Source organism: Flavobacterium notoginsengisoli, assembly GCF_014207905.1.
GTDB lineage: Bacteria > Bacteroidota > Bacteroidia > Flavobacteriales > Flavobacteriaceae > Flavobacterium > Flavobacterium notoginsengisoli_A.
This window is the reverse complement of record NZ_JACHLB010000001.1, coordinates 1,505,106-1,562,776: the sequence shown is the minus strand read 5'-3', so window position 1 is coordinate 1,562,776 and position 57,671 is coordinate 1,505,106. Positions and strand designations below refer to the sequence as shown.

The window sequence follows — 57,671 nt, the reverse complement described above, 5'->3', positions numbered from 1 at the left end:
ATCTATCTATTCAAAATACTTGGTTTAATTCATCTTATCCTAGCAGTCACTTTTATTCCGTTTCTTATTTGTTACTGTTATTTTTTAACAAGGTATTTAAAAGATCCACAGGAAAAAAAATGGATTATTACCTTACTAACAATCATATCTTCATCGATATTTGCTTTTCTTATTATCTATCTAACAAGCTTATTTATACAATTTGACCTTTCTGCCACTATGAGCATTTTGGCTTTAGCTGCAACATTCATAATTCACTGGACGTCTTACATGGGCATATACAAATACAAACTTGCCAAGAATAAAGAAGCCGTCTACAATTTTCTAAACCACGATTTAACTATTTCATATGGCAATTCTCAAATTTTAGAAGATACAAGAGTTGAAGAATATAGAGAATCCATCACAGCAGATAATCCTTATTTCCAAAAACTAGAACTTCTTTTTAAAGAACAGCATATTTATACTGACAGCACTTTAAACAGAGAAAAAGTTGCTGAAAAACTAGGCATAAGCGCAGGATATTTATCCCAAATTGTAAATACAATAACAGGAGACAACTTTGCCAATTATATAAATTGCTACCGAGTTGAAGCCGTCAAGGAAATGATCTCAAACCCTGAATATGAAAATTATAATTTGCTTGCAATGGGTTTAGAATCTGGCTTTACTTCAAAAACAACTTTTTATAAAGCATTTAAAAAAGTTACTGGCCAAACACCAAACGAATACAAAAACGCAAGTAAATAAGTACCGATTTGTACAGTTTTAAGCTTTTGAAACCTCTTTTAATTTTTCTTGAATGAATTTTGGCCTAAATAATTCAAATCACTTTTTATGAAAAAAATTTTATTACTAGCTGTCTTTACAGTTTTAGGATTTATGAATGTCAATGCTCAAGAAATTAAATTTGGAGCTAAAGCAGGTTTAAACTTTTCAACTGTTAATGGAAGTAACACCGATAACATTGATTATGTAACATCCTATCATGTTGGTCTTGTATCGGAAATTCCAATTTCTGAAAAGTTTTCTTTTCAACCTGAATTGATGTATTCTCGTCAAGGTTATAGCTTCAATAATGATGTAGTTGCTATGAATTATTTAAATATTCCTTTAATGGGAAAATATTATGTAACAAAAGGATTAAGCCTTGAAGCTGGACCTCAAATAGGTTTTTTACTTTCTGCTAAAAACGAAGAAATGAAGGTAACAAATTCATTCACTACTTTTGATTTTGGTGCTAATTTTGGCATAGGCTATAAACTAGAAAACGGACTTAATTTTAGCGCAAGATATAACTTAGGAATAACTAGAGTTGATACTGATAATAGAAATGGAGTATTTCAAGTATCGGTTGGTTACTTCTTTTTCTAAAATGGAATAATTCAACGTGATATAAAAACTGCGCAAAAGTATAGACCTTTGCGCAGTTTTGTTACTTTTCTGAAATCTCTTTCAATTTATCCAACGCTTTAGGATAAGTATTTTGAAAGTAATCCAAATATTCATCTATAGTATCCATATCTACAATTACGGTTGTTAAGCCATTATTTTCTTGAAAGGTATAATTTTCGTGTCCACCCGCCCATTTTTCTACCTCTTCGCCTGTCGTAACTTCAGTATCTCCGACCAAAAATCCGTAATGACGAATAGAAACAAAATTAGCAGGTTTATGTTCTTCAATTTCCGAAATCATCCCCCCTTTTTTACCATTTTCATCCGTACCTACAAAAAGAATTTTACTTCCTTTATCCCAACTGCCTTCGTATGTCGAAGTCGGATTAAAAGTGGCTACCCAATATTCATAAGTAGCTTTGTCTTTTAAACCCAGCATCGTTTCATATACCTTTTGAGCCGATGCGTTAATCTCTTTCTTAAATTGTAATTTTTGCATTGCTTTTTATTTTAGTTTTCAATTATTCTTATAGCAATATATTTTCGCATTCAATAAAATTACATATAATATCCTGACATTCTTTGTTTTTGATTGCATTTTTAAGAAACATAGAAAACCTCAAAACTGCACAAATTTGTGACAGTAATGAGGCCCGCTAAAAACTATATATTAGCCGATTCAAATTGTTTTAGATCTCTGGTGTTTTTTTGTACAGCAAGAGCAGAAAACAGTCCGAGTACAAACGACATTCCGAAAAATCCTTTTTCACTGAGCAATAAATCGGCGTTCCAAAGTCCTATTATTAGCAATACTATTGAAGCAATTGTACTAAACCAACTTATACTGTAATACAAATCGGTTACTGGTATTCCTTCTAATCTGTCACGCACACTTTTTTGAACAGATATGACAGAAAAAAGTCCAAAAAGAAGAATGGTAAAATAATACCCTTTTTCGTTGTAAGCCATATCAGAATTATAAAGTCCGATGCAATAAGAGGTCATACCTATAAGCAATGTCATCCAAGATGCGCCAACAAAAGCGGCACTTGGCTTTAAAGGACTATTCCCATTATTTAATCTTACATTTTTTGATTCTGAATTGTTGTTTGATTCATTTGATTTTAGCGGTTCCATAATTTTATGTTTTATAATTATGAGGCAAATGTCAGAAGGAATGAGAAGTTGTAAAAGTCAATTTACATTAAAAACTGACGACATAAAAATACATTTTATTATATTTACTTAAATAATTTTATTTTTATGAATGCGCTACAAGAGATATCAAACATAATGAATGAAACTGAAAAAAAGCTATTTATTCAGTATTTATCGCAAAAAAACAAGCGCAAAGATGTTGGTAATATCGAATTATTCAATTCATTAAAAACTGACGATATAAATTATAAAAATAAACTTTTAAAAGACAAAAAAAGTATAGATGCTTATCATGCGCTCAGAAAAAGACTTTATGACAACATGATTGATTTCATGGCGAATCGGACTTTTGAAAATGATACTTCGCAAGAAAATACTATACTTCGTCTTATTGTTGTAAGCCGTTTGTTTTTTGAACATCAGCTCATAAAGACAGCTTTTAAATGTTTGGCTAAAGCCGAAGAAATTGCATTAGAGATTGAGCATTTTAGTCTTCTTAACGAAATCTATCTGACTCAAATACAATTCGCTCATTTCAATCTCTCTGAACCAATTGAAAAAATTATAGTAAAATTTAAAACAAATAAAAAAAGACTAGAATATGAAGAACAACTCAATTTAGGGTATGCAGTTTTACGCCGTGAACTTGCTGCTATTTACCACAAAGGAAGAATAGTAGATTTTCAAGCGCTCATAAAAAACACGATTGAGACACACGGAATATCATTAAAACAGGGATTAACTTTTAAATCTCTGTATCAAATATTATTCATTGCTAACGAATATGCTTCGATAAACAATAATTTCTCGCTCATTGAACCTTTCGTTCTTAAAAGCTATCGATTCATTAGCAAAAAAAACGATCTCACAGATAGGCATCTATATTACCATATATACATCTTATATTTTATAGCAAATTTCTATTTCCGTAATGGCCAGTTTACTGAATCTCTAAATTATCTGACTTTGATGTTTGCAGAACTCCAAAAACAATCTGGAAAATATTACCAGCGTTTCTGCCTTAGATATTTTTTATTGTTAGCCTTTAATGAAAATTATATTGGCAACTTTCAAAAAGCAATCGAAATTGCCGAAAACTCACTTTCGTCACACAAAAAAGCTGATCCAAACGATAGTAACGACATTCGCCTCATGCTTATTGTTTTTTATATACAGCAAAATACAGGACGAAATGCCGCAAAAGAAATGGCAAAATTAAACCATACAGACAGCTGGTACGAAAAGAAAATGGGAATGGATTGGACCATAAAAAAATGCCTTGTCGAGATACTTTTGCATACACAACAGGAAAATCCAGAACTGGCTTTATCCCGAATAAAGAGTTTTAAAAGACGTTATAAAAAATATCTTTTAACAGTAAATGAAGAACGCGTTGTGCATTATCTTTTATTTGTGGAACAATATGTACTGAAACCCGAAATTGTAAAAACCCAAAAGTTTCAAAATGCAATTGAAGATTTCATAATTGCAGCGCAAAACGGACCGAAAGATATTATAATAATGAGTTTTTTATCCTGGCTGCTCGCAAAAGTGAGGCGAAAAACGGTTTACGAAACGACTTTGGAACTTTTAAAAACGTATTTCTCTATTTCCTACCTTAAATAATTGACGAAATAAAAACATTTCTCAAATAAAACACGCAAGAATATTCTTTAAAAACAAACGAAAATCAATTTTTATTTATTTTTTTTCATTCAAAAAAAACCTGCCTAATCAACTTTCTTTATACAGAACAATCAATTATTACTCAAATAAATACAATTCACACAACTCAGTTTATTTACTGTAAACTGTCTTTAAAATTGATATTATTTAAAACATTAGAAGAAAGTTTTTCTAAAAAGTCTCTTGTATAATTCAAAATTAATTCTAATTTTGCACCCGCAATACAAAAGCAGGTCCGTTCGTCTATCGGTTAGGACGCCAGGTTTTCATCCTGGTAAGGGGGGTTCGATTCCCCCACGGACTACTTTCAAAGACAAAGCTTCAGAGAAATCTGGAGCTTTTTTTGTTTATATTTACTCCGCCTAAAATGTTTGATAAAAATCATAGTATAAAACAATACTGAAACCAAATCTAGTAATGAAACAAAAACTTACAGCTCTTTTATTTGTATTTACTGCTATAAATATGTTTAGCCAAGCGCCTGCCAGTAAAACTAATTATTCGAATAAAACTTTGACTGCAACAGACATGGTGACTAATAAAGCCTTAAAACCGCTTAAAAAAGTTCCATTAGACGAAGCATCAATTTTGATTTATGATTATGACGGTTCTCTTTTTTCATGGGATTTAGAATCAGAAACTATTGTTTGGACTGTAAAAGCCGCAGATGCAAGTTCTGAAATGTGTGCCAACAAAATAACTCTGCAAGATGGAGTGGTTTATGTTCCATTTATTAATGGTGAAATTTTTGCGATAGACAACCAAACTGGCGCCATTTTTTGGAAATCTAGATTAGGTTCTATCACAGATCAAATTGTTTTAAAAGATCAAACACCAATTGTTAGCAACGGAAAATTATTCATCATTGCTCAAAATCAAAATCAGAGCAGTAATTTGTATGCGCTTGATTTAAAAGACGGCAGTTTAGCATGGAATTTCAAATTTGATACTGCAATTAATGACACAACACCGCTTTTATTCGACAATAAAATTTTCACTCAAAGCGGAACAAATGCTTATGTTTTTGAAGCCAATACAGGAAAACTTATTAGCCAAAAAACTTTTGAGGAAGCCATGACTGGAAATGCCGTAACAGACGGACAAAATGTATTTATGGCAAGTGAAAAAAACAATCTTTTCGCTTTAAATCCGAATAGTCTGGATATTGTATGGCAGTTTAAATTTGATGAAAATCAAAACAATGTTAAGGAACGCATAATCTGTAAAGACAACAAAATATATATTGGAGCTCAAGGTTCTCAAGTTTCTTCTCTTTATGCAATTGATTCAAAAACTGGAACTCAGCTTTGGAAAACAGATTTTAAAGATGATAACATCGAATACATTGTCAAAGAAAATGAGAATATCTGGGGCTACACTCGTAAAAAAAGACTTTTTGAATTGGATTTAGCAAACGGAGAAATCGCATTTGAAGCTAAACTAACAACATTGCCAATTTCAAATTTTGAATTCCCAAAAGAAGATAATTTATTATATTATTACTGTGATGCTGGATTAATTCAATTTGATTTGAATGAGAAAGACGAAAACATGTATTATATGAGAACTTCTCTTGCTGATAATCCGTACAGTGCTTATTTAAAGATAATTCGATAATTTTTTAGAAATAGAAAGCAAAAAAAAGCGAAAGAATCACTTTCGCCTTTTTTTATTTAGCAATAAACTCAATTGCTTTTTGCAAAACCTCATCTTTTCCTTCTTGAATTCCTTTTATAGTTGGATTGGCTTCAATATCTATTTTTAATCCTTTTCGTTGCGTTTCAGATTTATTAGGATAAAAAACTCCGAGACCACTCATCTTAGATTTAAAACCAACAAATTCAATCTCAGAAACATCTCCATCTGCACCCGAAGTCTGACTGCCAATTGTAGTTACATTATCTCCTGCTTGAAACATCATGGTAGAATATTCAGATGAACTTTGTGTATTTGAATTTACTAAAATAATAACTTTTCCAGAATAATACTTACCACTCATTGGCGTTATTGTCTTGGGCTTCTTTTCAAAAAAATGACCTGGATAAGAGAGATCTGGCTGAATTACTCTTGCAAATATTTTTTCATTTTTAATAAATCTTCTTGCAATTAAAAAAGGCATAAAATTCATAAATGGCCCTCTATAATCAATTATAATTGCTTTTGTGTTTTTAAAATCTGTCATCATTTTATCGACATCTTTCATTTCAAGCAAATTCATATCAGCATAACCGATATTTCCTTCCAAAATTTTATACTTTTCTCCTGTATCTTCTTTTATTTTAAAATCCTTAAAATAATATCTCGCCCAGTTTTTTTCCGAAATCACTCCGTTTCTATTCAAAGTTACTTTTACAGAATCTGTAGAGCCATTAAAAATGAAAGCATAAGCATTTTTCATTTTCACATTCAAATTCGAACCGTTGATGTACTTTGCATTTTCATTAAAAATATCAATAACCTTTTTGCCATTAACTTTTTCAACGACATCTCCAATTCTTATATCTGATGTTTTCGAAAGACTTTCATCATAAAAACCATCTATAACAACCTTATTATCAATTATTTTAAATGTCGCTGGAATATGTTTTCTGCCAAAAAAATCGCTTATTTCTTTTGAATAAAAAGTAGCATGAGAATCATCTAACTTCATAATCGTTTCTGATATTGCCAACTGATATTCTATTGTATTTTTTGCTTCCAAAAATCTCGGAATCATTTCGATCAAAACGGCGTCCCATTTTTGATCCATTTGATATTTGTACGGAAAAAAATATTCGACTACATTCCAATATCTAAATAATCCTAAAAGTCTAACATTCTGTTCTGGATACTCAAAATTTGGATATTGAATTTCGTTTTGGATTTCGACATTATCATTCGTCGCAAATTTTACATATTTATTGGATCCTTGAGATCGGTTGTTTTCGATGTATTTTAATTTTGAAGTTAATTCCTCAGTGTACAAATTCGTGTTTTGTATCCATGAAAGATCAAAATTTTCATCAAAAGATTCTTTTTTATCAGCTGCATTACAGGATTTACAAGCTTTAACTTCTCCCAAATCTGCAATCCAATTCAAGTATACTTTTGATAATTCTTCTTTATTTTCAGATTTTAAAACTTTCGGAATCATTAGAAATAACTGCTCATCCCAATTAAAATTTCCTTTAGCAACATTAGGATGATAATATTTTAAAAAGCCCCATATTTTACACAAAGAAGCCATTCTTTGCACTTCATTTTCATTCAATTTTACAACAGATATATTTTGACTAAAAGCCAATGGCATAAAAAAACAAATAAACAATACGGCAACGATTTTTTTTCTCATCATTTGAATAAAGCTTTTTAAAATTTAAAACAGTTTTTTAATTCGAAAATAAACAATTTAAAAATGCAATTTAGTCGATTGTTTGATGTAACTCATTACAAAAGAACTCTGTACTTTACTGATATTCGGAATATCAGATAATTTTCTAATAAAATCATTAAACGCTTCTGGGTCTTTTACTACGACTTTCAAAACGTAATCAAAAATTCCGCCCGTTACATAACCTTCTACAACTTCATCGAGTGCGGCAACTTGTCTCGAAAATTCTTCAACAAGATCTAAACGCTGACTGGTTAAAGAAAGATTAATAATGACCGTAAAATTCAATCCTACTTTTTTCGGATCAATTATCGCGACATAATCTTTTATATAACCTTCGTTTTCTAGTTTTTTGATTCGTTCATAAACAGAAGTTCGCGACATATTTAATCGTTCTGTCAAGTCTGTAATATCGAATTTCGAATTTTGCTGAAGTATTCGAAGTAATTCTATTTCTTGTTTGCTTAAATCTTGCATCGGATTTTTTCCAGTTAAGGTATAAATTTTATTCCATTTTGGGACATAAAACCAAATTTAAATCAATTTAAAGAATTAAATACATATTTAAATTCAAAATTACGCTCTATATTCTTTGTTTTATACTTTTGAATGAACAAAACATATTTTCAATTCAAAAATGAACAAATATATTATCATCGTAATTTTAGGCGCATTGAGTTTCGGAATGTTGTCTTCATTCGCCAAAATCGCTTATGGAGAAGGTTATTCTCCAGCCGAAATTACTTTAACGCAAGCTCTTTCAGGAACCATAATTTTATGGTCGATTGCTATTTTCAAAAGACTCAAAAATGGCACAAAACTGCAATTAAATTGGAGATTGCTTTTAGCAGGAACTACAATGGGTTCTTCCGCATATACTTATTATTTATCTGTAGCTTATATTCCGGCATCATTAGCCATTGTTTTATTAATGCAGATTACTTGGCTGAGCATTTTGGTCGATTGGATATTCTTTAAGAAAAAACCAAGTGCAATAGAAATTAGCTCTGCTCTTTTTATCATTTTAGGAACTGTTCTCGCAGGAAATCTTTTAGATTTAAACAGTGCGAATATTTCATTTAAAGGAATTGCCTTAAGTTTATTATCTGCTATACTTTATACGCTTTACATAGTTTTTACAAGCAAAATCGGAAAAGAAACTCCGATGTTTGAAAAAAGTGCTTTAATGACCAGCGGATCGGCAATGATTATCTTTTTAATAAATTGCGAAGCCATTACAAACAGTACACATCTGGATTTCGGATTATTGCAATGGGGAACTTTTCTAGCTGTTTTTGGAACCGTAATCCCTCCTATCTGTTTCACCGTCGGAATGCCAAAAATTGGCGCAGGATTGAGTTCTGTTTTGTTAACTTTAGAATTACCTGCCGCTGTTTTCTGTGCACATATTATTTTGGGCGAAAAAGTAACTTTTTTACAGCTTATTGGAATTGCCATAATGCTTGGCGCTATTGTGTATCTCAATATTTCAAAAAACAAAAAAGAAAACGCAATTAAATCAAAAACTGCGGTATGCTAATTAACATCAACGGAAACAATCTTTTTTACGAACATCAAAACGATTTTGAAAATCGCCCGACAATGGTTTTCTTACATGATTCTTTAGGATGTGTTGAACTTTGGAGAGATTTTCCTAAAAAGATTGCCGAATCTTGTCAATGTAATATTCTAATTTATGATCGATTAGGTTATGGCAAATCTGATGCAATGCCAACTTACATTCGACCAATACATTATTTAGAATTAGAAGCCGTAATTTTAAATGATTTAGTAGAAAAACTATCTATTGAAAGTCCTATTTTATTTGGTCACAGCGATGGCGGTTCAATTGCTTTAATTGCCGCAGCAAAATATCCAAACAAAATAAATGGAGTTATTTGCGAAGCCGCTCATATTTTTGTAGAAGACATCACACTCAACGGAATCCGCAAAGCTGTTGAAGCCTACCAAACAACAAATCTAGCTGCAAAACTTCAGAAATATCACGGCGATAAAACCCAAACTATTTTTAAAGCTTGGACAGAAACCTGGCTTCGAGAAGATTTCAGAAAATGGAATATAGAATCTTTACTTCCTCAAATTCAATGCCCTCTTCTATTTATTCAAGGTAAAAATGATGAATACGGAACTTTAAATCAAGTTGAAAGAACAATCAAATTAGTTCACGGAAAATCTCAAAAACATATTCTTCCAGATATTGGCCACACTCCGCATAAAGTAGCACCAAAATCTGTAATAGATATGGTTAAAAAATTCACAACCAACTATTAAGCTGCTTTTTTGGCCATTCTTTTTTTACACTCTAAAATCCTAAGTTGATTTTCGGCACAAAGAAGATGCTCTTTTGTACCATTTTTTTGAATTTCGATTAAATAATGAAAATCTCTCTCTTTGGTTGTAGATTTTATTATTAATCCTTTTTTAAAATCCATTTTTCTTTCTACTACCGTAGCAGTGTAAGATCTCCCGCTCAATGCAATGTAGGTTACATTTTGTCCTTTTAAAAATTTCATCGTTTTAGCTTTTCAGTTAAAAAATGTTCGTAAATGCTAATAAGACAAAATCGATCTTAAGGGGGATTAATCAATTTCTTCTTTAGTGCTGCAATATAGAAATATTGAAAAATTCGGTACCCCGTATTTATACCTGTTTTTGCATTTTGAAAAGTTAAAGTTTTGGAAGTCCATTTTTTTTGCTTATAGAAATTTGATACAATTTAGAACAGTCATTTTCAATTCCTTTTCACCTCAAATGAGTAGTTTTGAAAGAATGATTTTCTTTTTAAAAATAACTAAAATTCGGGAAAAATGGTACATGAAAGAGTGATGGAAAAACTAGCAATTTTAGCAGATGCAGCCAAATATGACGTTTCTTGTTCTTCGTCTGCAGGTCAGAACAAACGAAAAAATTCAAACAAGGGATTGGGCGATACAGGAAATGGAATTTGTCACGCTTACACCGAAGACGGTCGCTGTGTTTCGTTATTAAAAATCCTTCTTACCAATCATTGCATTTTTGACTGCGCTTATTGCGTAAGCCGAAAAAGCAACGACATTAAACGTGCTGCCTTTACAGTTCAAGAAGTAGTAGATCTTACTATTGGTTTTTATAGAAGAAATTATATTGAAGGATTATTTCTGAGTTCAGGCATTTTTGACAATCCTGATTTCACTATGGAACGTTTGGTTAGAATCGCAAAGAAATTACGATTAGAAGAAAACTTTAATGGATATATTCATTTAAAAGCTATTCCCGGCGCAAGTGACGAACTTATAAAAGAAGCTGGAATGTATGCCGATCGTTTAAGCGTAAACGTCGAAATGCCAACAGAAAAAAGCCTGAAATTATTAGCTCCAGAAAAAAATCATGCCGATGTAATTAAACCAATGGAATATCTGAAAAATGAAATTATTGGTTATAAAGAAGAAAAAAAATCCAATTTTAAAGCACCGCTTTTTGCTCCAGCCGGACAAAGCACGCAAATGGTAATTGGCGCAACGCAAGAAAATGATCTTGAAATTCTCGGAATGGCAAATTATTTTTACGAACAAATGAATATGCGTCGCGTGTATTATTCTGGTTATGTGCCAATAAGTTACGACAGCAGGCTTCCCGAAATTGGAACTCCCGTTCCGATGATTCGAGAAAATCGTTTGTATCAAGCTGATTGGCTTATTCGCTTTTATGGTTTTAATGTTAATGAAATTGTAGGCTTTGATCAGCCAAATTTAGATCTTGATATTGATCCGAAATTAGGATGGGCTTTGCGAAATCTAAATCAGTTTCCTGTTGATATTAATTCGGCAGATTTAGAATTGATTTTGCGTATTCCTGGAATTGGAGTTACGAGCGCCCAAAAAATTGTCAGAGCACGAAAATTCAAAAGATTACAACCAGAAGATTTGAAAAAATTGGGAATAGCTTATAGTCGTTCAAAATTTTTCCTTGCCTTTTCTTCACCTTTTTATTTGCAGAAAGATTTGTCTTCGATGCAAATAAAAGAACAGATTCTAAACATCCAAAATAGCAAATACAAAAACAATTTTTCGAACCAGCTTTCTTTATTTCAATAATGACACTTTTAATTTACGACGGCACATTTGGAGGCTGGCTTACAGCTGTTTTTGAGATTTATGAATATAAACTCAAAGACGTTGTTTTTGCCAAAAATGAATCTTCAAACTCATTACTTTTTTCGAATACACACCATATTGAAACAGACCCTAAAAAGGCAAATCGAGTTTTAAATGGCTTGAAAAAACATCTTTCTACACATGGAATTACAAATCTCTACCACGCTTTTTTTTCTGAATTAGATCAAATCGAAGAAAATCTATTTCGCTTTGCAGAATATGTTTTGTCAAGCCCCGTAAATATTGAGGGAGATTTAAGCAATAATGCAGTTTTAAACGTTAGAAAAGCGGCTCATCTAACAGGAAAAGAAAGTCATAGAATGAAAGCTTTTGTTCGTTTTAAACTAACAAAAGACAATTTATACTACGCCATTGTTGAGCCAGATTGCAATGTATTGCCATTGATTCAAAAGCATTTTAAAGATCGTTATGCAGACCAGAAATGGCTTATTTATGATTCCAAAAGGAAATACGGAATTTATTATGATTTAGAACAAGTTGCTACGGTCCAATTAACATTCGATTCAAATCCTTCGTCTTCAAAATTTCTTGCCGAAATTTCAGATGAGAACGAAGAATTTTTTCAGAATTTATGGAGAAACTATTTCAGCAGTGTCAATATTGAATCTAGAAAAAATACCAAACTTCATATTCAACACATGCCAAAACGATATTGGAAAAACTTGACAGAAAAGATTCCAAATCTTAAAAAATAGGATTTATTTCTTGTAACTTTTTTTCAAAGCATCTAATAATTCTACCATATCTACAACACCATAAGTCGAAGAATAATCAGAAACGGCGTAAGGTAAAATCAAGCTATTATTGTGAATAATGGCTCCGCAAGAATAGACAACATTGGGTACATAACCTTCGCGTTCGTCTTCTAAAGGAGACAATAAAGGTTCAGCAAGCCTTCCGATTTCTTTTGAAGGATCATCCAAATCAAATAATGACGCGCCAATGCAATAACGTCTCATTGTTCCGACACCGTGCGTAATAACAAGCCAGCCTTCTTCGGTCCAAAGTGGCGAACCGCAATTTCCAATTTGGGTTAATTCCCAAGTAAATCTTGGCTGTTGTAACAAAATTGGAGTATTCCATTGCGTAGCTCTATCCGAATACATAATGTAATTGTTAACACCGTCAATTCTTGCCAACATCGCATATTTACCTTTTATTTTTCGAGGAAATAAAGCTAAATTTTTGTTTTGAGCACCTTCCCCATGAAGTGGCATTACTCTAAAACTATAGAAATCTTCCGTAGAAATTAATTTAGGTAAAATTGTATGTCCGTTATACGCCGTATAGGTTGCCATAACACGCACAGAATCATCATCATCTACAAAACGCACAAAACGCGCATCTTCGATACCTCGGCTTTCTGAGTCTGAAATTGGAAAAATAACACGCTCTGTAATGTCTGAATCGTGTTTGAACTGCAAATCATAAAAAGAATTCGCCAGCCATAATATTTCCTGCAAAGCTGTTTTTCGCTCTTCCCTATTTGTTGGGTCGCTCAAAGCGTTATTGAGCATATTCTTTAAAATGGCAAACTCAAATTCATCAGGAAGATCTTGCATTATCTGGACAATATATTTGTCCGTCGTATGCATTTCTGATAATTTGGTTAAAAAACGTTCTTTATTAAATAATGTTTTATGTTCGATTTCGGCTTTATCAATATGATTTCCGATTTTCATTATTTGAAGATTGTTATCTCTATCTAAAATTCCTCTTCTAAAAACAATAGAAGAAATATGCCCTTCGCCAGTTGCACGAAAAGAAATAACAACGCGTTTTTCGCCAGCTTCCAAACCTGTCTGATCAAAATCTTCTACAATTGAAGGGTTAAAAATAGCGGCAGATTCTATTGCATATTCCATTGTGCAATAAGATCCGATAAGCATTTTTCGATCTAAAGAAAGTGAATCAAAATCAATCTGCATTTCCTCAATAATCGGTCTGATTCGCTCACAATGCCTGAAAAAAACAGCCGAAATATTTCTATGGCGTCTTGCAAATTCGCGTAGTGTCTGCTCTAAGGTTTGCAAAACCTCTTTTTCTTCAAGAGTCATTATTCGAAGAACCATTTGTTGGGTTCTTTCAATGCCATTCATAAAATATCTGGCAACAACTCTTCTGGAATCTGGTGTAAATTTTATACTTTTTCGAACTACTGATACTCGCATAGTGGCATTTTTTAAGAAAATTATATTAAGTGAATCATTTATTCTACAACAAGTTAGTAATTTTTGTTAAAGAAAAAAACTTAATTTTTTATTAAAACTCCCATTTCACTTCAAAAAACAAACACTTTCTGGCATATCCAATTGATTAAACTTTTTTATAATTTCGTTCCTCAACCACATTCAAAAAGCAATGAAGAATAAAGTTAAATTTTTGAGGGAAGAAAAAAACATGACTCAAAATGAACTTGCCGAAAAATCTGGACTTTCGTTAAGAACGATTCAGCGAATTGAAGCAGGTAATATCTTAAAAGGATTTACTTTAAAAACCATTGCGCAAACTTTAGAAACAACACCAGAAAATCTTTTTGACAAAGCCGATTTTTTCGATGTAGAAAGAGCCAAAATCATCAACATTTCTATTATGATGGGCTCTGTAATTCCGTTTGGAAGCATTATAGTACCGTTAATTTTAACCAATAAAAGTAAAGATTCTAAAACCAAAGAAATCGGAAAACAACTAGTAAGCGTTCAAATCATTTTGAGTCTTTCGCTTGCCATTTTACTTATTGTAAGCCCATTTCTTCAAAAGGCTTTTTCTTTGCAATTTCCTCTTTTTCTTGTGCCGTTAATTGGTTCTCTTTGCTTAAAATTAATTGTTGTTTTAATAAACGGAATCAGTTTAAATCAAAAACAAGAATTATCTATAAAACTGAAAAACAACTTCTTATAGCTAAAGTCACAAAACTGTCGTAAAACTGTCGCCTAGTTTTTTCGCTCAAATCGGAATCAAAACCCGAATCTTGCAGAAAAATTTAGACATGAAAATATTGAAGAAAATTGCAATCGCCAGTTTAGTTATAATCGTTTTATTTTTGTTGGGAGGATATTTTTATTTCCAAAAGAAATTCACTCCGCCAGAAAATTATTTAACCGTTTCTGGAACAGCAGAAAATATTCCGATGAAATGGATTTCTTCCGATGAAAATCTACATTCTGCATTACTTTTTCCAATAAAACTAGAGGGAATTAATCAAACGTTTTACATGCAATTTGATTCTGGTTCGCCAATTACTGTTTTCTATAAAAATGCATTAGAATCGATTTCAAAAAAGCATCAAAATCAACTGCATTTCAATTCTGAAAAAAATCAAATTGCGACACATTTTACAATTGGAAAAATGGATATAATTTCTAGCAATTTCGAAGTTTTAAATTATGGAAATAAAGTAGATTTTGAAGATCCAAATGCCGAGAATATAATCGGAACGATTGGAACCGATTTATTAGAAAAACGGATTACTGTTTTAGATTTTAAGAATAATAAATGTTCTTTTACGGAACAAATTCAGGAAAAAAACTTCGTGGATTTTGAATTCAAAAAACGTAAAATTTTAATTTCGGCAAAAGTAGAAAATGAAAATTTAAAGTTGCTTTATGATTCTGGAACAAGCGGTTACGAATTGATTACAACAAAAGAAGTTTGGAAAAAATATAAAAATACAAACAGTAAAATAAAAACTGAAAAAGGAAATTCTTGGGGAAATACATTGTCGGTTTTTTCCGCTTCCGCGAAAAAGAAAATCCTGTTCGGAAATTTAGAATTAAATCTTTCGGAAGTTACGCATATTGAAGGCACATCGGACTTGCAAAAATTCTTAATGAAACGTTCAGGAATGCAGGGCATGATTGGAAACAAACTTTTCCTCAACCATAAACTGACTCTCGATTGCAAAAACCAAAAATTTAAACTGGAATAAAAGTATAATTTGACCTTAAAAGCGAACTTATATATTAACCGAAATAATTCTTTTTACGTTCTCAATAAAAGTCTGCGTATCTTTTATTTCTTGTTTTATCGTAACATGATGATCATCTAAATTATATTGCTCAATCATGTCTTTTTTCAAATATTTTATCATTGATTCAAGACTGCGCGTATCATTTTGACCTTGATTTTTTAATTCACGATCTTTGCTTTCTAGATATTTTAAAGTTTCTTTTAACTTCTGAACGTTTAATTTTCCTGTCATAAATACTGCTTCAAATTATAAAAAAAAATGGCTAGGAATGCTGTAAGATTCTGTTCTTCCAAAAACTACTATCTTTTGAATTTGCCTCATTCCCAACCACTGTATTTCCCCAATTACGTTGAATTCGAATATTTGGTTTTAAGGAAAATTCATTTTTTTAGGGAATTCAATTATTAAAAAAAATAAACAATTGAATTACAAATATTTACACTCAAAAAATATTTTCAGTTTTTTATAATTAAAAGGAATGAATGCGATTACAAAACTTTCTGAAGAAAAAAAACACAACTTTCAGGCATTCAAAAGATTACCAAAAAACACTCAAAATTGTGAATATCTATTTCGATATTTAACTATTTATTTTCCTGTAAAATTTATCTTTGGCATCCTTAAAAATTTAAAAGAGATGAGCGTAGTTTGGTACGAATGCAAAGTAAAATATAGAAAAACAGATGAAACTGGCGGACAAAAAGTATTAACAGAACCGTATTTGGTTGACGCTTTGTCTTACACAGAAGCTGAAAAAAGGATTAATGAAGAAATGGCCGCTTACATTAGTGAAGAATTTAAAATCACGGCTATTAAAGTGGCAAATTATGCCGAAATCCATCCTTTTGAAAATGCGGACAGATGGTTTAAATCTAAAATCACTTTAATTGCTTATGATGAAGAAAGTGGTAAGGAAAGAAAAACAAGCATGTATATGCTGGTTCAAGCAAATGATGTGCGCGAAGCTTATGACAACACAATTCATATAATGAAAAATACGATGGGAGAATATTCTATTCCGTCTATTTCAGAAACACCAATTATGGATGTTTTTCCTTATTTCAGCGGTGAAGAAGGAGAAACCGAAATGTTAGAAAGATTTAATGCTTTAAAAGCTTCTAAACCAGACAAACCAGAAACAGAAATTGTAGATCACATGGAATTTGAAACTGCAATAGAAGAATAAAAATTCAACTAAAGCTTCAGAGAAATCTGGAGCTTTTTTTATTTGCTATAACAGCGTTTTCATCGTTTTTCAATCAAAATAAATCTTATATTCGTAATACCATTAAACTGACTTGAAACCACTTACCGCAAACCAACGACTTCATGACCAAAAAAAAACTGATTTTAATTGGGTTTATTCTCTTAAAATTTATTCTGCAATATGTTTTAATTAGTCCCGAATACGATTTACAGCGCGACGAATATCTTCATCTCGATCAAGCGCATCATACGGCTTGGGGGTTTTTATCGGTTCCGCCTGTAACTTCGTGGTTTTCGTGTATTATTTTACTTCTCGGAAATTCTGTTTTCTGGGTTAAGTTCTTCCCTGCCCTATTTGGCGCTTTGACGCTTTTGCTTGTCTGGAAAACAATCGAATTGTTAAAAGGAAATCTTTATGCTTTAATTCTAGGCGCTTTATGTGTTTTGTTTTCTTGTCTGCTTAGACTTAATATGCTGTATCAGCCGAACTCTCTAGATGTTTTATGCTGGACTGCAGTTTATTATGTTTTAATTCAATACATAGTTTCGGAAGACACGAAATGGATTTATTTTGGAGCCATTATTTTTGCTTTTGGATTTTTAAACAAATACAATATCGTATTTCTATTATTCGGATTATTTCCTGCCATTATACTTTCTAGTCAAAGAAAAATGTTAATTAAAAAGCAGTTTTATTTTGCTTTAATTTTTGGCATAATGCTAATTCTCCCTAATCTGGTTTGGCAATACCGAAATCAGTTTCCAATCGTGCATCATATGAAAGAATTGGCAGAAACACAATTGGTAAATGTTGATTTAGGAAGTTTTATAAAAGAACAGATTCTATTTTTCATTGGTGGTTTATTGGTTATTTTGGCCGGACTTTATGCTGTGATTTTTTATAAACCGCTCAAAAAATTCCAAGTCTTTTTTGCTTCGTTTGTTTTTACTCTTTTCATATTTATTTACTTCAAAGCCAAAGCGTATTATGTAATTGGCCTTTATCCTATTTACATTGCTTTTGGTGCTGTTTTTCTGTCTGAGGTTTTAGATGAAGGTTGGAAAAGGTATTTAAAACCTATTTTTATTATCATTCCGATTTTACTATTTATCCCGATGTACAATATTGCTTTTCCTAATAAAAGTCCAGAATATATAGTTTCGCATTCAGAGAAATATCAAAAACTTGGAATGCTTCGTTGGGAAGACGGAAAAGATCATCAATTACCGCAGGATTTTGCCGATATGTTGGGCTGGAAAGAGTTGGCAAGAAAAACAGATTCTTTGTATACTTTAATTCCAAACAAAAAAGAAACTATTGTCCTTTGTGATAATTACGGACAAGCCGGCGCGATTAATTATTATTCTGAAAAAGGAATTAAAGCAGTTTCTTTTAATGCCGATTATGTAAATTGGTTTAATCTTAAAATTCAATACAAAAATCTTATTCGAGTTAAAGAATTTGATGAAAACAACGAAGAACTTAAAGAAACAAGTCCGTATTTTGAAAAAGGATTTATTGGCGGTAAAATTACAAACCAATATGCAAGAGAATACGGAACGACTATTTTTATTTTTACGAATGCCAAAATCGACATCAACAAACGATTAGAAGAAGAAATTAAAGAAGAGAAAAATTATAAAAAGTAATGACTGATTTTACAGATATTTCATATTTAAAAACAGGAAATCTGAAACAGCAAGCTTCATTTGAAGTTTTAACTAAGTATAATATTTTAGAAAATCTATCTGACTTTGATCCTATTTTAGTTGGCACAATTCCGATAAATATTGACGTAGAAAACAGTGACTTGGATATTATTTGTTATTGGAAAAACAAGCTTGAATTCGTTGAAAAGATTAAAGATTTATTCTCAAAAGAAAACAATTTCACCATTCGAGAAAATCTCATAAATAATCAAGAATCTGTTATTGCAAACTTTTATCTTGACGATTTTGAAATTGAAATTTTCGGACAAAACACTCCAACTCAAGAGCAAAATGGCTACAGACATATGCTTGTTGAAGCTCAAATTCTTCAGTCAAAAGACGAAAACTTCCGATTAGAGATTATTAAATTAAAAGAAAGCGGCCTAAAAACCGAACCCGCTTTTGGTCTGTTATTAGGCTTAAAAGGAAATGTTTACGAGGAATTGCTAGACTTTAAAGTTCAATAAAATCTGCGTTTTAAATCAATTTTAAAAAATAAATTACAAAAATAGCTTGCAAAACCGCATTTAGTGTGTATCTTTGCACCCGAAACATCGCGGGATAGAGCAGTAGGCAGCTCGTCGGGCTCATAACCCGAAGGTCACAGGTTCGAGTCCTGTTCCCGCTACAAGTAAAAAGCTTCAGAGAAATCTGGAGCTTTTTTTGTTTTAACTATCTTTATCAATATCATCTTTGCGTTCACGAGCGAGACGCTCACGCTAGCAGGGATTAACATTAAATTCTATTTTTTTTTAAAACAATGTGTAGTCTTTCTTAGTATATTAAAAAAAAATGCTAGAATAAAGGAATTTATAATTGTTTAAATTCTAGTAACTCAACCATTAAAAAAATTAACAAGAATTACCAATCAATTGCTTTTAATATATGAAATGTATACTTTTGATTTTAGAAAGAAAAAACTGTAATAAATATGAACAACAACAAACCAAAGAAATTAAAATTTACAAAGAAAGCATTTCTTTTTGTTCTGACATTGATATTAACTAATTGTCAGGACAGTGAAAATATAACAGAGCAAAAACAGAACAATATTAAGACTGTAAGCATCAGTGATGCAAAAGCATTCTTAACAAAGCCAACCAATAGTTCTTCAGCTAAATTATCAAACGGTGAAATAAGTAGTCTTGAATTCGATAAAGCAACACAGGAAAAAATAAACGGTAGTGACCAGCTATTAACCGTAATTCCTTTTACAACAAATAATGAAGTTCGAAACGATCGTGTTTTAGTTGTGAAAATTGATGATGAAATAAGAAGCGTTATTTACAGTATGCAAGCTGATGAGAAGCTTATTTTTGGACTATTTACTGGAAACATTTTTATTTACTCACTCGAGGGCGATTTCATTAACGGGTTTAGAGCAGAAGATGGAATTATTGAAACCCAATATGTAAAAAGTAGCACAGCAACATCTTTAACTTCAAAAACAAATATAGATTTAAAAGAAGTAATTATTCCTGCTAAACCTAAACTTACAAACGGTACTGACTGGGATATGATTTGGGGTAATTCAGGCACAAGTATGGGCTGGAGCCCTGTAGGCGGTGGAGGATCAGGAATGTCTTGGGATTCTACAGGCGGTGGAGGCAATGGTAATGGTATTACTGCACCACCCATGGCACAAATTATTGATGAACTAAAAGGAAAAGCAAAATGTATCTTTGAACAATTAAAAAATTCGAGTTCGGGATTTGAAAATGCAATAAAAAAATTTGACGGAGAGTTTACAGTAAGTCATCTTAAATTAACTATTAACAATAACCTAGCTTCAAATGTATATGGAGAAACTCAATTACCTATAAATTTTGTAACAGAAATTCAAATAAGCAATAGCAATTTAAATAATTTATCAGATTTAGGTGCAGCAACAGTATTTGCTCACGAAATAATTCATGCTGAGATATACCGAAAAATGTTATCAGCTGCACAGATAGGTACTTTAACACCTGATGGCAGTAATATGACTCCACAACAGCAAATAAATTATATTAATTCTATGAAAGATAATTTTCCAGGCTTGTATGATTACTACTTTAAAAGATATAAACCAACATGGAACCATGAAATGATGGCAAATCATTACCGAAATACTCTAGCTGATATTATTCAACAATTTGACGGCAATAGACTTCCAAGATCAACATACGAAGCCATCACTTGGTTAGGTTTAGGAAAATTAGACAGCAATAACACTACTTTAGCATGGGATAATTTACCTGCTTCAGAGAAAATTAAAATCACTAATTTGATTAATGAGAATTTTTACAATGGCCCTTCAAAATGTAATTAATTATGACAAAAAATATCTACTTATTAATATTGCTAACTATTAATTTTATTAGCGCACAAACAAAATCTAATGATTACTTTTCTTTTTACAAAGGAGGAGAAAAATATTTAAAACCTATAAAATATCTCATGTTTGATTCAAGTAAAGATGATAACATAAAGACAACCGATAATGCTCAAATTTACTTTAAAATTAAAAAAGAACACTTTAAGTATAATCCACAAAAAAATAAAGCCTCTACTTATTCTATTGATTTTTTAGAAAAAATAAAATTAGAAAAACCTGATGACTTAGAAAATGATGCATATAAATTTTTTAAAGCTAAAAAAGAAGAAATCGAAAGGAAAAATAAAATTAAACTTGTTTATCCTCCAGCAGGATATCAATCATTTTATAAAATTTTCATTATTGAAAAAATAAGTACAAATAAGATAGTCAAGTATGAAGTTAATTGGGAAAACTCTAGTTTTTAATTAAAATAAACCGATGTGTAAAATCAGGTCTATCTCGATCTGGCATGGGGAGGACTTACTGGAACTGTGATTTTCAACGAAAATTATCCTAATGACCCCAATCATAAAAATTATAATGACCGAGAAAGAATTCGCAATAGAATTAATACTGAAAAATTAGGATCTATATACGGTATTAATACGCCAATAGGTACACCTTGCAAAAGGTAAATATTATGACATACTTAAAAAAAATATTTTTAGTAATTCCTTTTTTCCTTTTATCTTGTTCAAGTAACTTATATGTGGAAAATTATGATCCCATAAATAAATTTTTAGACACTCAAAATCTGAATAAGAATAAAGTGTATATTTTACAGAGTGATAAAGAATTAAACAAACAAGCTCTAAGAATTTTTAATGGCGGTGAAGGAAGTGAGCATACTATTAATCTAACAGATCCGACAGACTATACTTACGGGTTATTTGTCGAGAAATACTGGAAAAAAATGTACACTGATTATGCTGGTGATACTTTAAAAAAGTATTGGAAAAAAGAAGATTTTCCTAATTATAATTTCATTTTAGAAAAAGGAACCGGCTTAACATTAAAAGAGTCTTTTCTAAAAAAGTACAAGAACAGTAAAATTAATGAAATGATTATTCTGTCTGAACCAATGTATTACCACAATAAAAAATACATTATGTTTTACTATCTAAAAATATATTTTGAGAGTAGCGGCACTTCTCAAGTTGTCATTATGAAAAAAAACAAAAATAAATGGGAAGTTGCTAAAATAGTCGGGGATTACATTTACAACTAATTACATAACCCAATCTCACAGATTTATTTTCGTAACGATAGCGCGGATTTGAAAACCTTTTGTAAGCGATGTAATTAATAAAAGAATGATAATGAAAAATATTTTTATATTATTAATAACTTTTTATTGCTGTTTAATATATGCCCAAAAGGATACAAATAAAACTTTGACTGCACGTGATTCTTTTGATGTAATAAACCAATATTTAAATTCGCAAATCAAAGATAAAACAAGTGAAATTATAGTGATTAGTGAAAAATTGAACCCTAATATAACTTTAAAATTTTTTGAAGGACAATTTCCTAGACCAGAAAATGAAAAGGCAGACTATAATGAATTATACGGTGGAGCTACAAGACCTTTATTTAATGATAGGGCTTATAAGATTATGAAAAATAAATTTTATGATAGTAAAAAATATATTTTACCTGACATTACTGATAGGCAATGGACAAAAACTGATCTAGAGTTTGATAAGATAAAATTCATATCTTATGTTCGTTTTGTTTCCAATTCAAATAATGCAGATGATGTAGAAATAAATAATTTACCTAATTTTTTACCTGTTTTTGGTATATCGGAGCCAATTATATATGACAAAAAATATTTAGTCTTTCAATTTCATGCCGCACGAACTCCATTTTTTGGATTTTCTAATTCAAAAGTGGTAGTAATGAAAAAAACAAAAAATAAATGGATTGTTGTTCAAGAGATTCCAAGCTACGAATTACATTAAGTCCCGAAAAATTGTTTAGATTTTTCAATACTTTCCGCTATAAAAAAAGCTTCAGAGAAATCTGAAGCTTTTTTGTTTACTGAAAAACAAGCAAATACAATCGTACATATTAGTTCATAAAAAAATAATTCCTATTTTTAATCAGTATTTGATTTCAAAAAATAACTATCTAAACGACCAAAAATGAAAAAAAACTTGCTTTTATTGCTAATTGCTATTTTATACTCCTTCACTACTCCCGAAAAAGCAACAACTGTTTCTGGCAAAATTATAAATGCCGAAAACAAAACAATTAGAATTAAAGGAGAATTATTTGACAAAGAAATCAAGCTAAAACCAGATGGCAGTTTTTCGGAAAATTTAGGATTAGAATCTGATCATATTTATACAATTGAAACTACTAGGAATAGTTTCCAAATATACCTAGGCAAAAATTCCAAATTGGTAATAAATGCTGACGATTTAAACTTGTCGTCAACTTTGAAATTTACTGGCAATGGAAACATAGAAAATCAATATTTAGCAAAAAAACAACTTATAACTTCTGCAACTCCAGACAGGGAACTTTACAAGCTTAGTGAAAACGAATTCCTGAAAAAACTTCAGGAAATAAAAACTTCTGTCAACAACTTATACAGTAAAACAAAATTTACTAATGTCAGTTTCAAAGAAAAAGAAGCCAAAAGCATTTATTACTTAGAACAAAAACACTTATATTTCTATACGAAATACCATTCTAAAGTTTCTGAAACGTACCCAAAGATTGATGAAACAATCAATCTGGATAATGATTCCGATTTTTTATTTTCAAACGAATATCAAGAACTTGCTCTATATAAATTCTATGAAAATGTAAAAGCAGATGAAGATAGTTTTTATGTTACGGCTAAAAATGCAATTCCGAAAATTAAAGCATTAAAAACTCAAAGCATAAAAAATCGGTTGATAGAACGTTCGGCAAGCGATGTAAGCATTGCAAATACAAATTATGAAAAAATATATGAGGAATTTTTATCGATTACAAACGATCCGCTCATCAAACAAAAATTGACTACAAATTATAATTTGACAAATGCATTAAAGCCAGGAAAACCCTCGCCAACATTTAATTATGAAAATCAAAAAGGAGGAAAAACTTCTCTCGAAGACTTAAAGGGAAAATATATTTATATTGATTTTTGGGCAACTTGGTGCGCTCCTTGTGTTAAAGAAATTCCATTTCTTCAGAAAGTCGAAGAACAATACAAAGGAAAAAATATTGAATTTATAAGCATTTCAATCGATTCAATGGAGGATCAACCTAAATGGAGCAAATTTGTCACAGAAAAACAATTGGGCGGGATTCAATTATTGGCCGAAAATGAATGGAATTCAAAAATCATAAAAGATTATGGCATTAATGGCGTTCCAACATTTATTCTTCTTGATCCCAATGGAAATATTGTTAACGCACGAGCACCAAAACCTTCAGATCCTAAACTTATTGAATTATTCAACAGCCTAAAAATATAATTCTAGAAATGAGTTTATAACATCACCAATAAAGCTTCAGAGAAATCTGAAGCTTTTTTTGTCTTACCTTTTCTCTGATTCTCTCTAAGGTCACAGATAACAAATATGCGTTATCGTTGTCCAAATATTGGAGTAATCAGGTTGATTTTTGTTTAGTTTGTAAAAACACTAATTTTCTTATATTTTTACTTCGAAACATATAAAAATTTAAAACCCCAATTAATAAAAAACATCGCAAAACATGAAAAAAACTTTACTTCTTATTTTTTTAATTTCTTCAATAGCGTATTGTCAAAAAAGCAAACGGCAAATTGAATCTATAGAAGATATCACAACTTATAATGAATCAGAAACTACATCTTATAAATTTGAAAATGGTAAATTAATTTCGAAAAACGTCGAGAAGAAAAAGCCAATTTATTTTTCGTATAATCAAAAAGGATTACTAGAAAAAGAATCGAATACTTACGATGATGGCGAGATTCAAGACGCATATTTCAAGTATAATGACGATGGTTACTTAATTGAAATTATTAGAACAGGAAAAAAAAATGGTGCATCGGAGTTTAAACCTTGGGGAAAAACGGTAATTACTTACAGTATTAAAGATGCTGATCATTATACAGTAGAAAGTTCTTCTGGTAATATTGATTTTTCTGGTAATATTGATAATAGCAGATACGTGCAAAAAAACACTTATGAAATGAATGGCAATATCTTAAAAAAAACCACTAAGGGAGCAAGCTATCAATACACTATGCAAAATGGAAATATTGTAAATATGGAGCAATTAAGTCCTTCTAAATCGAATCATTCTGTCGATTATAAATTTGACAATAGCGAAAGCATAAACAAAATTATCGCTTACAATATGTATGGCGACAAATATTTTATTACTTCATTAATATGCCAGCCTCCGTTATTCGATTTTTACTCCGATTTTGTAAATCAAAACAATTGTATTGAGAGAAAAAACAATAAAACATCCCAATATTCTAGACATAGTGAAAACACAAGTTTAGTAGTTTATGATGAAAAAAAATTACCGATAGAAATAAAGACCGAAAATAATCACGGCCATAAAAAAGTAATCAAAATAAAATATAATTAACGTATAGATTAATTTCTTCCTTGCTGATGTGAGCGTCTCGCTCGTGCTTGCTATTTGGATGCTGCATTACGGGCTAAAAGCTTCAGAGAAATCTGGAGCTTTTTTCTTTCACTTTTTTTGATTCTCTTTTCCATGTAAAGATTACTATCTGCGTTCTTAGCTTTTAATACGCATAAAGTCTTCATTTTTGGTAAAATACTCTAATCCTAAAACTAAAAGTATCGCGCTTGCATTGTATACTTTCTGCATAATGATTGCCGAACTCAAATAACCAAACCCAAATAAGATAAAGAAACCGTAAAAAGTCAATAAGCAAAAAATACAGCAAAATTTAAGAAAATGAAGTTTTGACTTTAGAACAAATACAGTAATTGTAAATAATCCAAACAATGTTAAAACGATCGATATTGTTCCGACGTCGTGTAAAGGTGTCGCAATTAGAAAAATAAATAATATGTTGGCAAAACCTATATATTTTAAAATATTAGCCCAACTTGAAGCTATTTTTTTTGACATATGAATAAAGAAAATACCATAACCAACTGACTGAAATGCCATTCCGATAACTGCCCAAATTCTTCCTGAGTTTTCTGAACCATTTATGGCTTTTGCTGCAAACAAATTGCTTACGAAATTTTTTGACCAGCCAAACCCAATAGAATTTTTATCCAATAATGAACCGCCTGGATAAAGTGAGGCTGCTATTACGATCAAAACCAAGGAAATGACCATACATATTAAAACCGAATATTTCTTAATTGTTTGCATCAAGTAAATTTACAATAACCATTAACTTCTCAATCTATTCAATTCACATCACAAATTTCATAAAAAAACTTCCATAATAGAAGCTGAATTTCTTGATTTTGTGTCCTTCAATGTTAAGTTTTAAATAAATCGCAAACTTTTTCTATTATTTTAAAAAATCAACATTTAAAAAATGATTTGGGATGAGTATCTTTGCGCTCGCAAATGCCCCCTATTTTGAATGGGAGAAAAACCAATTATTGAACATTCTTTATTTTAAATTTTATTACAACACAATGCTTAAAAAAAACAATCCCCAAATTTTATTTTTTATTCTAGTCAGTTTATTTTTTTCTATCAATTCATTCTCTCAAAAAAGCATTTATGCTGGAATTGAAATCGGACGTAGAGCTATAAAAGTTTCTGTTCTTGATGTAAATAATATCAGAAAAGCTGATTATAAAATTCTTTCTTTCTGGACAGACAGAATTCCTTTTGCAGATCATATTGGCGCTACTGGCCAACTTACTCCAGAAGACATCAACAAAACAAGCATTATTGTTGTCGACCAATTGAAGAAAATTAGAACAGATTATAAAATTCTTGATGAGAATATCTTTATCGTAGCAGCTCCGGTTTTTGCATCTGCAAGCAATGTTGATGTTTTAAAAAACAAAATCAAAATGTTAACTGATAAAAACCTAGATGTTCTTAACGTTAACGAAGAGGCTAAAACATTGGTAAAAGGCGCGATGCCTCCTGTTGATTATGCCAACGCTTTCCTTTTAGATATCGGTGCTCAAACTACAAAAGGTGGTTACATTGATGAAGGAGACGACAATAAATTAGAGTTCATTCCTTTAGAATTAGATTTCGGAACAATGACACTTACAGATGCTGTAAAGAAAACGGTAGCAAATCCAAATCAAGCAAATGATATGTCAACTTATCAGGAAAAATCTTTTGACTTTAATCCAATTCTGCGCAAAAAAGTAAAAGAAATGATTGATGCAAATCCGCTTTTGGCTAAAAAAGATAAAATCTATTTATCTGGGGGTGCAGTTTGGGCTTTTTCAACGCTTTATTACAATGAAAATGTAAAAGAACATTATGTTACTTTAACAATGGAAGACATTATCAATTATGATGCGATTCTAAAAAACAACTTCGTTAAGTTTACAAACCTTGCTAAAACTAACAAAGAAGCTGAAAGAGTTTTAAAAACATACGATCAAGCATATCTTATCTCAGCAAATAACATTTTATCTACTTGTTTAGAAGGTATTCCAAACTTAAACTCTAAGAAGGTTTATTTCGTAAAAGACGGACAAGTTACTTGGCTAATTTCTTATATAGCAGACCGTTCTAAAAAAGTAAATACAAATTTCTAAGTATTTGCCTTTTCAAAAATTAAAAAGCTTCAGAATGTTCTGAAGCTTTTTTTTGTTTATATAAAAAAGACCATTTTAAAAAATGGTCTTTTCTAATCTTATTTTGAGAAAAATTATGCTCTGAATAAAGCATATTTATTGTAGTTAAACAAAACTCTATCGTAAGGAACGTAAAGAGAAACAATCTTTTCTGTTGCTTCGTCAAATTTGATTCCGTTGTGTTTTCTAAACAAATAAATCTCTTTTAGGCAATTAGAAAGACTTTGATGGATTTCTGTTGTAAAAGTTGGTACTTTTTTGTCGTTTACTAAAAGATCAATCTGATAATTTGAACTACTTTTTGATAAATTATTACCAATAATTCTAATTGTAAAAGTTGCAGACTTTCCGTATTGTTCACCTTGATATTGTAGTGTCATAATTTTTATTTTTAATTGGTTAGTAATACAGCCGATTGCTCAGCTTTTATCCTTTAAATTCTTATATTAAAGTTATGAAATATTTAAACAAACATAAAAAATCATTTCTAAATTAAATGTTATTTTTTTTAAATACTTATGTTCTATAAAAACAAAAAACCGTAAACGAATTACGGTTTTGCAATTAACTAAATATATTTAATCAACTTGTTTAACGAGTGTAAAATTCATTCATAAGCACGATTAATTTTGGGTAACAATTGTAATCTATTTTTTTGGTTATGTTTGTGCTAAAAGACTTTTATTATCAATTTTTCATTTATAATAAAACTATCGAAATTTTCACCAATCGATTTTGTCTCTTAATTCGTCGGCTAAATTATGGATTTCACGGATATAATACTCATAATGTCGACAATCTGTTAATAAATATTTATTTAACAAGACTTATACTGCTTTTTAAAAACATACTCATAATAATCTATTTTTAACTACATTTGACTAACTAATTCTAAAAACCTCACATTATGGAAATTAACTTTTACGCATTCCTGATTTCGGCTGTTGTAACACTTGTTGTTGGTTTTATCTGGTACAACCCAAAAGTATTTGGAACTATCTGGATGAGAGAAAACAACTTCACTCAAGAACAACTAAGAAGCGGAAATATGCTCAAGATTTTTGGGTTTACTTATATTTTTGCTTTAATGATTTCAATGACGTTAATGTCTTTGACAATTCATCAGTCTGGAGCTGTCGGAATGGTTGGCGGACCGCCATTAATAGCTAGCGCTAAACCTTCTTTTGCGGCTTTTATGGCAGACTATGGTACGGCTTATAGAACATTCAAACATGGTGCTTTACATGGATTTATGTCTGGACTGTTTTTTGCTTTTCCGCTAATTGGAATTAATGGCTTATTCGAAAGAAAATCTTGGAAATATATTTTCATTCATGCAGGATACTGGATGGTTTCACTAACCTTAATGGGCGGAATTATCTGTGCATTTGCATAAAACAACTTTATAGAAACTCGTTTGGTTTAAGAATCAAACGAGTTTTTCTTAATAATAACTTAAAGACATCTCGTTTTTACAATTATTATCTAATTTTGACGAAATTAGTCTACTCTCTTGAACACAACTTTTTCTTTCCAAATTTACAAAAGAGCTTCTCTGCTCCCTTCAGAATGGAATTCGCTTGCCGAAAACAATATTTTTTTGACAAGAGAATATCTTGAAGTTCTGGAAAATTCTTCTCCAGTAAATATGACTTGCCATTTTATCGGAATTTTTGAAGAAACTAAACTTGTCGGAATCGTTTTAACACAATTTTTGTTTGCAGAAAAACTAGAGTCTTTTGGAGAACGAGACAAATGTTTAAAAACTTCTGTTCGTAATTTTGCTTTAAAGAATTTTGCTTCTCACGTTTTATTTGTGGGAAATAATATGCTTACGGGTCAAAACGCTTTTATTTTTGATAAAAACATCAAACAATCAAAAGCAATAAAAACACTTCACAAAGCTATAAATCAGTTGAAAAAAGACTTGAAAGAAAGCGGAAAAAAAGTTCATATAACAAGCATAAAAGATTTTACGGCAAAAGAAATCGAACCTTTACAGGAAGAATTCAAAAACAATTATACGTTTTCGACTCAGCCCAATATGATTTTTGAAATCAATGAAAATTGGAAAACAGAACAAGATTATATTGATGCTTTATCTAAAAAATATCGTGACCAATACAAGCGCGCCAGAAAAAAATCAGAAGGAATTGTAAAACAACAAATGTCTCTTTCGGACATTAAACAATATGAAGATATTATTTACGATCTGTATTTTCATGTTGCCAAAAATGCTCCTTTTAATACTTTTTTTCTAGCTCGAAACCACTTTAGCTTTTTCAAAGAAATCATGGGGGAAGATTTTCTTCTTTACGGTTATTTTTTAGATGAAAAATTAATTGGTTTCAATACTTTGATAAAAAACGGCAACGTAATGGATACTTATTTTTTAGGTTATGACGAAAGTGTTCAGCGCGAAAAAATGCTGTATTTAAATATGCTTTACGACATGATTGCTTATTCTATAAAAAAAGGTTTCAAGGAAATTGTTTTTGCCAGAACAGCACTAGAAATTAAAAGTTCTGTTGGAGCTAAACCTCTAAAAATGTATGGTTTAATTACACATAGCAATGCACTAATAAACCATAACATTTCAAGATTTTTTAATTATTTAGAGCCAAAAACAGAATGGCAGGAAAGAAATCCGTTTAAATAAAGAAATTAAGGAACAGCGATTTTCATTTGCTTGTGCAAAATATGAATTTCTAGAGATTTCTGTGCTCCGCAATATTCACCATCGATTTGAAAATTTACAGGATAATCGGTTTTTATTTCTGCTTTGTCTGTCGAAATAATGATAATATCGTCTGAATCAATTGGCATATTTCCAGTAATAATTTTCCCGATTAATAATAAATCAAGGCTTTTTAAAATCACCAATTCAAACTTTCCATCGTTCATAGCGCCATTCGGATTTATGATAACGCCAGTTCCATACTTCTGCGAATTGGCAATAACAATCATTCTTGCTGTATGCTCAACAATTTCATTATTAGCAGAAATAGTTGCAACAAAAGGTTCTTCTGATTCTTTTAGAGTTGTAAAGGCTTGCAATGCATATCCCCAAAAACCTCTAACGTCACTTTGCTCATAATTTTTAACCAAATTGGCATTCAGTCCCAGATCGCTCAAATGAATGCTTTTTTTGCCGTTGATACAAATCATATCCATTTCGATATAATGATTTAGAAAGGCAATTTTTAGATTCTGTTCAATTCCATCGGGAAGATTTAAATCTACCGAAAGTCCGTTTGCCGAACCCGCTGGCAAAATCCCGATAATAATATCGTGTTCTTCCATCGCTTCAGCAACCATTTTAATGGTTCCGTCTCCGCCAGCGACAATAATTCTCTCTGGTTGGAATTCATCATAACGCGTCTGTATATTTTTAATATCATTTTTGCCAGTCGTTTCATAAACTTCAAGTTCAAAATGATTTGTGATTGCAAACTCTTCGACAGCTCCAATTAAATCGGATTTATCAAGGTCACCCGATATCGGATTGACTACAAATAGGATATTCTTTTTCAAAATTTTATTTTTAAAACCAATTAAATTGAGTAAATTACAGTATACATAAATATACGTAAATGAAACCAATTCTACAATTATATCGAGGTTATGCTAATGAACAAGAATTAATTGTAATGGGACACGTTTTAAAAAGAGAAAATAATTATGATTTTCAGAGGAAAAACCTAAAAAATGCTACCTCAATTCTAAAATTGTTCAGAATAAAAACCATTAAAAATTTTGATGTTTATCTACATTATAATGACGAAATTATTCATACCAAAACTTTAGACGATGGTTACTTCAATTTCTGCATTCCGTTAGAAAAAGAAACTCATTTTGGTTGGATGCCGTACGAAGTGAGCTTGAAATACAACAATGAAACTACAATTTGCAAAGGCAGTTTTATTAGACCTCACAAAGGAAATCTCGGAATTATATCGGATATTGACGATACCTTTTTGATTTCGCACACCAATAACTTTTTCCGTAAACTTTATATTTTATTGTTTAGAAATGTAAATGACCGAAAAGTATTCAAAGACGTTGTTTCTCATTATCAAGCATTAAGTTCGGCTGGACGTCAAAATACAGAAGAAGTAAACGCTTTTTTCTACATCTCAAGCAGTGAATGGAACTTGTATAGATTTATTGCAAAATTCACTAAAATAAACAAACTACCTAAAGCAGTTTTTTTGCTAAAAGATATTAAAAGAGGAATTACCGATTTTTTTATGAGCGGAAGAGGAAATCACGATCATAAATTTGAAAAAATAAAACATGTTGTCGAATTTTATCCTACGCTGAAATATGTTTTAATGGGCGATGATTCACAGCATGATCCAATTTTATATGAGCGAATCTGCAAAATATTTCCTGTTACTGTAATTGCAGTTTACATTAGACAAACTGGTAAATCTCAGAAGAAAGAAGTTGCAACGATTTTAAAAAATTTAGAAAGCTTAAATGTTTCCGTTTGCTATTTTAAAGATAGCAGCAAAGCGATTGAACATTCTAAATCTATTGGGATTATTAAGTAGTTTGTTTCAGGTTTCGAACTGAGTGAATATTTTGACGCAAAGTTCGCTAAGATTTTTGATCTGAGGGGCTTCAAGAAAAACACAAAGTTCGCAAAGCTTTATCGATAAAGCTTTGCGAACTTAAATATTCTCAATGTATATCACTTAGTAAAAAATAGCCTTAGCGAACTTTGCGTTAAAAACTATTCGTCCCAACAAAACTTGAAACTTGAAACAAAAAAATTACGCATTAAAGTTATCAATCTCTTCCTGCACAACTTCCCAATCAATTAGTAATTGATCTAAGTCGGATTTCTTTTTGTTGTAAGCAGTAAAGAATGAAGCGTCTTCGATATGTTTGTCGTAGTTAGTTTCCAACATTTTATCATCATGCTGAATTTGTTTTTCTAACTGCTGAATTTGACTTTCAATTTTACTTAACCTGTTTTGAAGTGCTTTTCCTTTTTTCTGATCTTCGTAAGATGTTTTAGTATTTTCTTTTGGTGCAGCCGCTTTTACAACATCCTTCTTTTCAACTTCACGCATATTTTCAAGATTACGCTGTTCCAAAAAGAAATTAATATCACCTAAATATTCTTTGATTTTTTGATCTTTAAATTCGTAAACGATATTCGACATTCCTTGAAGGAAATCCCTGTCGTGAGAAACTAACAAAAGAGTTCCACCAAATTTTTGAAGTGCGGCCTTTAAAACGTTCTTAGATTTAATATCTAAGTGGTTCGTCGGCTCATCCATCAATAATACATTTATAGGCTGTAATAACAGTTTACAAAGCGCCAAACGGTTTCGTTCTCCTCCAGAAAGTACTTTTACTTTTTTCTCTACATCATCACCACGGAATAAGAAAGAACCTAACATATCACGTACTTTCATACGATTGGTGTCGGTTGCTGCATCTTCCATTGTTTGAAGCAACGTAATTTCACCATCTAAATATTCTGCCTGATTCTGAGCAAAATATCCTAACTGTACATTATGTCCTAATTTTATATTTCCTTGATATTCGAATTCATTAACTAAAGCTTTTATGAAAGTAGATTTTCCTTGTCCGTTTTGTCCAACAAAAGCAATTTTACTTCCTCTTTCAACCAATAAACTAATATCTTTTAAAATCGTTTTGTCTCCGTAAGCTTTTGTTACGTTTTCTGCTTCGATTACTACTTTTCCAGGTTCTTTTGAAACAGGAAAAGAAATATTCATAACCGAATTGTCGTCTTCGTCAACTTCGATTCTTTCTACTTTATCTAATTTTTTAATTAACGATTGTGCCATCGAAGCCTTCGAAGCTTTCGCACGGAATTTCTCGATTAATTTTTCTGTTTCCTCAATCTTTTTCTGCTGATTTTTTTGAGTTGCCAACTGCTTCTCACGAATTTCATGACGCAATTCTAAATATTGAGAATATGGCTTATTAAAGTCGTATGCCTTTCCTAAAGAAATTTCGATTGTTCTATTGGTAACATTATCTAAAAACATCTTATCGTGCGATACGATTACCACAACTCCAGGATAATTTCTAAGAAAGTTTTCTAACCAAATAATACTTTCAATATCTAAGTGGTTCGTTGGCTCATCCAGAAGCAATACATCATTAGATTGCAATAAAAGTTTTGCAAGCTCGATACGCATTCTCCAACCTCCAGAAAATGTTTCTGTTTGATTATTGAAAACCTCTCTTTTGAAACCTAATCCTAAAAGAATTTTTTCGGTATCTCCCACATAATTGTAACCTCCTAAAAGTTCAAAACGATGCGTGTAATCAGAAAGATCTTCAATGATTTTTGCATATTCTTCACTTTCATAATCGGTTCTGGTAACCAATTGATGATTGATTTCTTCTAATTTTTTTTCTACAACTTTGATCTCAGTAAAAGCTTCATAAGCTTCTTCTAAAACGGTTCTTCCTTGTTCAAAATCAATATCCTGACGTAAGAATCCCATTTTGATATCTTTCTCTTGAGAAATAACTCCTGAATCTGGTTTAAAATCTCCAGCCAACATTTTTAGCATTGTAGATTTACCTGCGCCGTTTTTGCCCACAAGACCAACTCGGTCTCCAGCTCCTAAACGAAAAGTAACTTCTTCAAATAAATATGTTCCTCCAAAAGAAACCGAAAGATTGTGTATATTAAGCATAATTTGTGACTGTTGTTACAAGAAATAAAGGCGTAAAAATGTACCTTTGATAAAATTTTTGCAAATGTTAAAAAAAGGATCGAAACTAAATAGTATTTTAACAGGAAGTTGTCCAAAATGCCAAAAAGAAAGCATGTATGAGGACAAAAATCCGCTTCATTTGGGTAAAGTTCTCAAAATGAACGAAAATTGCAGTCATTGCGGATTCAAATACCAAATTGAACCTTCGTTTTTTTATGGTGCCATGTATGTTAGCTACGCATTGAATGTTGCAGTCGGAATTGCAGCTTTTATTGTTTCTTTTGTATTTTTCGGAGCTACTATCGAACAATCATTTTTAGCAATTATTTTAACGCTCGTAGTTTTATTTCCATTTGTATTGCGTCTATCAAGAAACTTGTATATAAATATGTTTGTTTCTTATGATCCTATGGCCGGTCGGGAGTAAGACTTTTTAAATACCTTTTGTGAAATCTCTTAATATCGGCTTCACGATCTATAGGTGCTCCATTTTCAATATTATCATATAGCATTTTTGCCAATGCTGGGCCAAGCATTACACCTCGTGTTCCTAATCCGTTAAGAATATGAATACTATTATACGCTTCGTGCGTACCAACTAAAGGCCTTCTATCTGCAACTGTTGGTCTTACACCTGCAAAATGTTTTATAATTTCAAAATCGCAGTTAATGATTTCTTTAATACGGTCTACAAGCTCTTGTTTTCCTTCCTCTGTAGGAAGATCTGTTTTATCATGCCAATTGTAAGTCGCACCAACTTTAAATAAACTACCACCTACTGGAAGAATAAAAACACTGGTATTAACAATTACATCCAGTTTCAAATCGGGTGCTTTTATTAAAAACAATTCTCCTTTCGTGCCATCCAAAGGAAGATAATTAAAATATGGATTTTTGTGCAACCCAAAACCTTCCGCAAATATGATATGGCGAGCTTTAATATTTTTGTATTGAATTCCCGACTCAAGAATATCTAAAAAAGAACTGTGAAAAGATTCTTCTAGCAGCAAGTTATTCTCTTTTAAATAGGTATTGTAACTTTCTAATAACTGTCTAGTTTTAACATAACCTGTATGTAAAACTTCTCCATAATCATTTGGGGAATCAATACTTTGATACTTTTTAGTAATTAATTTAGTTGATAAAAAAGGAGCTAAATTTACTTTATCAGAAGCGGCAAACCAGTTATTTTGTTCTTCGATTGAAAAAAACTTTCGAAGAATCGGCATTTTATAATTGAATTTCTCCTTTAATTTATCCTCAACTTGATCATAGAACTCATTCATTAAAACCAAATGCTCCCTAGCATTCCAAACTTCGCTAAAACGCTTTAAAATCACTGGATTGTATAATCCGCCAGCAATTCTCGAAGAATTCTGAGATTTATCGTCTATAAGTAAAATAGTTTTATTGTTTTTAAGGGCAACTTCGGCAAAAGAAATTCCAGCCAATCCAGACCCAACGATTAAATAATCAAGCATTTTGCAGTGTATAAATAAAATAGAAAACTCTCACTACAAAGGTAGCAAGAGTTTTGTTTATAATTAAGTCAGAATCTTAGTAATTCCACATATCTTGTTCAAAATTACGAATCTTCTCTTTTACCCTTTCAGATTCGAGCAATTGACTTTGAGCATCATCACGAATATAATCTTTGATTTCTCGATCTCCGTATACATTTTCTTCTTTGTATATGACGCTATTAAATCTTCTTGAATTTAATATCTGATCGAATGAAATAGGAAGGGCAGAATTTTGATCATTAAAAGCCTTTGCTTCATGCAGAACATCTCGCGCATTAGGAAAGAAAACCCAGAAAAGCTCAATGTAATCTTTCTCGTCGCTATTCATCGTATAGACATCTGGAGTGACAGGGCAAATTCCAAGTAAACGATATTTCAATTCACTTTCACGTTTGTCAAAATACCAAAACCCTTTAATCTTATATTGGCTAACATCTGCTGCAGTTAAATCCTGTTTCAAAATATATTCAGCAGGAACTGTTCTTGTAGGCCCGACCGTTTCTTCGACATAAGAAACACTTTTGTTTTTTCCTTTTCCAGTAACTACTTTTTTCTTAACCACTCGCGATCTGTAGTCATCTGGATATTGGTTAATCAATTCCCTACCAGCATCTGTCGTATCCACACGAGATAATGCACCTTGAATATCTTTTAAAGATTTTTTAGTATTGAAATAACTATCCGTGTAAACTTCCGTAATCTTACCATCTTTTATTGCTTTCGTCAAAACATCATAAAGCGAACGTCTATCCGGGCCAATATTCGCAGTATCTACTGGAAAATACAACGGAAAATTGATCTTTTCATTCAAATCAATAATCTCCCAAGTTGTCTTCCCCATTAAAATATCTCTATCGTTTACATAACCATATGCCAATGGTTTATCATTATCCGATATCATTTGCGCCGCCGTCTTTATTCCAATCTGATCAGCAGTTTTTGCATTTAATAAATTAGATTGTGCTTGAGAATTAAAACATCCCGCAACAGAAACAATAGCTATTAAAAAATCTCTTACTTTCATCATGATACATATTACAAGAAGTTAAACGTAATTTTCTAAATTATATTGTGATTTTTTTCTTACATAATTTAAAAAATATACAAATAGACCAAATCAATAAATAATATCAATTTAAAATGGAGATATTTTTTACATGCAAAAAAAAAACTCTTACTACAAATGTAGTAAGAGTTTTTTAATTATGATGCTATGTATCAACTTAGTAGTTCCACATATCTTGTTCGAAATTGCGAATTTTTTCTTTTACTCTTTCAGATTCTAACAATTGATTTTGTGCATTGTCTTTCATATAATCGCTAATCGCTCTATCTCCATAAAGGTTTTCCTCTTTGTAAACAACAGCATTAAAGCGTCTAGAATTCAAAATCTGATCGAATGAAATTGGAAGAGCTGAATTGTTGTCATTGAAAGCTTTTGCCTCATGCAATGCTTCTCTGGCATTTGGGAAGAAAACCCAAAATAATTCAATATAATCCTTTTCATCACTATTCATCGTATAAACGTCTGGAGTAACTGGACAAATTCCAAGCAAACGATATTTCAATTCACTCTGACGTTTGTCAAAATACCAGTACCCTTTAATTTTATACTGAGTAACATCTGCAGCAGTTAAATCTTGTTTTAAGATATATTCAGCAGGAACCGTTCTAGATGGTCCAACTGTTTCTTCAACATAATTTACTTTTTTGTTTTTTCCAGTTCCAGTAACTACTTTTTTCTTCACAACACGTGATTTGTAATCATCTGGATATTGATTAATCAACTCTCTACCAGCATCTGTCGTATCAATACGAGATAATGATCCTTCGATGTCTTTCATAGATTTTTTAGTATTGAAATAACTATCTGTATACACTTCAGTTATTTTTCCACCTTTAATAGCTTTAGTCAAAACGTCGTATAAAGAACGTCTGTTAGCACCAATATTAGCTGTATCTACCGGAAAATATAATGGAAAGTTGATTTTCTCATTTAAATCAATGATTTCCCATGTAGTTTTTCCCATCAAAATATCTCTATCATCCACATAACCGTAAGCCAAAGGCTTATCATTATCAGATATTAATTGAGCAGGAGTTTTAAGTCCGATCTGAGCAGGAGTTTTAGCGTTAAGCAAATTAGATTGCGCATTAGAAGCAAAACCTCCAGCGATAGAAACAATAGCTATTAAAAAATTTCTTACTTTCATCGTGGTATCATTATAAGATATTGAATGTAGCTTTCACTACTTTATTATTGTATTTCGTAAATTACTGGAGCAGTTCTTGGCAATAAGTAACTACCAGCTCCAACAAGTTTAGTTTTAATTTCAGAAATAGTAACTTGGTCTCCTTTACCTGCTCTTGAAAGTACTTGTTTACATTGTGCATTCATTTTATTTCCTGTAACAACAACTGTAGGCTGTCCAGCAATTTTCATATTGAATCCAACAACATCTAAACCAACTTCAAAATCGAAATCAAGTAATTTAGCTCCAATAGTAGCAATCTCTAAGTTAGATTTAGGACCTTTAACAACTCCCATTTCTCCTCTGATTGTTCCTGTTGGACCAGGAATACCTTTAATTCTAAATGTTTTCTTGTCTGATACTTTATCACCGTTTGGCAATGTCCCAGTTACAGAAATTGTAGCTTCAGTACCTTGACCTGGGCTCATGTTATATTTTCCTGGTTTTCCAGCTGAAGATAATCCTGGAGCGCTAGCAACAACTTTGTTATCAGCAACACCAGCAAAAGATACAGAGATTGGGTTAACAACACCTCTATACACAACATTCATTTTATCAGCAGAGATTGTAGCAGAGTTTGGTCTTGGAACTACAACGTAAGTACCATTGAAAGGCAATTTAATTGGTTTACCATTTTCCATAAAGTTAAATGAACCTCCAATTTTTTGCTCTCCAACTCCACCAGCAGTCATTTCTAATACAGCCTGACCATTTACTAATTTACCAGGACCTTCAAATCCACTGAATTGTGCATTAGGATCATATTTACCTAAAACTACTTTACCAGTAACTTTTTCTCCTTGGAAGTAAGCATTTTTATCTAAAACTACAATAGCTTCAAATTTGCTATAAGAAGCTTCATCTACAGCAGCTTTTCCTAAAGCACGGTTGTACACGTCAGCCTCAATTTTTTGAACATCATTTTGCCATGTTGAAAGTTTTGCAGCTGTCGCGATTGCAGGAAAACCTTTAAAGTGGTATGCTAAGTATTTTTCTTTAATACCTTCTTTATTTTTCACATCAGAAACATCAAATTTCTTAGCTACTTCATTTGATATATCAGCATATTTTGAACCTAAAGCAGCTTTCATATCCGCTTTATACTTTTCAATTTTAGCTATAATCTCATTACCTTTTGCAGTATAACCATCTCCTGTGAACCAATCATCTATATTATCACCTCTGTCCATAGACTCGTAAGGTAATTTTCCTGTTTCACTATCAACTTCGAAACCTTCAATAGCTTGAGATTTCAAACCTGCTATATAAGTGTAAAAATCTTTAGAAATAGTCTGAACTTTATGAGCAATTACTGAAGCTTCAGCAAATTCTCCTTTAGATTCAGAAGCTTTTAAATTTAAAGTTTCTAACAATTTTGCATTTGTAGTAACTGAAGAAGTGTTTGCTGCTTCGAATTTTTCATTCATCAAACCAAAAGCCGAAATAACTTCTTTTGATACGTTCATTGCTAACATCGCGATGAAAACCAGATACATCAGGTTAATCATCTTCTGTCTAGGGGTTAATTTTCCTCCTGCCATTTTTTTCTAATTAGTTCTTTATTAATAAATTTAATATTTAGTTAAAAACTAATTATCCTTTGTTACTCATTGCAGAAAGCATACCACCATAAACGCTGTTTAAAGAAGCAATGTTTGCAGTCATAGACGCCATTTGCTCTTTTAATTTAGAAGCATTTTCAGCGATTTCTTTGTTAGCTTCAGCGTTTCTAGAAGCGCTTTCTAACTGTACTTTATATAAACTATTTAATGATTCCATTTGAGCTGCAGCAACAGATAATTCTTCAGAATATTTCTTTTGTCCTGCAATTGAATCTACAGTTGGAGCAATTCCTTTAGCAGCAGATTCGAAGTTTTTAATACTATTTCCTAAACTTGACATTAATTCACCGTCAATTTTAGCTTCTTTTAATAATGAATCTAATTTTTGAGATAATAATCCTTGAGCGTCAGTTGGAGTTTCAGCTTTAGCTTCTTTCTTTCTAGCTTGTCCGTTAGCTAATTCTGGGTAAACTAAAGTCCAATCTAATTCGTCTTCAACTGGTTCGAAAGCAGAAAGAGCAAAAATTAATGCCTCAGTAACCAATCCAATTGAAAGCATAACTGTTCCTGTTAAAGGTCCAAGTTCAAAGTGAGTAATTTTGAATAAAGCTCCAATAATTACCACTGCCGCTCCCATACCATAAGCGAAATTCATTGCTTTTTTACTTAATAATGCCATAATACTTTTTTTTAGGTTTTAAATAGATTTGTTGGATATTGATAAAATTATAAAATTACTTTCTTTTGCTTCCGTTTCCGTTACCTGTTACTTGAGTTCCCATGTAATCTTGTACAGTTCTGAAACCGATATAACTTCTAGCTGAATCAGCGTATTCGTGATCACGAGTACTTACCTGTAGGAAATAAGCAACGTCTTTCCAAGAACCTCCACGAACCACTTTTCTTTGATTTTTACCATCAATTACGTTTGGATTCATAGTTGAAACATATTCGTAAGCGTTTGGATTGTAAGCTGAATCTGTCCACTCTGAAACGTTTCCTGCCATGTTATATAATCCGTAACCGTTTACTTCATATGATTTTGCTTCAACAGTATATAAAGCTTCGTCAGCCGCATAATCTCCTCTACTTGGTTTGAAGTTTGCTAAGAAACAACCTCTATCACTTTTAGTATAAGGACCTCCCCAAGGGTAAGTTGCAGATTCTAGACCACCTCTTGCCGCATACTCCCACTCTGCCTCAGTTGGTAATCTGAAAGCATTTACTAAGTCACGACCTTTTTTCTTAGATTTGATATAACTGTTTTTGTTTAAAGTTCTCCAAGCACAGAATGCTTTAGCTTGTTTCCAAGTCACACCAACTACAGGATATTCACCATAAGCTTTGTGCCAGAAATAATCATTATGCATTGGTTCATTATATGAATAAGCAAAATCTTTAATCCAAACTGCAGTATCAGGATATACATTTACCTGCTCTGTTTTTACGAAGTCACTTCTTTTTCCAACTTTAGCTTTTGCAGCAGCTTGAATATCCATCCAAGAATAACGGAATTTCAATTTATTTACATCAATTGTTCTTAATCCATTGTAAGATTCTTCAATTGGCAAATACATAGAATCCATTACTTCAGTGTAATACTCATCTGGGTATGCTTTAGTATCTTTAATTAATTTTACTTTTTTGTTTAATTTTCTTCCAGCATACGGATCATCTTTTGTACCAACACTGTAATAGTTGTCGTACATATATTTATCATAAGCTGTCATTTTTTCTGGATCAGAATCATTAAAAGCATAATCAGCAATACTTCCGCCTTTTTTACCTTTATCTCCTGTACTTTTTTGTCCAGTTTCATCTGCTAAGATTGCTAAACGAACTCTCATTGTAGAATCTTTTACCCATTCTACAAATTGACGATACTCACTATTTGTAATTTCAGTTTCATCCATATAAAATGAACGAACAGTTACAGTCTTAGTTGGAGCATCTTCCACATTAGCTAAATCTGCATCTGATTTACCCATAATAAAAGATCCACCCGGAACCAAAGTCATCCCATAAGGTTTTTCAGGATGCCATTTCCCTCCTGTAACACCAACTAATTCACCTTTGTCACCTGACTTACCACAGCCAATTACCAGTGTTAACATTGCTGCAAATGCAATAAACTTCTTCATATAAATTTGGATTATCTATTCATTATTAAAAGTCCGTAAACGTATTTATTATTTATCTAAAAAACAATACTACTTGCGAAATTTATTTTACCGTTCAAAAATAATGTTAAATAAAATAAAAAAAAAATATTTTATCGATAAACTGTGTCAAAAAATCGATGTAAAACGTTAATTTTTATCATATGTAATAATTTTCTCACTAATTCAATTTAACTATTTTTCTTAGTTTTTAAAAAATTAAGATTTACCTTAGTTTTTCAAACTACAAAGCATTTTTACGCTGTGCTTTCCACCATCTTTCTGGCAATTCTTGATTGCAAGCAGCTAAATATTCATCGTAAGAACACGGTAATAACGTATTTCTTTTTAATTTATTGCTACCGTTTGATTCAAATGGAATTTCGATCCACCAACGATCTGTTTTGTCGCTTTTATAAAATATAAGTTCTTCATCTTCAAGCGGCACTATATACTTCAAATAATTAGCACGACTTCCGAAAGGATATTCTTTAGAACGGTAGTGAAAACCTTCAATAAAATACCATACAATCTGCGAAATAATTACAGATTCCGCCATTGTACTATTATGATTAAAAACTCCAAAAGAAGATACTTTATCACTAATACCAGCGTATCTAGCTAAAGCACAAATTTCTTTACCATTAAATCCGTTTGGCTCAAATGTAACCGTATTTCCAGAAGCTGAAGATTTTACAGAATTCAAATCAATACTAACCAAATCTGCATCTCTAAAAACTGGCTCAGCCAAAGTAATCTTGTTCGAAATTTCGCCTAATCGATAAGCGTCAAAAAATAATTTTTCGATTAGATCTATTTCTTCTTGAGAATTATAATAGGTCTGATATCCTATATTACAGTAATTGAAGAGATTATTTGGCTCATCAATAATAATTTTAGTCAAGTAAGAATTAGCCGAAACTGACTCATTTTCCTTACCAAAATCAAATTTATTATCGACAGCAACCAAATTTACCATTTGCTCTAAATCATCGTAGGCACGATACAAAGCATATGTTAAATCCTGAGAACCTCCCAGAACTATAGGAATGACTTTATTCTTAATTAAAGATGCTGTTACCTTCTTTAATGCAAAGTAAGTATCTTCAACAGAATCACCAGCTAGTATATCTCCAAGGTCTGCAATTGAAGCATCCCAATTACCTGGAAACATACTGTATAATTTTTTACGAACAGCAGTAAGATTAACTTCATTAATCATATTGATGTTTGTTCGATCTTCTAAAACACCAATTATAGCAATATTAATTTGTTCTATATCTGGAAATTGTTCTTGCGTATGAAAAACAACTTTACTTCCAAGCTCTTGAGAAGACAGTCCTCCGACGAATTTTACAACTACATCATTAACTGGTTCTAGAAAATCAAATTCCATCTATATTATTTCTTTTTAGCAGCTGTTTTTTTAGCTGGAGCTTTTTTAGCTGTTGTTGTTTTTTTAGCCGTGGTCTTTTTTGCTGGTGTCTTAGCCGCAATCATTTCTTGAACTTGAGCCAATGTTAATTGCGTCGCATCAACATCTTTACTCAATTCAATTTTGATTTTTCCTTTTAAAATTACAGAACGTCCCCAACGAGCTTTTTCTACTACAATCCCTTCTTCTTCCCAGTTATGGAGTACTTTATCAATATTTTTCTGAAGTTTTTCCTCTATAAGTTCTTCTACATCAGCCTGCGATAAATTGTCGAAATTATATTTCTTATTGACATTCACAAAAAGCCCGTTCCATTTAATGAATGGACCAAAACGGCCCACACCTTTTTGAACAGCTTCTCCTTTATAAACAGCGATTGGCGCATCGGCAAGTGCTTTTTCGTCAATCAATTCTTGTGCTCTTTCTTTAGAAACACCTAAAGGATCCTCTCCTCTTGGCAATGAAATAAATACACTTCCGTGACGAACATAAGGACCGTAACGACCATTATTTACTTCTACTTCTTCTCCTTTATATTCACCTAAACTTTTTGGGAGTAAAAATAAGTTTAGAGCTTCTTCAAGCGTAATATTTCCAATATTTTGATCTGCCATTAAGCTAGCAAATTTCTTATCCTCGTCGTCTGCTTCTCCAATTTGAGCCATTGGTCCAAATTTCCCTAAACGAACAGAAACCTGTCTTCCATCTGCATCTTTACCAAGAATTCTTTCTCCGCTTTCACGCTCAGCATTTGCCTCAACTTCTTTCACATTTGGATGAAACTGATTATAGAAATCCTGCATCATTTTTGCCCAGTCAATATTTCCTTCGGCAATTTCATCGAAATCCTGCTCTACTTTTGCAGTAAAATTATAATCCAAAATGTTTCCGAAATTCTTTACTAAGAAATCAGTAACAATTGTTCCGATATCAGTTGGAACTAATTTTCCTTTATCAGAACCTGTATTTTCTTTTAAAAGCTTCTCTCCTACTTTACTATTTTGCAAAGTAAGTTGTGTATAATTACGTTCTTGACCTTCTAAAGTTCCTTTTTCAACATAATTTCTATTGATAATAGTAGAAATAGTTGGCGCATAAGTAGAAGGACGTCCAATTCCAAGCTCTTCCAATTTCTTAACCAAAGAAGCCTCAGTATAACGTGCAGGCGGTCTAGAATATCGTTCTGTAGCTGTAATATAATTATTGGCTAATTTTTCATTTACTTTTAATGCCGGAAGCATTCCTTCTTGTTCTTCTTCGTCGTCATCATGACCTTCCAAATACACTTTCAAGAAACCTTCAAAAAGTAAAACTTCTCCTGAAGCAGTAAAAAGTTCGCTATGATTATCTGCTTCGATTTTTACGTTTGTTCTTTCTAACTGCGCATCGCTCATTTGCGAAGCCAAAGTTCTTTTCCAAATCAAATCGTACAAACGAGCTTGATCACGGTCAATATTTACAGTATGACGTGACATATCTGTCGGACGAATTGCTTCGTGCGCTTCTTGTGCTCCTTTATTTTTATTAGCAAAAACTCTCGGTTTTGAGAATTCTTTTCCATAAGATTTGATAATTTCAGCTTCTGCAGCATCCATTGCTTCTTTAGAAAGATTTACGGAATCGGTTCTCATATAAGTAATAAGTCCCGCTTCGTATAAACGCTGCGCTAATTGCATCGTAATTCCAACTGGCAAATACAATTTTCTTGCAGCTTCCTGTTGAAGTGTAGAAGTTGTAAAAGGTGCAGTTGGTGATTTTTTGGTAGGTTTAGTTTCTAAATCAGCTACCTTATATTTAGAACCGATATTTTGATTTAAGAAATCTTCGGCTTCTTTTTTAGTATTGAAGTTCTTAGGCAGTTTTGCTTTGAAAGCTTTTCCAGCTTCATTTACAAATTCTGCAACAATTGAATACGTTGCAACTGCATTAAAACTTTGAATTTCGCGTTCTCTTTCTACAATTAAACGAACAGAAACAGATTGTACACGACCTGCTGAAAGTCCGCCTTTGATTTTTCTCCATAAAACAGGAGATAATTCGTAACCCACCAGACGATCTAATACTCTTCTCGCCTGTTGCGCATTAACTAAATTATAATCAATTTCTCTTGGATTGTCGATTGCTTTAAGAATCGCAGATTTTGTAATCTCGTGAAAAACAATTCGTTTGGTCTTTTTTGTATCTAATTTTAATTCTTCCGCCAAGTGCCATGAAATAGCCTCTCCCTCGCGGTCCTCATCGGATGCTAACCAAACCGTTTCGGCATTCTTAGAAAGTGATTTTAGTTTCGTTACCAAGGCTTTTTTATCCGGAGAAACTTCATATTTTGGTTTAAAACCATTTTCTACATCTACTCCTATTTCCTTTGATGGTAAGTCGGCTATGTGACCATAACTTGACTCCACCTGAAAATCGTTTCCAAGAAATTTCTCGATCGTTTTCGCCTTTGCAGGTGACTCCACTATTACTAAATTCTTTGCCATTGCTCTATTTTTCTGCAACAAAAGTATTTATTTTTTTTAAATATTAACCTTACGAATGCATTTTTGAAGTATTTTGATATTATGAAACTTAAAATTGCAGATTTATCTGTAATATTCTCTATTATATATATAGGTATAACTTTTAATGATTTCTGACCGAGAAATTCCTTTTATTTTTGATTTTGAAGTAAAATTTTGGATTAAAAAAACAGACTCTCATAATCTAAAAATAGTTTTACAATTCCATTTTATTAAAATCATAAAGAATATTTTCTTTTGAAACCGATTTACCTAGCCCAGATTGTAGTGAAAAGCCCGGAGTAAAAAAAGCATAAGTTTCTTGTTTTAAAAAAGCGACCAACGGAAGCTCTTTTTAAAACATTAGAAACTTTGCTTTTTTTATGAGGACTTGTAGCGAAAAGCTGGAAATAGCTTCTAATTATTATAAAATTGAACTCAAAACACTAACTATCAATATTTCTCAAAACATTGTTAATTCTTTATCTGACATCTTGTCATATTCGTTTCAATTACCCTATCTTTGCACTTTGAAATTTTGCAATGGAAAAGATTATTGAAGAAAGCAAACAAGGCGAAAGTCTTGTTTTGGAAAATAAACCTGAGAATACTAAAAAACTTTTTATAGAAAGTTACGGCTGTGCGATGAATTTTTCGGATAGTGAAGTCGTAGCTTCCATTTTGTCTGATGGAGGATACAATACAACTTCAGTTTTAGAGGAAGCTGATTTGGTTTTGGTAAACACTTGCTCCATTAGAGATAAAGCCGAACAGACTATTCGTAAACGTCTTGAAAAATACAATGCGGTAAAACGCACGAATCCGAAAATGAAAGTAGGCGTTTTGGGCTGTATGGCGGAACGTTTGAAAAGTCAATTTTTGGAAGAAGAAAAAATCGTTGACCTTGTAGTTGGTCCTGATGCTTATAAAGATCTTCCAAATTTATTGGCAGAGGTCGAAGAAGGACGTGATGCTATCAATGTTATTTTATCGAAAGAGGAAACTTACGGAGATATTTCGCCTGTTCGTTTAATGAGCAACGGAATTACTGCTTTGGTTTCTATCACTCGTGGATGCGATAATATGTGTACGTTTTGCGTAGTACCTTTTACGCGTGGACGCGAAAGAAGTCGCGAACCTCAAAGTATCATGAAGGAAATTCAGGATTTATGGAATAATGGTTATAAAGAAATCACACTTCTTGGTCAAAACGTTGACAGTTACCTTTGGTACGGTGGCGGTTTGAAAAAAGATTTTGTAAATGCTTCTGAAATGCAAAAAGCTACAGCGGTAGATTTTGATCAATTATTAGAAATGGTTGCTGTTGGTTTTCCTAAAATGCGTATTCGTTTTTCGACTTCAAATCCGCAGGATATGCACGAAAGCATTTTGCATGTTATGGCAAAATATCCAAATATCTGTAAACATATTCACTTGCCTGTTCAATCGGGAAGCAATAGAATTTTGAAAGAAATGAATCGTTTGCATTCTCGTGAAGAATACATGGCGTTAATTGACAAAATTAGAACTATTGTTCCAGATGCTTCGATTTCGCAAGATATGATTGCTGGTTTCCCAACAGAAACGGAACAAGATCATCAAGATACAATGAGTTTGATGGAATATGTAAAATATAATTTTGGTTATATGTATTCGTATTCTGAACGCCCAGGGACTTTGGCTGGAAGAAAAATGAAAGATGATGTTGAGGAAGAAACTAAAGCGAGAAGATTACAAGAAATTGTTGATTTACAACAAAAACATGCGTGGTTTAGAAGCGAGGAATTTGTTGGAAAAACGGTTGAAGTTTTAGTAGAGAAAGTTTCTAAGAAATCTAAGGAAGAATTCTCAGGAAGAAATTCTCAAAGTATTACTGTAGTTTTCCCAAAAGAGAATTACAAAATTGGAGATTTCGTGAACGTAAAAATCACAAGCTGTACTAGTGGAACTTTAAAAGGTGAAGCGGTTGGGTTAAGTAGCATGAATTAAAAAAATGTTTCAAGTTTCAGGTTTCAGGTTACAAGTTCTTTGCGTAACTTGAAACCTGAAACTTGAAACAAAAAAATATAAGCCAAAGTTTTAAGTTTTAGAAAGAACCTGAAACCTGAAACAATAAAAAACTTGAAACAAAAATCTATATGGAAACAGTTCAAGCAATAAAACAGCGATTTGAGATTATTGGTAACGATCCAAAATTAAATCGCGCTATCGAAAAAGCCATTCAGGTTGCTCCAACTGATATTTCAGTAATGGTAACTGGAGAAAGTGGTGTTGGTAAAGAAAATATCCCTAGAATTATACATTCGCTTTCGCATAGAAAGCACGGAAAATATATTGCAGTAAACTGTGGAGCAATTCCAGAAGGAACAATTGACAGTGAGCTTTTTGGACACGAAAAAGGTGCTTTTACAGGTGCGACAAGCACTCGTGAAGGTTATTTTGAAGTGGCTGACGGCGGAACTATCTTTTTGGATGAAGTTGGAGAATTACCTCTAACAACTCAAGTAAGATTATTACGTGTTTTAGAAAACGGAGAATTCATTAAAGTTGGATCTTCACAAGTTCAAAAAACTAATGTTCGTATTGTTGCTGCGACAAACGTAAACTTATTTAATGCTATTGAAAAAGGTAAATTTCGTGAAGATTTGTACTATCGTTTAAGTACAGTCGAAATTACTTTACCGCCTTTGCGTGAGCGTAATGACGACATTCATTTATTGTTCAGAAAATTTGTGGCCGATTTTGCTCATAAATATAAAATGCCACCTTTAAGACTTGACGATGATGCCGTACAACTTTTACAAAAGTTCAGATGGAGCGGAAATATTCGTCAGCTTCGAAATGTGGCAGAACAGATTTCTGTTTTAGAAACTAATCGTGACATTAGTCTGGCGACTTTACAATCTTATCTTCCTAGCGAAGGAAGCAACTTGCCTTCTGTAATTAGCGATAGCAAAAAAGAAAGTGATTTTAGTACTGAAAGAGATATTTTGTACAAGGTCCTTTTTGACATGAAAAGCGATTTGAATGATTTGAAAAAACTGACTTTGGAATTAATGAAAAATGGCACTTCTAAAGTACAGGATATTAATCCGAATCTAATTCAGAAAATATACGGAAATCAACAAAACGATAGTGAAATTGATTTTGAGGAAGAACCAAGAACGGCCGTAATGACACCATCTGTTCGAGAAGAAAACTATCAAATGCCCGAAGACAATTATTTGTTTGCCGAAACAATAGAAGAAGAAGAAATTTTACGTTTGGAACAAAAAGAAATCGAAATGATCAAAAAATCATTAGAAAAAAACAAAGGAAAACGTAAGGCGGCGGCAGATGAATTAGGTATTTCGGAAAGAACTTTATACCGTAAAATCAAACAATTCGACCTATAATAAATCTCAATATTTAAATTCCAAATCCCAAATTGGTATATTTGGCAAGATTTGGAATTTGACTAATAAACATTATGAAAAAAATATATTCTCTTTTTGCCTTTTTAAGCCTTTTTATGTTGAGTGGCTGTTCGGTTTACAATTTTACAGGAACAGGCCCAATTGATGCCAAAACGTTTCAGGTTAATTTCTTCCATAATAATGCAGATTTGGTTGAACCAGGAATAGACAGAACTTTTACATTGGCTTTACAGGATTTGATCATGAATCAAACCAACTTAAACTTGGTTCCAAATGGAGGAGATTTAGTTTACGAAGGAGAAATTATCGATTATAGAACCACTCCAATGACAGCCACAGCAGTTGGATCAAATGGTGAGGTTGGTGCGGCACAAAACCGTTTAACTATTCGTGTCAATGTACGATTTACCAATAAAAAGAAAGAAAAGGATGATTTTGAGAAATCTTTCGAATTCTATTATGACTTTTCTGGACAACAACTTCCTTCGGGAACAGTTTTAAATGATGCTATAAAAACTATTTTCGAAAGAATCACACAAGACATCTTTAATGAATCTTTAGCAAAATGGTAAAATGTTTATTTGTTGAATCGGTTATTCTTTAGTCGATTTTCAAAAACAGTTAAACAAATAAACCATTAAACGATTAAACAAAAAAAGAATGAACGTTACCGATTATACCTACTTAATGAACAAACCCGATGCTATTACAGAAAAGCAGGCGGATGCATTAGGAAGTGTTTTGAATGAGTTTCCGTATTTTCAAAGTGCACGCGCATTACGATTAAAAGGCCTTTACAATCAAAACAGCTTTAAGTATAATTACGCTTTAAAAGTGACGGCTGCACACACATCTGATCGTTCTGTTTTGTTTGATTTTATTACTTCGGAGGCTTTCACCTCTATTCAAAACGATTTTTACGAACAAAAACTAAGAGATCTTCTCGAAATTACTGTTTTTGAAAGCGAAATAATTTCACCTGAACAAATTAGAAAAGCTATTGAAATAAAAACGGAAACTGAAGAACAACCAGTTTCAGAGACCATTAAACCTACTGAAACTCCTGTTGTTGAAGAGTCTGTTAAAACTGAACAAACTAAAAATATTCCAGAAATAGATCCGGCTATTTTTCTTGCCATTAAAGAAGCTCAATCTATAACTTTTGAAAAACCGATAAAACAAGAAGAACCAAAAACACTTCCTGTAATTGATGAATCTATTTTTAATGCAATTAAAGAAGCACAATCTGTAACTTACGAAAAACCAGTTGTAGAAGAAGAAAATAAAATCACAGTTGCAGAAGAAACTTTCAAAGAAAAAGAAACTGAGTCAATTTCTGAAACAATTAAAACGGAAGAAACTAAAATTGACCGCATTGAAAACTCTATTTTAAGTTCAATTAAAGTTTCAGAAACTCCTTCTATAACTGAACCTGAGGTTATAAATCCAGTTGAAGAACAAAAATTTGATCGTGTTGAGAATTCTATTTTAAGTTCGATTAAAGAAGCCGAATCTGTAAATACTGAACAGCCAGCAAAAACTGAAGAAATAAAAGCCGAACCAACTGCAGAAGAGCCAGTTCATAATTTGGCTGAAGATGAAGATGACAGCGTTATCGAAGAAATGATAATTCCGGAATTTAAAATGAATCCCGTTGAACGTTCTATACTTTCTTCAATTAAAGAAGCTGAAACTGCTACACCTGAACAGCCAAAAGAAGTTGCTCAAGAGCAAATATCAAACGAAATTGAACCTGAAATTGAAGAAGTAATTCAAGTTCAAAGTGAAGAAACCAATGAATCTGTAAAAACAGCTACTGAGCATTTAGAAATAGGAACTCCTTTAGATTTTTCTCTTAGCGAAAAACATTCTTTTCAAGAGTGGTTGCAATTATCTCGAACAGAACCAATTGATCGTTCTAACGAAATTTCAGAAGAAAAAGACAGTAAGACTGCCGCTGAAATTGAAAAAGAAGAGCAGTTAATTATGGAAGAGAGACAAAAAAAGGCTGAAATTATCGATAAATTTATTGAAAATAATCCGAAAATCTCTCCTATAAAACCAGGCACAAGTGCTCCAGCAGTACAAATTGAGAGCAATTCTGAGGACAATTCTTATCTCATGACAGAGACTTTGGCCAGAGTATATCTGGAACAAAAGAAATATACAAAAGCAATTCAAGCTTATGAAATATTAATTTTGAAATATCCAGAAAAAATTACTTTCTTTGCAGACCGCATATCGGATATAAAGATTTTACAACAAAATAACAATAACAATAATTAAGTAATGAGCACATTTTCAATTTTTTTAGTTTTAATCACAATAGTTTGTTTTCTATTGATCGTAGTTATCATGGTACAAAACCCTAAAGGAGGCGGATTGTCTTCTACTATTAGTGGAACACAAATGTTAGGTGGAGTACAAAAAACAACTGACTTTTTAGATAAAAGTACTTGGACTTTAGCTACTGTTTTAATTGTGCTAATTTTACTTTCTAGTTTAAGTTTTTCTGGGGCTTTAAGCGATACAGATTCTAAACTTATTGACAAAACAGAAGCTCCTGTAAATACACCAGCAGCTCCTGCACAAGGAACTACTCCTGCTCCAGCAGCACCAGCAACTAAATAATTTTAGTTCAACATAAAAATTCTAATGCCAGCCTGTCAAAGCTGGCATTTTTTTTAGGAAATAATGTCAGTTTTAACAGCATGGCATAATTTCTGAAAGTTTATAGAACAGAAAAAAATGTATAACTTATAATAATATAAAATCATGGCTTTAAACATTAAACCGCTTTCAGACCGCGTACTTATTGAGCCTGTTGCAGCTGAAACTAAAACTGCTTCAGGTATTTTTATTCCAGATACTGCCAAAGAAAAACCACAAAAAGGAACTGTAGTTGCAGTAGGAAACGGAACTAAAGATCATACAATGACTGTAAAAGTTGGTGATACTGTTCTTTATGGCAAATACGCAGGAACTGAGCTAAAATTAGAAGGCACTGATTACCTAATCATGCGTGAGGACGACATCCTTGCGATTATCTAAAGATTGCTATAAGCTATAAGCCGTAAGCTATAGGCCTTACTGAAAAGCTTAAAACCTACTGCCTAAAGCTTAAAGCCAACAAAAAATGAGAGATTTTAAAAAATATGATATTTGGCAACTCAGTCATTCTTTAACTTTAGAAATCTATAAACTAACTTCTTTTTTTCCAAAAGAAGAACTCTATGGGTTAACAAGTCAAATAAGAAGAGCATCTTCTTCAATCCCAACCAATATTAGTGAAGGATGCGGAAGAAATAGTGACAAAGAATTTAATCAATTTCTCAACATTGCTTTGGGTTCTGCAAATGAAACCGAATATCTTTTGATTTTAGCTAAAGATCTACAATATCTCGATAATGTAATTGCAGAAAATAAGCTCGAAAAAATCAACAGTATAAAAAGCAAAATTTACAAATTAAAACAATTGCTGACGCAGCAATAAGCTCTAAGCTGTAGGCTATAAGTCTTTCAAGAAAGTATAATGCCTAAAACTTAAAGCAAAAAAAACAATTACTAATCAAGCAGTAGAAAATGCCTAAAGCGTAAAGCCTACTGCCTAAAGCAATAAAAAAATGGCAAAAGATATAAAATTTGATATTGAAGCACGTGACGGATTAAAACGTGGTGTTGATGCATTAGCAAATGCTGTAAAAGTGACTCTAGGACCAAAAGGTCGTAACGTAATTATCGGGAAATCATTTGGTGGACCTACAGTTACTAAAGATGGTGTTTCTGTTGCAAAAGAAATCGAATTAAAAGACGCATTAGAAAATATGGGTGCGCAAATGGTTAAAGAAGTTGCTTCTAAAACCAATGACTTAGCTGGAGACGGAACTACAACTGCTACAGTTTTAGCTCAAGCTATCGTAAAAGAAGGTCTTAAAAACGTTGCTGCAGGTGCAAATCCGATGGATTTAAAACGTGGTATCGACAAAGCGGTTGAAACAATCGTGGCTGACTTAGCAAAACAAGCTAAAGTTGTTGGAAGCGATTCTGATAAAATCCAGCAAATTGCTTCTATCTCTGCTAACAATGACGAAGTTATTGGTGAATTAATCGCTACTGCTTTCGCTAAAGTTGGAAAAGAAGGTGTTATCACTGTTGAAGAAGCTAAAGGAACCGACACTTTCGTTGACGTTGTTGAGGGAATGCAGTTTGACAGAGGATACCTTTCTCCTTACTTCGTAACAAATCCAGAGAAAATGGAAGTTGAATTAGACTCTCCATACATCTTATTATACGACAAAAAAGTTTCTTCTTTAAAAGAATTACTTCCAGTTTTAGAACCAGTTGCACAATCAGGAAAACCATTATTGATTATTGCTGAAGATGTTGACGGAGAAGCTCTTTCTACTTTAGTAGTAAACAAATTAAGAGGTGCTCTTAAAATTGCTGCTGTAAAAGCTCCTGGTTTCGGAGACAGAAGAAAAGCAATGTTAGAAGATATCGCAATCTTAACTGGTGGAACTGTAATTTCTGAAGAAAGAGGTTATACTCTTGAAAATACTACTATCGAAATGTTAGGAAATGCAAAAAGAGTTTCTATCGATAAAGATAACACAACTATCGTAAGCGGTGCTGGTGAAGCGGATATCATCAAAAACCGTGTAAACCAAATTAAAGGTCAGATGGAAACTACTACATCTGATTACGATAAAGAAAAATTGCAAGAGCGTTTGGCTAAATTAGCTGGTGGTGTTGCTGTTCTTTATGTTGGTGCTGCTTCTGAAGTTGAAATGAAAGAGAAAAAAGACAGAGTTGATGACGCTTTACACGCAACTCGCGCTGCTGTTGAAGAAGGAATCGTTGCTGGTGGTGGTGTAGCTTTATTAAGAGCTAAACTTGCTTTAGCTGACTTAAAAGCTGACAATGCTGACGAAGCTACAGGAATCCAAATCGTTTCTCGTGCTGTTGAAGCTCCATTAAGAACTATCGTTGAAAACGCTGGTCTTGAAGGTTCTGTAGTTGTTGCTAAAGTTTCTGAAGGAAAAGGTGATTTTGGATACAACGCTAAAACTGACGAATATGTAGATATGCTTACTGCTGGAATTATCGATCCTAAGAAAGTAACTCGTGTAGCTCTTGAAAATGCTGCATCTGTTTCTGGAATGATCTTAACTACAGAATGTGCATTAATTGATATTAAAGAAGAAAATGCCGGAGGCGGAATGCCAATGGGAGGCGGAATGCCAGGAATGATGTAATTCATTCTCTTCTTAAAACTTAAAAGCGCCGGATTTTTATCTGGCGCTTTTTTTTAGCCACGAATTCACGAATTATTTTTTTCAAATCTATGTAATTTATGGATAAAGATATCCGCAAAGATTAAAAAAAAATAATTCGTGAATTCGTGGCTATTTTTTTTATTTAACATTCTCTTTTTCTTTAAAAAACCTGTTATTTCTACCTTTGCAATTCTATTTAAAATTGCACAATGAGAAAATTCATAACTCACCTTTTATCTTTTACATTCTTACTTCTTGCTAATTTTTTACAAGCCCAAAACAATAAAGACAATTATGTAGTTTTAGTCTCTATGGATGGTTTTCGTTGGGATTATCAAAAACAGTTTAATCTGCCAAATCTAAAACAAATTTCAAAAGAGGGCGTTCATGCCAAATCAATGAAACCTTCATATCCAACTAAAACATTTCCTAATCATTATGCAATTGTAACAGGGCTTTATCCTGATCATCATGGGATTATAAATAATGTTTTTTACGATGCCGCTCTCAACGAATCTTTCTCATTATCATCTAAAGCAAAAAATGATTCAAGATTTTATGGAGGAAATCCTATTTGGAATTTGGCAGAACAGCAAGGTGTAAAAACCGCTTCTTTTTTCTGGCCTGGTTCTGATATTGACAAAAGAAATCCTAGTTATTATAAAAACTACGATAATAAGATTCCATATGGAGCTAGAATTGACACCGTTTTAAAATGGCTGCAACTTCCTGAAAAACAAAGACCTCATCTGGTTACTTTATATTTCGACGAACCAGATCATTCTGGGCATAATTTCGGCCCGCTTTCGCCAGAAACTAAAAAAGCAGCAACCAAAATGGACTCTATTATGGGGGAATTATCTCGTAAATTAGATCAATTACCAAATGGAAAACAAATCAATTTAATTATTGTTTCAGATCACGGAATGGCCAATATCAGCAATGATAAAAAAGTAGCTGTTTTAGATTATTTAAAACCAGAATGGTTAGGTTACAAAGATGTTATTAACCCTATTATGAGTTTACAGGCAAAAGCAGGTTTTCAAGATTCTATTGCCAATACTTTGAAAAAAGTACCGCATATTAAATACTGGAAATCAACTGAAGTTCCTGAAAGATTGCATTACGGCACAAATCCGCGTGTACATGATTTTGTTATTGAAGCTGAAAAAGGATGGAGTTTAGTAAGCAAAGAAAGTACACATATAAAAGGCGGAACTCACGGCTATGACAACAACAATAAAGATATGCATGCCATTTTCTATGCTAAAGGGCCTGCTTTTAAAGTAAATAAAGAAGTTAAAACCTTTCAAAATGTTTCTGTTTACCCTTTAATCGCACACATTTTAGGTTTACAAGTTGGCGAAATTGATGGAAAATTCAGTGATGTAAAGTCAATGCTTCGTTAATTAAGATAATGTGTCAATTAGAAAATGTGATAATTTGATAATCTTACAATTAGAAGATTTTATAAATTGAATTGCCTCCAGATTTATCTGGAGGTTATATGTCGAAACACCAAAAGGCTTTAGCCAAACTTTATAGTTCGGCTAAAGCCTTTTCTCTTTAACAAAATCTATTCCTCCAGATAAATCTGGAGGCAATTCAAAAAAATGGAATTATAAATTAGACCTTTTTTAAATTCTAATTTGAATTATCTAATTTTCTAATTGCCACATTATCTAATTATAATGCTGTTGAAACAGAAACCGATTTCCAGCTTTCTAATTCTCCTTGAACACTTGCTATTTTTTGATTCGCCATATTATAAGCATCTTCACCTAAAAACAAATGCAATGGAGGATTCTGATCTTCACTTACTTTAATTAAAGCTTCTGCTAATTTAACTGGATCTCCAGGCTGATTTTCATTAATATCGTCCTTGTGAGCGCTTTCAGATTGTCTTACTTCTTTATAATCTGCAATTGGATTTTGTGGCAATAACAACGAACTGTCCTTTAAGAAGTCTGTTCTAAAATATCCCGGATAAACGATTGTCGCATGAACTCCAAACGATTTTACTTCTGCAGCCAAAGATTCTGTTAAACCAGCAACGGCGAATTTTGTGGAACAGTAAATTCCCCAACCTGGAAATTCTCCATAATAACCTCCAACTGAAGAAATATTAAAGATATGTCCAGATTTGTTAGCACGAAGAATTGGCATTGTATTTCTGATTACATTCAGTAATCCGAACACATTTACTTCGTAGTTTTTTCTAGATTCTGCATCGGTTAATTCTTCTAATGCTCCTAATAATCCGTAACCGGCATTGTTTACTAAAACATCAATTGTTTTGAAATGATTGATAGTCTTACTGATTGCATTTTTAACGCTTTTTTCATCAACTAAATCCATTTCTAAAGGAAGAAAACTTTCTGATATAGCGCCTAATTCTTTTACTAAAGAAGCCTCATTTCTTGATGTTGCCGCTACTTTATAACCTTGTGCTAATAATTTTTTAGCTAATTCTAATCCGATGCCTTTTGAAGCACCTGTGATAAACCAAACTTTTTTATTGTCCATGATTTTAATTTTTTACGTTTAAATTACAGGACAAAGGTATTGGCGAAGTGCTTATCAAATATTAAAGCAATCAAGCAAGAAGTTACAAAAATCAAACAATTTCTGCTAAACGATAGTTTTTGGGTGAAACCTGAACATTTTTTTTAAAGAAATTGATAAAATGAGATAATTCTTCGAAGCCTAAACACCATGCAATTTCATTAATATTCCAATTGGTTTGTTTCAGCAGAATCATAGCTTCTTGAATAATTCTTTCTGAAATAATCTGAGAAGTCGTTTTTCCTGTAGTTTCTTTCAATGCTTTATTTAAATGATTTACATGCACATTTAATTGACTTGCATATTCCGAAGGCGAACGAAAATTAATTTGCTGAGAAATCGATTCAATCGGAAATTGTCTTTCTAATAATTCCATAAACAAAGAAGAAACACGAATTGTAGCATTCGATTTACTATATAATGAAGCAGTTACAGTCTGCGTTTTCAAAGCTAAATGAATAATTTCAAAAACTAGA

The 57,671-nt window shown here is 32.0% G+C and carries 54 protein-coding genes and 2 tRNA genes (2 of these 56 cut by a window edge); 35 read left to right on the top strand and 21 right to left on the bottom strand.

The features are described 5' to 3' along the window. Together HNP35_RS06765 and HNP35_RS06760 are read left to right on the top strand one after the other, a co-directional pair. Nucleotides 1-750, top strand: partial view of a helix-turn-helix domain-containing protein gene (locus HNP35_RS06765; RefSeq protein ID WP_184157605.1) — the 3' portion only. It extends 387 nt beyond the left edge of the window; 750 of the gene's 1,137 nt are visible here — the last part of the coding sequence; its start codon lies off the left edge, out of view; its stop codon occupies nucleotides 748-750. 87 nt (nucleotides 751-837) lie between these two features. After that, nucleotides 838-1,374: a porin family protein gene (locus HNP35_RS06760; RefSeq protein ID WP_184157606.1), complete on the top strand. Its 537-nt coding sequence runs from the start codon at nucleotides 838-840 to the stop codon at nucleotides 1,372-1,374. Nucleotides 1,375-1,435: 61 nt separating this feature from the next. Here the strand turns inward: HNP35_RS06760 and HNP35_RS06755 are convergent, their stop codons facing one another. Continuing rightward, complete coding sequence (locus HNP35_RS06755) at nucleotides 1,436-1,894, bottom strand: SRPBCC domain-containing protein (RefSeq protein WP_184157608.1); 459 nt, start codon at nucleotides 1,892-1,894, stop codon at nucleotides 1,436-1,438. A gap of 164 nt (nucleotides 1,895-2,058) precedes the next feature. Continuing rightward, the gene (yiaA, locus tag HNP35_RS06750) at nucleotides 2,059-2,532 is read right to left on the bottom strand and encodes an inner membrane protein YiaA (RefSeq protein WP_184157610.1); all 474 of its coding nucleotides are present in this window, start codon (nucleotides 2,530-2,532) and stop codon (nucleotides 2,059-2,061) included. A 156-nt stretch (nucleotides 2,533-2,688) separates the two neighbouring features. Here yiaA and HNP35_RS06745 point away from each other — a divergent pair, with 156 nt between their 5' ends. The 3 genes from HNP35_RS06745 to HNP35_RS06735 all read left to right on the top strand — a co-directional run bounded on the left by HNP35_RS06745 (nucleotide 2,689) and on the right by HNP35_RS06735 (nucleotide 5,856). Next, the gene (locus tag HNP35_RS06745; protein ID WP_184157612.1) at nucleotides 2,689-4,179 is read left to right on the top strand and encodes a hypothetical protein; all 1,491 of its coding nucleotides are present in this window, start codon (nucleotides 2,689-2,691) and stop codon (nucleotides 4,177-4,179) included. Between the two features lie 292 nt (nucleotides 4,180-4,471). Further along, nucleotides 4,472-4,543, top strand: a tRNA-Glu gene (locus HNP35_RS06740). 113 nt (nucleotides 4,544-4,656) lie between these two features. Continuing rightward, nucleotides 4,657-5,856: a PQQ-binding-like beta-propeller repeat protein gene (locus HNP35_RS06735; protein ID WP_184157613.1), complete on the top strand. Its 1,200-nt coding sequence runs from the start codon at nucleotides 4,657-4,659 to the stop codon at nucleotides 5,854-5,856. 52 nt (nucleotides 5,857-5,908) lie between these two features. Here the strand turns inward: HNP35_RS06735 and HNP35_RS06730 are convergent, their stop codons facing one another. Continuing rightward, nucleotides 5,909-7,573, bottom strand: a complete 1,665-nt coding sequence (locus HNP35_RS06730; protein ID WP_184157615.1) for a S41 family peptidase — start codon at nucleotides 7,571-7,573, stop codon at nucleotides 5,909-5,911. A 54-nt stretch (nucleotides 7,574-7,627) separates the two neighbouring features. Next, the gene (locus tag HNP35_RS06725) at nucleotides 7,628-8,086 is read right to left on the bottom strand and encodes an Lrp/AsnC family transcriptional regulator (protein ID WP_184157616.1); all 459 of its coding nucleotides are present in this window, start codon (nucleotides 8,084-8,086) and stop codon (nucleotides 7,628-7,630) included. 160 nt (nucleotides 8,087-8,246) lie between these two features. Between HNP35_RS06725 and HNP35_RS06720 the strand changes: the two genes are divergently transcribed. Both HNP35_RS06720 and HNP35_RS06715 read left to right on the top strand, forming a co-directional pair. Then, complete coding sequence (locus tag HNP35_RS06720; RefSeq protein ID WP_184157618.1) at nucleotides 8,247-9,149, top strand: EamA family transporter; 903 nt, start codon at nucleotides 8,247-8,249, stop codon at nucleotides 9,147-9,149. After that, complete coding sequence (locus HNP35_RS06715; protein WP_184157620.1) at nucleotides 9,143-9,901, top strand: alpha/beta fold hydrolase; 759 nt, start codon at nucleotides 9,143-9,145, stop codon at nucleotides 9,899-9,901. The genes HNP35_RS06720 and HNP35_RS06715 overlap by 7 nt, the downstream gene beginning before the upstream one ends. Here the strand turns inward: HNP35_RS06715 and HNP35_RS06710 are convergent. Continuing rightward, nucleotides 9,898-10,143 (bottom strand): hypothetical protein, encoded by a 246-nt coding sequence (locus tag HNP35_RS06710; RefSeq protein WP_184157621.1) that lies wholly within the window; start codon nucleotides 10,141-10,143, stop codon nucleotides 9,898-9,900. The genes HNP35_RS06715 and HNP35_RS06710 overlap by 4 nt on opposite strands. A 294-nt stretch (nucleotides 10,144-10,437) precedes the next feature. Between HNP35_RS06710 and HNP35_RS06705 the strand changes: the two genes are divergently transcribed. Next, nucleotides 10,438-11,703 (top strand): putative DNA modification/repair radical SAM protein, encoded by a 1,266-nt coding sequence (locus HNP35_RS06705; protein ID WP_184157623.1) that lies wholly within the window; start codon nucleotides 10,438-10,440, stop codon nucleotides 11,701-11,703. After that, complete coding sequence (locus HNP35_RS06700) at nucleotides 11,703-12,479, top strand: TIGR03915 family putative DNA repair protein (RefSeq protein ID WP_184157625.1); 777 nt, start codon at nucleotides 11,703-11,705, stop codon at nucleotides 12,477-12,479. The genes HNP35_RS06705 and HNP35_RS06700 overlap by 1 nt, the downstream gene beginning before the upstream one ends. A 3-nt stretch (nucleotides 12,480-12,482) precedes the next feature. Here HNP35_RS06700 and HNP35_RS06695 read toward each other — a convergent pair whose 3' ends face one another. Then, complete coding sequence (locus tag HNP35_RS06695; protein WP_184157627.1) at nucleotides 12,483-13,955, bottom strand: glycoside hydrolase family 130 protein; 1,473 nt, start codon at nucleotides 13,953-13,955, stop codon at nucleotides 12,483-12,485. 190 nt (nucleotides 13,956-14,145) lie between these two features. Between HNP35_RS06695 and HNP35_RS06690 the strand changes: the two genes are divergently transcribed. Both HNP35_RS06690 and HNP35_RS06685 read left to right on the top strand, forming a co-directional pair. Further along, on the top strand, nucleotides 14,146-14,685 hold the full coding sequence (locus HNP35_RS06690) for a helix-turn-helix transcriptional regulator (RefSeq protein ID WP_184157629.1): 540 nt from the start codon (nucleotides 14,146-14,148) through the stop codon (nucleotides 14,683-14,685). 88 nt (nucleotides 14,686-14,773) lie between these two features. Next, on the top strand, nucleotides 14,774-15,712 hold the full coding sequence (locus HNP35_RS06685) for a hypothetical protein (RefSeq protein WP_184159674.1): 939 nt from the start codon (nucleotides 14,774-14,776) through the stop codon (nucleotides 15,710-15,712). A gap of 27 nt (nucleotides 15,713-15,739) precedes the next feature. On the opposite strand, the gene HNP35_RS06680 is transcribed toward HNP35_RS06685, so the two are convergent. Next, complete coding sequence (locus HNP35_RS06680; protein WP_184157630.1) at nucleotides 15,740-15,985, bottom strand: hypothetical protein; 246 nt, start codon at nucleotides 15,983-15,985, stop codon at nucleotides 15,740-15,742. A 406-nt stretch (nucleotides 15,986-16,391) separates the two neighbouring features. On the opposite strand from HNP35_RS06680, the gene HNP35_RS06675 reads away from it, so the two are divergent. The 10 genes from HNP35_RS06675 to HNP35_RS06630 all read left to right on the top strand — a co-directional run bounded on the left by HNP35_RS06675 (nucleotide 16,392) and on the right by HNP35_RS06630 (nucleotide 25,616). After that, nucleotides 16,392-16,940: a DUF4494 domain-containing protein gene (locus tag HNP35_RS06675; protein ID WP_184159676.1), complete on the top strand. Its 549-nt coding sequence runs from the start codon at nucleotides 16,392-16,394 to the stop codon at nucleotides 16,938-16,940. 143 nt (nucleotides 16,941-17,083) lie between these two features. After that, the gene (locus HNP35_RS06670; RefSeq protein WP_184157632.1) at nucleotides 17,084-18,610 is read left to right on the top strand and encodes an ArnT family glycosyltransferase; all 1,527 of its coding nucleotides are present in this window, start codon (nucleotides 17,084-17,086) and stop codon (nucleotides 18,608-18,610) included. Further along, nucleotides 18,610-19,137 (top strand): DUF4269 domain-containing protein, encoded by a 528-nt coding sequence (locus HNP35_RS06665; protein ID WP_184157634.1) that lies wholly within the window; start codon nucleotides 18,610-18,612, stop codon nucleotides 19,135-19,137. Before HNP35_RS06670 ends, HNP35_RS06665 begins: the two co-directional genes overlap by 1 nt. 88 nt (nucleotides 19,138-19,225) lie before the next feature. After that, a tRNA-Met gene (locus HNP35_RS06660) sits at nucleotides 19,226-19,298 on the top strand. 303 nt (nucleotides 19,299-19,601) lie between these two features. Further along, on the top strand, nucleotides 19,602-20,981 hold the full coding sequence (locus tag HNP35_RS06655) for a hypothetical protein (RefSeq protein ID WP_184157636.1): 1,380 nt from the start codon (nucleotides 19,602-19,604) through the stop codon (nucleotides 20,979-20,981). A 2-nt stretch (nucleotides 20,982-20,983) separates the two neighbouring features. Continuing rightward, on the top strand, nucleotides 20,984-21,454 hold the full coding sequence (locus HNP35_RS06650; RefSeq protein ID WP_184157637.1) for a hypothetical protein: 471 nt from the start codon (nucleotides 20,984-20,986) through the stop codon (nucleotides 21,452-21,454). A 215-nt stretch (nucleotides 21,455-21,669) separates the two neighbouring features. After that, nucleotides 21,670-22,257 carry a hypothetical protein gene (locus HNP35_RS06645; RefSeq protein WP_184157638.1) on the top strand — a complete coding sequence of 196 codons (588 nt, stop codon included), beginning with the start codon at nucleotides 21,670-21,672 and terminating at the stop codon, nucleotides 22,255-22,257. A gap of 91 nt (nucleotides 22,258-22,348) precedes the next feature. Then, the gene (locus tag HNP35_RS06640) at nucleotides 22,349-22,993 is read left to right on the top strand and encodes a hypothetical protein (RefSeq protein ID WP_184157639.1); all 645 of its coding nucleotides are present in this window, start codon (nucleotides 22,349-22,351) and stop codon (nucleotides 22,991-22,993) included. A 183-nt stretch (nucleotides 22,994-23,176) separates the two neighbouring features. Next, entirely contained in the window at nucleotides 23,177-24,505 is a 1,329-nt protein-coding gene (locus HNP35_RS06635) for a TlpA family protein disulfide reductase (RefSeq protein ID WP_184157640.1), read from the top strand. 241 nt (nucleotides 24,506-24,746) lie between these two features. After that, nucleotides 24,747-25,616 carry a hypothetical protein gene (locus HNP35_RS06630; protein ID WP_184157641.1) on the top strand — a complete coding sequence of 290 codons (870 nt, stop codon included), beginning with the start codon at nucleotides 24,747-24,749 and terminating at the stop codon, nucleotides 25,614-25,616. A gap of 156 nt (nucleotides 25,617-25,772) precedes the next feature. Here HNP35_RS06630 and HNP35_RS06625 read toward each other — a convergent pair whose 3' ends face one another. Next, the gene (locus tag HNP35_RS06625; RefSeq protein ID WP_221433420.1) at nucleotides 25,773-26,384 is read right to left on the bottom strand and encodes a hypothetical protein; all 612 of its coding nucleotides are present in this window, start codon (nucleotides 26,382-26,384) and stop codon (nucleotides 25,773-25,775) included. A 182-nt stretch (nucleotides 26,385-26,566) separates the two neighbouring features. Between HNP35_RS06625 and HNP35_RS06620 the strand changes: the two genes are divergently transcribed. Further along, entirely contained in the window at nucleotides 26,567-27,754 is a 1,188-nt protein-coding gene (locus HNP35_RS06620; RefSeq protein ID WP_246453355.1) for an exopolyphosphatase, read from the top strand. Nucleotides 27,755-27,867: 113 nt separating this feature from the next. On the opposite strand, the gene HNP35_RS06615 is transcribed toward HNP35_RS06620, so the two are convergent. Beyond that, entirely contained in the window at nucleotides 27,868-28,173 is a 306-nt protein-coding gene (locus HNP35_RS06615; protein WP_184157642.1) for a hypothetical protein, read from the bottom strand. Between the two features lie 527 nt (nucleotides 28,174-28,700). Between HNP35_RS06615 and HNP35_RS06610 the strand changes: the two genes are divergently transcribed. Next, nucleotides 28,701-29,189 carry a DUF1761 domain-containing protein gene (locus tag HNP35_RS06610; RefSeq protein WP_184157643.1) on the top strand — a complete coding sequence of 163 codons (489 nt, stop codon included), beginning with the start codon at nucleotides 28,701-28,703 and terminating at the stop codon, nucleotides 29,187-29,189. Between the two features lie 117 nt (nucleotides 29,190-29,306). Then, nucleotides 29,307-30,452 (top strand): GNAT family N-acetyltransferase, encoded by a 1,146-nt coding sequence (locus HNP35_RS06605; RefSeq protein WP_184157644.1) that lies wholly within the window; start codon nucleotides 29,307-29,309, stop codon nucleotides 30,450-30,452. A gap of 5 nt (nucleotides 30,453-30,457) precedes the next feature. Here HNP35_RS06605 and HNP35_RS06600 read toward each other — a convergent pair whose 3' ends face one another. Beyond that, the gene (locus HNP35_RS06600) at nucleotides 30,458-31,327 is read right to left on the bottom strand and encodes a diacylglycerol/lipid kinase family protein (protein ID WP_184157645.1); all 870 of its coding nucleotides are present in this window, start codon (nucleotides 31,325-31,327) and stop codon (nucleotides 30,458-30,460) included. 59 nt (nucleotides 31,328-31,386) lie between these two features. Here HNP35_RS06600 and HNP35_RS06595 point away from each other — a divergent pair, with 59 nt between their 5' ends. After that, on the top strand, nucleotides 31,387-32,349 hold the full coding sequence (locus tag HNP35_RS06595) for an App1 family protein (protein WP_184157646.1): 963 nt from the start codon (nucleotides 31,387-31,389) through the stop codon (nucleotides 32,347-32,349). Between the two features lie 222 nt (nucleotides 32,350-32,571). On the opposite strand, the gene abc-f is transcribed toward HNP35_RS06595, so the two are convergent. Further along, entirely contained in the window at nucleotides 32,572-34,485 is a 1,914-nt protein-coding gene (gene abc-f / locus HNP35_RS06590) for a ribosomal protection-like ABC-F family protein (RefSeq protein WP_184157647.1), read from the bottom strand. Between the two features lie 64 nt (nucleotides 34,486-34,549). Between abc-f and HNP35_RS06585 the strand changes: the two genes are divergently transcribed. Beyond that, entirely contained in the window at nucleotides 34,550-34,933 is a 384-nt protein-coding gene (locus HNP35_RS06585; protein WP_184157648.1) for a DUF983 domain-containing protein, read from the top strand. On the opposite strand, the gene HNP35_RS06580 is transcribed toward HNP35_RS06585, so the two are convergent. From HNP35_RS06580 to topA, 8 genes are all read right to left on the bottom strand, one after another. After that, nucleotides 34,914-35,987 (bottom strand): NAD(P)/FAD-dependent oxidoreductase, encoded by a 1,074-nt coding sequence (locus HNP35_RS06580; protein WP_184157649.1) that lies wholly within the window; start codon nucleotides 35,985-35,987, stop codon nucleotides 34,914-34,916. The genes HNP35_RS06585 and HNP35_RS06580 overlap by 20 nt on opposite strands. A 76-nt stretch (nucleotides 35,988-36,063) precedes the next feature. Beyond that, nucleotides 36,064-37,053: a gliding motility protein GldN gene (gene gldN / locus HNP35_RS06575; RefSeq protein ID WP_184159682.1), complete on the bottom strand. Its 990-nt coding sequence runs from the start codon at nucleotides 37,051-37,053 to the stop codon at nucleotides 36,064-36,066. Nucleotides 37,054-37,252: 199 nt separating this feature from the next. Beyond that, on the bottom strand, nucleotides 37,253-38,242 hold the full coding sequence (gene gldN, locus HNP35_RS06570) for a gliding motility protein GldN (protein ID WP_184157650.1): 990 nt from the start codon (nucleotides 38,240-38,242) through the stop codon (nucleotides 37,253-37,255). A 44-nt stretch (nucleotides 38,243-38,286) separates the two neighbouring features. Further along, nucleotides 38,287-39,822, bottom strand: coding sequence for a gliding motility protein GldM (gene gldM, locus HNP35_RS06565; protein WP_184157651.1), 1,536 nt, complete (start codon nucleotides 39,820-39,822; stop codon nucleotides 38,287-38,289). A gap of 52 nt (nucleotides 39,823-39,874) precedes the next feature. Continuing rightward, nucleotides 39,875-40,522, bottom strand: a complete 648-nt coding sequence (gene gldL / locus HNP35_RS06560; protein WP_184157652.1) for a gliding motility protein GldL — start codon at nucleotides 40,520-40,522, stop codon at nucleotides 39,875-39,877. A 55-nt stretch (nucleotides 40,523-40,577) separates the two neighbouring features. Then, complete coding sequence (gene gldK / locus HNP35_RS06555) at nucleotides 40,578-41,984, bottom strand: gliding motility lipoprotein GldK (RefSeq protein WP_184157653.1); 1,407 nt, start codon at nucleotides 41,982-41,984, stop codon at nucleotides 40,578-40,580. A 262-nt stretch (nucleotides 41,985-42,246) separates the two neighbouring features. After that, the gene (locus HNP35_RS06550) at nucleotides 42,247-43,398 is read right to left on the bottom strand and encodes a formimidoylglutamase (protein ID WP_184157654.1); all 1,152 of its coding nucleotides are present in this window, start codon (nucleotides 43,396-43,398) and stop codon (nucleotides 42,247-42,249) included. Between the two features lie 5 nt (nucleotides 43,399-43,403). Then, nucleotides 43,404-45,920: a type I DNA topoisomerase gene (gene topA, locus HNP35_RS06545; protein ID WP_184157655.1), complete on the bottom strand. Its 2,517-nt coding sequence runs from the start codon at nucleotides 45,918-45,920 to the stop codon at nucleotides 43,404-43,406. A gap of 561 nt (nucleotides 45,921-46,481) precedes the next feature. Here topA and miaB point away from each other — a divergent pair. From miaB to HNP35_RS06500, 9 genes are all read left to right on the top strand, one after another. After that, complete coding sequence (miaB, locus tag HNP35_RS06540) at nucleotides 46,482-47,927, top strand: tRNA (N6-isopentenyl adenosine(37)-C2)-methylthiotransferase MiaB (protein ID WP_184157656.1); 1,446 nt, start codon at nucleotides 46,482-46,484, stop codon at nucleotides 47,925-47,927. 149 nt (nucleotides 47,928-48,076) lie between these two features. After that, nucleotides 48,077-49,333, top strand: a complete 1,257-nt coding sequence (locus HNP35_RS06535; protein ID WP_184157657.1) for a sigma-54 interaction domain-containing protein — start codon at nucleotides 48,077-48,079, stop codon at nucleotides 49,331-49,333. Between the two features lie 74 nt (nucleotides 49,334-49,407). Beyond that, the gene (locus tag HNP35_RS06530; RefSeq protein WP_184157658.1) at nucleotides 49,408-49,926 is read left to right on the top strand and encodes an LptE family protein; all 519 of its coding nucleotides are present in this window, start codon (nucleotides 49,408-49,410) and stop codon (nucleotides 49,924-49,926) included. An 826-nt stretch (nucleotides 49,927-50,752) separates the two neighbouring features. Beyond that, entirely contained in the window at nucleotides 50,753-51,640 is an 888-nt protein-coding gene (locus HNP35_RS23990) for a tetratricopeptide repeat protein (RefSeq protein WP_411268043.1), read from the top strand. Nucleotides 51,641-51,643: 3 nt separating this feature from the next. After that, the gene (gene secG / locus HNP35_RS06520; RefSeq protein ID WP_184157660.1) at nucleotides 51,644-51,985 is read left to right on the top strand and encodes a preprotein translocase subunit SecG; all 342 of its coding nucleotides are present in this window, start codon (nucleotides 51,644-51,646) and stop codon (nucleotides 51,983-51,985) included. A 144-nt stretch (nucleotides 51,986-52,129) separates the two neighbouring features. Continuing rightward, on the top strand, nucleotides 52,130-52,405 hold the full coding sequence (locus HNP35_RS06515; protein WP_008467105.1) for a co-chaperone GroES: 276 nt from the start codon (nucleotides 52,130-52,132) through the stop codon (nucleotides 52,403-52,405). 85 nt (nucleotides 52,406-52,490) lie between these two features. Then, nucleotides 52,491-52,847, top strand: coding sequence for a four helix bundle protein (locus HNP35_RS06510; protein WP_184157661.1), 357 nt, complete (start codon nucleotides 52,491-52,493; stop codon nucleotides 52,845-52,847). Nucleotides 52,848-52,977: 130 nt separating this feature from the next. Beyond that, nucleotides 52,978-54,609, top strand: a complete 1,632-nt coding sequence (groL, locus tag HNP35_RS06505) for a chaperonin GroEL (RefSeq protein ID WP_111365082.1) — start codon at nucleotides 52,978-52,980, stop codon at nucleotides 54,607-54,609. 230 nt (nucleotides 54,610-54,839) lie between these two features. Then, nucleotides 54,840-56,039, top strand: a complete 1,200-nt coding sequence (locus HNP35_RS06500) for an ectonucleotide pyrophosphatase/phosphodiesterase (RefSeq protein WP_184157662.1) — start codon at nucleotides 54,840-54,842, stop codon at nucleotides 56,037-56,039. Nucleotides 56,040-56,316: 277 nt separating this feature from the next. Here HNP35_RS06500 and HNP35_RS06495 read toward each other — a convergent pair whose 3' ends face one another. Both HNP35_RS06495 and HNP35_RS06490 read right to left on the bottom strand, forming a co-directional pair. Continuing rightward, on the bottom strand, nucleotides 56,317-57,156 hold the full coding sequence (locus tag HNP35_RS06495) for an oxidoreductase (RefSeq protein WP_184157663.1): 840 nt from the start codon (nucleotides 57,154-57,156) through the stop codon (nucleotides 56,317-56,319). A 91-nt stretch (nucleotides 57,157-57,247) separates the two neighbouring features. Further along, a protein-coding gene (locus HNP35_RS06490) for a helix-turn-helix domain-containing protein (protein ID WP_184157664.1) crosses the window boundary here: on the bottom strand, nucleotides 57,248-57,671 show its final stretch. The gene runs 485 nt beyond the window's last position; the window shows 424 of its 909 coding nt (coding positions 486-909); its start codon lies beyond the right edge, outside the window; its stop codon occupies nucleotides 57,248-57,250.

Excerpts from the sequence above, each read along its gene's own strand:
- HNP35_RS06760 (WP_184157606.1), top strand. The coding sequence starts at position 838 with ATGAAAAAAATTTTATTACTAGCTGTCTTTACAGTTTTAGGATTTATG.
- HNP35_RS06755 (WP_184157608.1), bottom strand. The coding sequence starts at position 1,894 with ATGCAAAAATTACAATTTAAGAAAGAGATTAACGCATCGGCTCAAAAG.
- yiaA (WP_184157610.1), bottom strand. The coding sequence starts at position 2,532 with ATGGAACCGCTAAAATCAAATGAATCAAACAACAATTCAGAATCAAAA.
- HNP35_RS06745 (WP_184157612.1), top strand. The coding sequence starts at position 2,689 with ATGAATGAAACTGAAAAAAAGCTATTTATTCAGTATTTATCGCAAAAA.
- HNP35_RS06735 (WP_184157613.1), top strand. The coding sequence starts at position 4,657 with ATGAAACAAAAACTTACAGCTCTTTTATTTGTATTTACTGCTATAAAT.
- HNP35_RS06730 (WP_184157615.1), bottom strand. The coding sequence starts at position 7,573 with ATGATGAGAAAAAAAATCGTTGCCGTATTGTTTATTTGTTTTTTTATG.
- HNP35_RS06725 (WP_184157616.1), bottom strand. The coding sequence starts at position 8,086 with ATGCAAGATTTAAGCAAACAAGAAATAGAATTACTTCGAATACTTCAG.
- HNP35_RS06720 (WP_184157618.1), top strand. The coding sequence starts at position 8,247 with ATGAACAAATATATTATCATCGTAATTTTAGGCGCATTGAGTTTCGGA.
- HNP35_RS06715 (WP_184157620.1), top strand. The coding sequence starts at position 9,143 with ATGCTAATTAACATCAACGGAAACAATCTTTTTTACGAACATCAAAAC.
- HNP35_RS06710 (WP_184157621.1), bottom strand. The coding sequence starts at position 10,143 with ATGAAATTTTTAAAAGGACAAAATGTAACCTACATTGCATTGAGCGGG.
- HNP35_RS06705 (WP_184157623.1), top strand. The coding sequence starts at position 10,438 with ATGGTACATGAAAGAGTGATGGAAAAACTAGCAATTTTAGCAGATGCA.
- HNP35_RS06700 (WP_184157625.1), top strand. The coding sequence starts at position 11,703 with ATGACACTTTTAATTTACGACGGCACATTTGGAGGCTGGCTTACAGCT.
- HNP35_RS06695 (WP_184157627.1), bottom strand. The coding sequence starts at position 13,955 with ATGCGAGTATCAGTAGTTCGAAAAAGTATAAAATTTACACCAGATTCC.
- HNP35_RS06690 (WP_184157629.1), top strand. The coding sequence starts at position 14,146 with ATGAAGAATAAAGTTAAATTTTTGAGGGAAGAAAAAAACATGACTCAA.
- HNP35_RS06685 (WP_184159674.1), top strand. The coding sequence starts at position 14,774 with ATGAAAATATTGAAGAAAATTGCAATCGCCAGTTTAGTTATAATCGTT.
- HNP35_RS06680 (WP_184157630.1), bottom strand. The coding sequence starts at position 15,985 with ATGACAGGAAAATTAAACGTTCAGAAGTTAAAAGAAACTTTAAAATAT.
- HNP35_RS06675 (WP_184159676.1), top strand. The coding sequence starts at position 16,392 with ATGAGCGTAGTTTGGTACGAATGCAAAGTAAAATATAGAAAAACAGAT.
- HNP35_RS06670 (WP_184157632.1), top strand. The coding sequence starts at position 17,084 with ATGACCAAAAAAAAACTGATTTTAATTGGGTTTATTCTCTTAAAATTT.
- HNP35_RS06665 (WP_184157634.1), top strand. The coding sequence starts at position 18,610 with ATGACTGATTTTACAGATATTTCATATTTAAAAACAGGAAATCTGAAA.
- HNP35_RS06655 (WP_184157636.1), top strand. The coding sequence starts at position 19,602 with ATGAACAACAACAAACCAAAGAAATTAAAATTTACAAAGAAAGCATTT.
- HNP35_RS06650 (WP_184157637.1), top strand. The coding sequence starts at position 20,984 with ATGACAAAAAATATCTACTTATTAATATTGCTAACTATTAATTTTATT.
- HNP35_RS06645 (WP_184157638.1), top strand. The coding sequence starts at position 21,670 with ATGACATACTTAAAAAAAATATTTTTAGTAATTCCTTTTTTCCTTTTA.
- HNP35_RS06640 (WP_184157639.1), top strand. The coding sequence starts at position 22,349 with ATGAAAAATATTTTTATATTATTAATAACTTTTTATTGCTGTTTAATA.
- HNP35_RS06635 (WP_184157640.1), top strand. The coding sequence starts at position 23,177 with ATGAAAAAAAACTTGCTTTTATTGCTAATTGCTATTTTATACTCCTTC.
- HNP35_RS06630 (WP_184157641.1), top strand. The coding sequence starts at position 24,747 with ATGAAAAAAACTTTACTTCTTATTTTTTTAATTTCTTCAATAGCGTAT.
- HNP35_RS06625 (WP_221433420.1), bottom strand. The coding sequence starts at position 26,384 with ATGCAAACAATTAAGAAATATTCGGTTTTAATATGTATGGTCATTTCC.
- HNP35_RS06620 (WP_246453355.1), top strand. The coding sequence starts at position 26,567 with ATGAGTATCTTTGCGCTCGCAAATGCCCCCTATTTTGAATGGGAGAAA.
- HNP35_RS06615 (WP_184157642.1), bottom strand. The coding sequence starts at position 28,173 with ATGACACTACAATATCAAGGTGAACAATACGGAAAGTCTGCAACTTTT.
- HNP35_RS06610 (WP_184157643.1), top strand. The coding sequence starts at position 28,701 with ATGGAAATTAACTTTTACGCATTCCTGATTTCGGCTGTTGTAACACTT.
- HNP35_RS06595 (WP_184157646.1), top strand. The coding sequence starts at position 31,387 with ATGAAACCAATTCTACAATTATATCGAGGTTATGCTAATGAACAAGAA.
- abc-f (WP_184157647.1), bottom strand. The coding sequence starts at position 34,485 with ATGCTTAATATACACAATCTTTCGGTTTCTTTTGGAGGAACATATTTA.
- HNP35_RS06585 (WP_184157648.1), top strand. The coding sequence starts at position 34,550 with ATGTTAAAAAAAGGATCGAAACTAAATAGTATTTTAACAGGAAGTTGT.
- HNP35_RS06580 (WP_184157649.1), bottom strand. The coding sequence starts at position 35,987 with ATGCTTGATTATTTAATCGTTGGGTCTGGATTGGCTGGAATTTCTTTT.
- gldN (WP_184159682.1), bottom strand. The coding sequence starts at position 37,053 with ATGAAAGTAAGAGATTTTTTAATAGCTATTGTTTCTGTTGCGGGATGT.
- gldN (WP_184157650.1), bottom strand. The coding sequence starts at position 38,242 with ATGAAAGTAAGAAATTTTTTAATAGCTATTGTTTCTATCGCTGGAGGT.
- gldM (WP_184157651.1), bottom strand. The coding sequence starts at position 39,822 with ATGGCAGGAGGAAAATTAACCCCTAGACAGAAGATGATTAACCTGATG.
- gldL (WP_184157652.1), bottom strand. The coding sequence starts at position 40,522 with ATGGCATTATTAAGTAAAAAAGCAATGAATTTCGCTTATGGTATGGGA.
- gldK (WP_184157653.1), bottom strand. The coding sequence starts at position 41,984 with ATGAAGAAGTTTATTGCATTTGCAGCAATGTTAACACTGGTAATTGGC.
- HNP35_RS06550 (WP_184157654.1), bottom strand. The coding sequence starts at position 43,398 with ATGGAATTTGATTTTCTAGAACCAGTTAATGATGTAGTTGTAAAATTC.
- topA (WP_184157655.1), bottom strand. The coding sequence starts at position 45,920 with ATGGCAAAGAATTTAGTAATAGTGGAGTCACCTGCAAAGGCGAAAACG.
- miaB (WP_184157656.1), top strand. The coding sequence starts at position 46,482 with ATGGAAAAGATTATTGAAGAAAGCAAACAAGGCGAAAGTCTTGTTTTG.
- HNP35_RS06535 (WP_184157657.1), top strand. The coding sequence starts at position 48,077 with ATGGAAACAGTTCAAGCAATAAAACAGCGATTTGAGATTATTGGTAAC.
- HNP35_RS06530 (WP_184157658.1), top strand. The coding sequence starts at position 49,408 with ATGAAAAAAATATATTCTCTTTTTGCCTTTTTAAGCCTTTTTATGTTG.
- secG (WP_184157660.1), top strand. The coding sequence starts at position 51,644 with ATGAGCACATTTTCAATTTTTTTAGTTTTAATCACAATAGTTTGTTTT.
- HNP35_RS06515 (WP_008467105.1), top strand. The coding sequence starts at position 52,130 with ATGGCTTTAAACATTAAACCGCTTTCAGACCGCGTACTTATTGAGCCT.
- HNP35_RS06510 (WP_184157661.1), top strand. The coding sequence starts at position 52,491 with ATGAGAGATTTTAAAAAATATGATATTTGGCAACTCAGTCATTCTTTA.
- groL (WP_111365082.1), top strand. The coding sequence starts at position 52,978 with ATGGCAAAAGATATAAAATTTGATATTGAAGCACGTGACGGATTAAAA.
- HNP35_RS06500 (WP_184157662.1), top strand. The coding sequence starts at position 54,840 with ATGAGAAAATTCATAACTCACCTTTTATCTTTTACATTCTTACTTCTT.
- HNP35_RS06495 (WP_184157663.1), bottom strand. The coding sequence starts at position 57,156 with ATGGACAATAAAAAAGTTTGGTTTATCACAGGTGCTTCAAAAGGCATC.